The following is a 57,671-nucleotide window of genomic DNA, read 5'->3' on the forward strand; positions in this document are numbered from 1 at the left end:
GGTGAGGGGATTCATCCCCGATGGGTTGCGAAGCGACCCCGCCGTTAACCAGAAAGGCAGGGGACTGCTGCGCAGTCCATCGGGGATGAATCCCCTCACCACAAAAGCCTCTTCTACACCAACGTTCATGCAGTTCCGGAGATCGCCATGTCCATCCTCCTCACTCACCCACTGTCCTGGAGCGCCGCCCTGCTGCTGCTCGACGCGCTGCTCTGGCACCTCGCTCCGTTCCAGCATCGCGCACCGAGAGTCGGCATTCGCCTGGCGCTGTTTCTGGCGTTCAGCGCACTGATCATCAACGCCGAGATCAGCCCGTTGCAGGCGCCGCTGTTCGCCGATGACCGGGTGATGCAACTGGGCGCAACGGCGTTGGGGATTGTCTGGTGGCTGTACGCCGCGCGGGTGCTCACCGAGGTGATCGGTCTGGCACTGATGCGGCGCATCGGCCACAGCGGTCGGCTGTTGCAAGACGTGATCGGTGCGCTGGTGTTTCTGGCGGCGATCGTCGCGGCCGCCGGCTATGTGCTGGAACTGCCGGTCAAAGGCTTGCTGGCGACCTCCGGGGTAGTGGCGATCGTCGTCGGTCTGGCATTGCAAAGCACCTTGAGCGACGTGTTCTCGGGGATCGTGCTCAACACCACCAAGCCGTATCAGGTCGACGATTTCGTGGTGATCGACGGTGTCGAGGGCAAGGTCATCGACATCGACTGGCGCGCCACGCATCTGTTGACCAGCAGCGGCACCCTGGCGGTGGTGCCGAACTCGGTGGCGGCCAAGGCGAAGATCGTCAATCTCAGTCGCCCGACCAACCTGCACGGGGTGTCGATCAGCATCAAGGTGCCGAATCACATTCGCCCGCGGCGGGTGCTCGACGCCCTCGACCGCACGCTGCAGGGCAGCAGCAGTCTGCTGCTCAATCCGCCGCCCAAAGCCGTGTTGAAAGAGGCCGGCGAGGAGATGTCGGAGTACGTCGCCAGCGGCTTCATCAGTGAGCTGAGCAAGAAAGGCGAAGTGCGCAATCAACTGTTCGACCTCGCCCATCGACATCTCGAAGCCGCAGGAATTTCCCGGCATCCCGATGGCGTGATCGAGCCCTCGACCCGCGCCCGGGCGTTGCTCGATGAAGTGAAAGTTTTCCGCTCGCTGAGCCATGAAGAACGTGATCGCCTCGCCGAATCGATGGTCGCGCAGCAATACGCGGCCGGTCAGGTGGTGCTGGGGCTGGATGAAGTGCCCGACAGTCTGTTTGTCATCGCCACTGGTGTGGTCAGTGCAACCGTGCCCGACGGCAACGGCCAGACCGAGGCCGGACGCATGGGGCCGAGCGAGGTCATGGGCGAACAGAGCATCCTCGCCGATACCCCGTCGCAAGCCACGTTCACCGCGCTGACGTCGAGCATCATCTATCGCCTCGACAAAGCGCTGACCCGCCAATGCATGGAGCAGCGCAGCGAAGTCGGCCAGGCGCTGAACAAATTGCAGGCGGTGCGACAGCAGAACAGCCGGCTGGCGTTGATGGCCAAACCGGTGGCGGTGCGCAAGGGTGGTTTTTTAGGTTGGCTGCAAAAGCGCTGATGCGAGAGCAAGATCAAGAGCCCCCCTCACCCCAACCCTCTCCCCCAAGGGGGCGAGGGGGAAAGGGAGCCGATCTCCGTGTACTTCAATTTCGGAGATCGGCTCGGTATTGCAGGTCGGCGTATCGCGAACAAACCCCTCGGTCAGTCCCCTCTCCCCCAAACGAGGGGAAAGGGAGCCGATCTCCGTGTACTTCAATTTCGGAGATCGGCTCGGTATTGCAGGTCGGCGTATCGCGAACAAACCCCTCGGTCAGTCCCCTCTCCCTCTGGGAGAGGGCTAGGGTGAGGGGCTTCAGGCATCACTTGGCCGTGAACTTGGTGTAGCTGTTGATCAGGTTGCGATAGTTCGGCAGGCGTTCGGACAGCAGATGCGCCAGGCCTTCCATGTCGTTGCGCCAGTCACCTTGCAGCTCGCACGCTACCGAGAACCAGTTCAGCAGGTGTGCACCGGCGGCCGACATGCGCGCCCACGCGGCTTGTTGCACGGTGGTGTTGAAGGTGCCGGAAGAATCGGTGACCACGAACACTTCGAAACCTTCAGCAATGGCCGACAGGGTCGGGAATGCTACGCAAACGTCCGTCACCACACCGGCGATGATCAGTTGCTTGCGGCCGGTGGCCTTGATCGCCTTGACGAAATCTTCGTTGTCCCAGGCATTGATCTGGCCAGGGCGCTGAATGAACGGTGCATCGGGGAATTGCTCGCGCAGCTCAGGCACGATCGGGCCGTTCGGGCCGGCATCGAAACTGGTGGTGAGGATGGTCGGCAGCTTGAAGAACTTGGCGATGTCGCCCAGCGCCAGCACGTTGTTCTTGAACTCGTTAGGGGTGAAATCCTGTACCAGCGAGATCAGACCGGTCTGGTGGTCGACCAGCAGCACGACCGCATCATCTTTGTTCAGACGCTTGTAGGGAACGCTCATGGGAAACTCCTCGGTGGATGGTTGTTGCGTGAGGCGCCGACCGGTTGGCCGGCGCTTTTTTGTAGTGATCAGAAAGCGAAACAGGAACAGCCGAACGCGCCCCAGAACCCGGCAAAGTCGCTGACCGGTGCGTTCGACAGTCGGGCTTTTTCATGGCTGTGCGCGTGCACTGCGCAGGCACCAACGCACTGGTGCACTTGCGCCTGCAAAGGCGAGTTCGGGCGCCAGTGGCCCGGCACCTTGACCACCGGCGACCAGTCCGGCAGCACAGGGATCGAGCGTGGGCCGAGGTCTTCGAAATCGCCGGCGGCGTAAACGATCTTGCCGCCGACCACGGTCAGCACCGACTCAATCCACTTGATCGCTTCTTCCTCGACGTGGAAGAAGTCCGCGCTCAGCGCCGCCAGATCCGCCAGTTGCCCGACCTTGATCTGGCCCTTCTTGCCCTGTTCCGACGAGAACCAGGCGCTGCCGTGGGTGAACAGTTCCAGTGCGGTAGTGCGTGGCAGACCTTCTTCGTACAAGGCCAGACCGCCGACGGTGCGACCGCTGACCATCCAGTACAGAGATGTCCACGGGTTGTAGCTGGAAACCCGCGTGGCATCGGTGCCGGCGCCGACCGGTATGCCTTCGGCGAGCATGCGTTTGATCGGCGGCGTGGCTTCGGCGGCTTTCGCGCCGTAACGGTCGACGAAGTATTCGCCCTGGAACGCCATGCGATCCTGAATCGCGATGCCGCCGCCCAGCGCCCTCACCCGCTCGATGTTCTGCGGGGTGATGGTTTCCGCGTGGTCGAAGAACCACGGCAGACCGTTGAACGGAATGTCACGATTGACCTTCTCGAACACGTCGAGCATGCGGCTGATCGATTCGTTGTACGTGGCGTGCAAACGGAACGGCCAGCGCTGCTCGACCAGATGGCGCACCACCGGTTCCAGCTCCTGTTCCATGGTCTGCGGCAGGTCCGGACGCGGTTCGAGGAAGTCTTCGAAGTCGGCGGCGGAGAACACCAGCATCTCGCCAGCGCCGTTGTGCCGCAGGTAATCGTCGCCCTGATGCAACTTGACGCTGCCGGTCCAGTTCTGGAAATCAGTCAGCTCTTCTTTGGGCTTCTGGGTGAACAGGTTGTAGGCGATGCGCACGGTCAACTGATCATCCTTGGCCAGTTGCTCGATCACCTGATAGTCATCTGGATAGTTCTGGAAACCACCGCCGGCATCGATCGCGCTGGTCAGGCCGAGGCGATTGAGTTCGCGCATGAACTGCCGGGTCGAGTTGACCTGATAGTCCAGCGGCAGCTTCGGCCCCTTGGCCAGCGTCGAGTACAGAATCATCGCGTTGGGTTTTGCCACCAGCATCCCGGTCGGATTGCCGTTGGCATCACGCACGATCTCGCCGCCCGGTGGGTTCGGCGTGTCGCGGGTGTAACCGGCGACGCGCAGTGCGGCACGGTTGAGCAGCGCGCGGTCGTACAGGTGCAGGACGAACACCGGGGTGTCTGGCGCGGCCTGATTGAGCTCTTCAAGAGTCGGCATGCGTTTTTCGGCGAACTGGAATTCGTTCCAGCCACCGACCACACGCACCCACTGCGGAGTCGGCGTACGGTCGGCCTGCTCCTTGAGCATGCGCAACGCATCGGCCAGCGACGGTACGCCTTCCCAACGCAGTTCGAGGTTGTAGTTGAGGCCGCCACGGATCAGGTGCAGGTGCGAGTCGTTGAGACCGGGGATCACGCAGCGCCCGTGCATGTCGATCACTTGCGTGGCCGAACCACGCAGGGCCATGGCCTGGGTGTCGTTGCCAACGACGACAAAGCGGCCGTCCTTGATCGCCACGGCACTGGCCAGCGGCTTGCTGCGGTCTACGGTATGAAATTGGCCATTGAACAGAATCAGATCGGCGTTCATCGCAGTTCCTTTCGAGTAGATGAATGGGTGTCAGCGTGACGGCTGTTTCGCCGGCTCGACGTGAGCATGGGCCTGACCGGCTTCCAGCCACGGCGCGAACAACCGGGTCACGCGGGGCATGAACACGTACACCACCGACAGGACGATGGTCAGGGTGATCAGGAACGTGGCGACCACGTAGTTGGAAAGCAGCGGATGCAGCTTGAGCAGCGGCCCCCAGATCAGCGGCACCAGCAGCGTGTGCGGCAGAATCACCAGCAGGGTGATCACCGCTTGCTTCCAGCGCGGCGGCGGCTTCGCGGCATCGGCCAGCGGCGCGAACCAGAATTCGTTGACCGGCGCGACTTCGGTCTGGTCGCCATCAGCGAGCATCGGCGCCGCCTCATCCACCAGCGCCTGGCGCTGCGGCGACTCCAGCCACAGCTGCATGGCCTCGGTGGAGGAAAAGCGCAGGACGCAGGTGTAGGTGTCGAGACCGGCCAGTTTGCCGCGCACCACGTCGACCCCGAGGTGACCGTCGCGCTGCCCGGCGACCCGGACGATGTTGCGCAACCATGCTTCGTAAGGCTGTTCAAACCCGGCCTTGACCCGGTGCTTGACGATCAGGGTCACGGTTTCACCGACCCCCGGTGCTTTTGGACTCAGGGCTTCAGGCATAACGCAGCACTCCGGGCAGACGAACATTGAGCGCCAGGCGTCCCGGCCCGGCGATAAACACAGTGGCGAACAGGATCAACAGCAACCAGCCGAATTGCCCCTCGGCCACACTCCATTGCGGATGCACGACCAGCAGCGCCACCAGCAGAACAAAAAGAATAGGCAAGCAGGCCAATCGCGCCAGCACCCCGGCGACGATCAGTAGCGGACAGAGGACTTCAGCGAAAATCGCCAGGCAGAGTGTGAGGTGCGCGCCGAGGTGGAACGGATCTTCGATCTGCTGCAATTGCGCGTTGAAATCCAGCAGCTTGGGCAAACCGTGGACCCACAGCAGGAACAGCCCGCCGCTGACCCGCAGAAACAGCAGACCGACATCCTGTGCCTGTTCATCGTGTTGTGATGCGCTCATGACCCTACCCTTTAATCCTTATCGGGTTGAATCATGCTCGGTGCGGGCGAGGGAAAATTGAATGGATGTGCTCTCTTTCAGGCGAGTCGGATTCCTGTGCGAGCGAGCCTGGTGCGGGCGGCGATCCGACAGTGGCGTCCGGTCAGCCAGCATCATTGTTGAATGACACACCGCTTTCGCGAGCAAGCCCGCTCCCACAGGGAAATTTGGCGCGTCAGGAATGCGGGATATCCAGCGGCGCCGCCATGAACTGGCTGATCCGCGAACGCAGCCAGCGCTCGGCCGGGTCGTTATCGTGCACCCCGCTCCAGGCCATCGACAGCTGTGCGGCGTCGATCGGGAACGGTGGATCTTCAGCGCGCAGGTTGCAGCCTTCGACAAGTGCGCAGGCGGCATAGTCCGGCACGGTGGCAATCATTTCAGTGCCGGCGAGCAACGCACGCAAACCGCTGAACTGCGGCACGCCGAGCACCACGCGCCGACGCCGGCCAACCTTGGCCAGGTCCAGGTCAATGTTGCCGCTCAGGTCGCCGGAGAACGACACCATTGCGTGCGGGCGCTCGCAGTATTCGTCCAGCGTCAGCGGCCCCGGGCGATCATCGCCGCGTAGCACTTTGCAGGGAATGTCGCGCAGTTTCTTGCGCTTGGCGTTGGCCGGCAGATCGGTGGTGTAACTGACCCCGACCGAGATTTCCCCGGACGCCAGCAGCGCCGGCATCAACAGATAATTGGCACGGCGCACCACCACGACAATCCCCGGTGCTTCCTGCTGAAGCTGTCGCAGCAGCGGCGGAAACAGACCGAACTCGGCGTCGTCCGACAGGCCGATGCGGAACACGTCGCAACTGCTCGCCGGGTCGAACTCCTTGGCCCGGCTGACCGCGCCGGAGATCACATCCATCGCCGGTTGCAGCTCCTGCAGAATCGCCAGCGCGCGGGCGGTCGGCTCCATGCTGCGACCGTTGCGCAGCAGCAACGGATCATCGAACAGGTCGCGCAAACGACCCAGCGCCGCACTGACCGCCGGTTGGCCCATGAACAGTTTTTCAGCGACGCGGGTCAGGTTCTTTTCGAACATCAGCGCTTCGAAAATCACCAACAGGTTCATGTCGACGCGACGCAGATCGTTACGGTTCATGGGCTCGTGTTCCTTGCTTGAGAAGTCGTGTTCAGTCAGGTGCGATAGCGCCGTACTTTACTCGATCAACGGTACGTTGGCCGCGCGTTTGTATGGGCCGTATTCCACCGGTATCCATTGGAAGTGTTTGTCGAGGGCAGCGACTTGCAGCGATGTGCTGAGTTCAACGTTTTGCGGCGCAATTAACAACGTTTAACTCGTCAGTCTTCCGGCCCCGTCCAACAATGAAACCCTCTGCGAAACATTGTTTTTTTGACCAGAGGGAAACGTGCCGAGCGTGCGTTGCCCCCCGACACGGACATTGGCCATGGCTCACTTACAACAAACAGTCGCCCTCGCCCCCTCCAGCGAATTCCGCACACCGCGCATCGGCGGCCTCAGTCCGCAACGCGAACGGCGGGCCAAACAGTTGATCCTCGATCGCCTGGGTGAAAGCCTGGAAGTCACCGAGCTGGCAGAGGCCTGTTCGTTGTCACGCAGTCATTTTTCCCGGGCGTTCAAATGCAGTACCGGACTCTCGCCACAGGACTGGATCCGCACCCAGCGCATCGCTCGCGCCAAGCAGTTGATCCGGCTCACCCACTTGAGCCTGACGCAGATCAGCCTGGAATGTGGCTTCTGTGATCAGGCACATTTCTGCCATATCTTCACCCGCAGCGAAGGGATCAGCCCTTTCGCCTGGCGGTGTCGTGAGGTGCCGGGCATGAAGCCCGAAAGACCGCAACCAGCGGCCGCGCCTGTCGGCATACGCCTGGCGGTCTAGACGCTGCCGCGCGCCAAGCTCATTTCCCTGCGCTTCATTGCTGCCTCAAACGCTGCGCCACTTGCGCCACCCGCTCGCCCAGGTGTGCCGCCGTACGCCGATCTTCGAGCGGCGGCGCCTGCTCGGGGGGCTGTTCGACATTGGATTGGGACATGGCCCCGAGCGCGCTGCCCAGACGATTCAACTGTCCATCGAAGCAGCCCGCCACCGAGCGCGCCGGGAGCAGGTCGAGCCCCACCCAGATCATCGAATGCTGCGCGGCGAACACCGCCATTTGCAGCAATGTATTGAGCTTGTCGCCGCACAGGCTTCCGGAATTGGTGAACCCGGCGGCAACCTTGTTGCGCCACGGTTTCGCCAGATAGAACGCCGCGCTGGCCTCCATGAAATGCTTGAAACCCGCCGACGCGCTGCCCATGTAAGTCGGCGCACCGAAAATGATCGCGTCGGCGCGGTGCAACTCATCCCAATAGAACTCGACTTCTTCTACCGCCACCAACCGACAGGTACTGCCCAAGTGCCGTTCGACGCCCTGCGCCACGGCTTCTGCCATGACGCGAGTGTGGCCATAGCCGCTGTGATAGACCACCACCACGTTGCTCATTGCGCCGTCCTCCGCTCGGGTGCACTCCATTGCAGCCATCAGGTCCTGGCCTGAGGCCAGGCTTGATTCAGCGGATTTTTGGGGTTGAAGCGAACACAGACGAGTTAATCGTTGTTAATTGTCCGCGAGACAAAGCGCTGGTCTGAACATTGCAGCGGGCAAAAATGCCGATCGCAGCATCACTTTCGAGCATTGCCGGCAATCTGCACGTTGCACTGATGCCAGAACCTGCGGAATATGTCCGCAAAACTGCGGATTAGAAGGCTTGCGTGCCGCTGACGCTGATCCGCGCTGCCCTTCACGGAGGCTTCACACGCCGTGGGCAGGATTATAAAAATTTCGCAGGAGTGAGCTGTTGAGTCTTCCCCCGAATCAGGCCCTCGGTTTCGGCCCCTATCGGATTCAGCCCGGCAAACGGCTGCTGCTTGAAGGCGAGCAGCCGTTACGCCTGGGCCGACGTGCCATGGATATTCTGCTGATCCTGCTGGCGCATGCCGGCGATGTCGTGAGCAAGCAGCAACTGATTGCCGGCGTGTGGCCGGACAGCGTCGTCGAAGACATCAATCTGCGGGTGCACATGGCGGCGTTGCGCAAAGCCCTGGGCGACGGTCAGGGCGGGCAGCGATACATCGTCACGGTGGCGCAGCGCGGCTACAGCTTTGTCGCACCGATCAGGCTGCAATCGATCGAACAGCACACCTGTGCAGAGACCGGCACCCGGCATAACCTGCCACTGCGCCGCACGCGAATGATCGGCCGCCAGCCGCTGGTCGACAGCCTGATCAGGCAGTTGCCGCGCCAGCGCTGCATCACGCTGGTCGGCCCCGGCGGCATCGGCAAAACCACCGTGGCCCTGCGCGTTGCCGAGCAGATGATCGGCCACTATCGGGACGGTATCCGGCTGCTGGATCTTTCGCCGATCAACGACGCACGAATGATCTGCTCGCACCTGGCGGCCCTGCTGGATGTGGTGCCGCATGACAACGATCCGCTGACCCACCTCGTCAATGCGCTGCGCGAGCGCCAGATGCTGCTGGTAATCGACAATTGCGAACACCTGATCGACGCCATGGCACTGCTCAGCGAGAGCATTTTGCGCGGTGCGCCGCAGGTTCACATTCTGGCCACCAGCCGCGAGAGCCTGCGTGCCGAAGGCGAGTATGTGCAACGTCTCGAATCCCTCGATTACCCGCCGCCTATTGCCGTGCTTGATCGTGCGCAGGCGTTGAGTTTTTCGGCACTGCAACTGTTTGCCGAACGCGCCCTGGCCGCGCACGAGGGCTTTGAATTGAGCGACGCCGAGTTGCCCGATGCGCTTGAAATCTGTCGGCGTCTGGACGGCATTCCGCTGGCGCTGGAGCTGGCGGCGGCGCAGGTTGGAGAACTCGGCCTGCAGGGTTTGCTCAGCCAGCTGCAAGGGCGTCTGCCGGTAGTGGCGGCCGGCAACCAGAGCAGCGTGGAGCGCCATCAGACGCTGCGTGCCACGCTGGACTGGAGCTTCAACCTGCTCACCGATTGCGAACAGACCTGCCTGCGCCGGCTCGGCGTGTTTCGGGGTGGCTTCACGCTGGAGTCCGCCGCTGCGGTGATCGGTGGACAGCAGATCCAGCCCGGCGAGGTGTTCGGTTCGATCACACAACTGGTCGCCAAATCGTTGCTCAACGTCGAAGTCGGTGACGAGGAAGTGTTCTATCGGTTGCTCGACACCACGCGCCGCTATGCCCTGGAAAAACTCGAGCAAGGCGCCGAACTCGCCGAAACCCGCGAACGCCACGCTGAACGTTGTCTGGCGCTGATGTATCAGGCGCAGACCGATTGGGAAACGACCTCAACCGCCCTGTGGATCGAACGCTACGCACGCGGTCTGGAAGACCTGCGCGCGGCGCTCGACTGGAGTCTGAACGGTGCAGGCCCCGATGATGTGGGGATTTATCTGGCCGCGACCTCGGCGCCCCTGTGGCAAGAGTTGTCGCTGCTCAAGGAATACGGCGGTTACGTGCGTCAGGCGCTGGCCCTGCTGGAAAACGCTGCCGAACCTTGCCCTCGGGTGAAGATCGCGCTGAAACTGGCGCTCGGCAGCGCCTGCTACCACACCTGGGGTGGTACCCCGGAAACCATCGCCGCATTCGTCGATGCCCATGCGCTGGCGCAAACGTACGACGACGTGGCTGGCCAACTGCGTGCGGTGTCCGGGCACATGGCGGTCAACCTCAGCTGTGGCCACTATCGGTCGGCGCTGGAACAGAGCGAGCAGTTTGATCGGCTCGGCCTGCACGGCGACCCGCAGTTGTCGCTGAGTACACATCGCCTGCGGGTGTTGGCGCTGCATTACGCCGGCGACCAGCAGCAGGCACGCCTGCATGCCGAGCAAGTGATTCAGCGCATGGCGCAAAACGGCAACCCCAACCGCTTCACCCATGGCTTCGGCGTGCAGTACGACCAGAGCGTCGCCTCGCTGACGGTGCTGGCCCGGGTGTTGTGGCTGCAAGGTTTCCCTGAACAGGCCTGGCGTACGGCCAGGCAGGCACTGGACATCGCCGTGCAAATCAACCACGGCACCTCGATCTGCTACACCTTGGCGCTGGCCAGTTGCCTGATTGCTCATTACAACGGTGACCCGCAAAACGCCCGTGCTTTGCTGCAGCTGTTGCTGGAGCAGGCGCAGAAGCATTCCGTATTGCTGTTCTATCGCTGGGCACGGCAATACGCGCAGGTCCTCGACGCCGATGCCGCCGTGCCGATAGCGACCGATGACAGCGGTCTGATCAGAGAAATCATGGTGACCCTGGACAGCCGCTTTGTTGATGATGCGTTGCTTGAGCGGGCACACAGCGGAGCGGCAGGCTGGAGCACGGCGGAGATTCTGCGGGCTCGGGCCGATCGGATGTTGATTGAAGATTCGGCTTGCCCCGACAGCAACACCCGGCAAGCCGAAAAGGTCTTGCTCCAGGCACTGTCGATCGCGCAAACCCAGGGCGCGCTGGCCTGGGAACTGCGCAGCGCCACTTCGCTGGCGCAGTTGTGGCAACGGCAGAACCGCTACCGCGAAGCACTGGAGTTATTGAACCCGATCTATCAACGCTTCACCGAGGGCTACGCCACCCCGGACCTGCGCAAGGTGCGCTGGTTACTCGACGAGTTGGGCCGCCAACTGCGAGCCTGACACCCAACGACTGCGGCTGACGAAGCGCGCATGCCGACGCTCGTACTCGTTGGATTCACCGCTGCGTTCCAGTTGTTCGCGGGCGTATCGACGAGTGGTGTTGAGCATGCGATAGCGCAACCCGGCACTGCCCCGCTCCACCGCCAGCAAAGACTTCTGCGCCAACCGATCAATCATCAGGGCCAACGTCGACGGAAGTAATTGCGCGCAACTGATGACGCCCATCGCCGCATCAATGGCAAACGCCGTTTTGAAGACCGACAGGCGTTGCAGCACCCGCTGTTCCTGCTCACTCAGGTGCTGATAGCTCCAGTCCAGCGCGGCTTTCAGGGTTTGATGGCGTGGCACGGCAGTACGCCGACCATGGCTGAGCAGCTGTAAACAATTGTCGAGTTGAGACTGCAAGCCGACCAACGCCAGCGCATCAATGTGCGCCGCCGCCAGTTCAATCGCCAGTGGCAGCCCATCGAGCCGCCGACAGATGTCGCGCACAGCATTGAGATCCTGTTCACGCAGGGTAAAACCCTGCTGCCGGGCTCGGGCACGACTGACAAACAATTGCACGGCCGAATAGCTCATGGTCTCTTCGACACTGCCCAACGCTGAGGACTTGGGAATGGCCAGTGGCGGCAGGGTTTGCACGGTCTCCAGACTGGCCTGCAATGCTTCGCGACTGGTCGCAAGAATCGACAACCGTGGCGCGGCCTCCAGTAAACGTTCAACCAGAGCCTTGCAGGCTTCACGCAGATGCTCGCAGTTATCCAGCACCAGCAAGCTGTGACGCGCTGCCAGCGTGACGAGATCGGTTTCGAGGGTGTGCAACAGATAATCGAGCAGTGGCGTAGCGTCGTTGACTACCGCCAGGTCCACCAGCCAGACCCCGTCGCGAAAATGCTGTAACAGCAACTCTGCAGCACGCAACGCCACCGTGGTTTTGCCGACACCCGCAGGCCCCGTCACGGTCATCAATCGGCACAGTGGCAATTGCCGCACCATCGAGCCCACCACTGAATCGCGACCGGTCACCGGCGTCAGCCGCACAGGCAGGTTGTGTTGTGGCGCTTGCAGGTGTTCCAGGGCCACGTGCTCGAAATTGTCGCCGTGCACCGGAGCAACGAAGCTGTAGCCACATTGCGGCACATTGACGATGTAGCGCTGGCCGTTCTCACCGTCACCGAGCGCCCGGCGCAGGGCGGCAATGTGGACGCGAAGATTGATCTCTTCGACCACCGAAGTGGGCCAGACCCGTGCAATCAACTCTTCCTTTCTGACCACTCGGCCTGCACGCTCGACCAGCACCTGCAGAATATCCAGCGCACGCCCGCCCATGCGCAGTTGCCGATCCCCGTCGAGGATCAGCCGTTGGCGCAAATGAAAGGCGTAAGGGCCGAAATACAGGACTGACGCCGAGTGCAAATCGTTGAGGCTGTTCATGCCAACTATCTTGGCAGCCTGCGATGACGGCACAACCTTCACACAGGGCGCAGCACGGACATCCGGGTGCGCACAACGGACAGAACCGCTCTAGCTGAACTGTTCGCGGTATTGCACAGGCGTAAGGCCAAGTTTTTCCGCGAACAACAGACGCATGTGCCGAACACTGCCAAAACCACTCTTGTAGGCCACGGTTTTCAAAGGCAGGTCAGTGGTTTCCAAAAGATTTCGTGCGCAGTCGATACGCGCACTTTGCAGGAACTCCATCGGCGTCATATTGATGTCGCGGACAAACGTCCGCGCGAAGTGCCGTGCACTCATGTTGGCCAATCCTGCCATGCGCTCGACACTGAACACTTCGTCGAGATGGTCCAGGACGTAATTCTGTACTCGGGTGATCGGTGTTTCCTGAGGCGCCACCGCCGCCATCAAGGGGCTGAACTGCGCCTGTCCGCCTTGACGTTTCATTACCACCAGCAGCACTTTGGCGACGTCCTGGGCCAACTTCTTGCCGTGATCCTGCGCCACCAGCGCCAGCGCCAGGTCGATGCCGGCCGTGACCCCGCCAGAGGTGATCAGATTGCGATCCTCAATGAAAATCTGGTCGGTGGCGACGCTCGCCTTTGGAAATGCCTTGATCAGGCGTTCGGTGTAGTTCCAATGAGTGGTCACCCGATAGCCGTCGAGCAACCCGGCATGGCCGAGCACGAAGGCACCGGTGCAGATCGAACCATATCGCTCGGCACAGGGCACCGCCGCTTTCAGCCAGGCCAGCAACGCCGGGTGTTTTTCGTTGTAAGCCCCCGGCCCTCCTGGCACCAGCAGCAAATCGTAGCGCTCAAGGGCTTGTTCGATATGCCGGTCGGTGTGTACCAGCACACCGTTGGACGCACGCAACGGCCCGCGCTCGGTGCCAAGGGTCGTCAGCTGATAGTGCGACTCCGGTTTCAAATAGCGATTGGCCACCGAAAACACTTCCAGCGGCCCGGCCATGTCGAGCAGCAGAAAGTCGGGGAACAACACCATGGCCACGGTTTTCATGGGGTACACATCACTGATAATGAAAAATGGACGGACAAGACTGGCTGAGCATTATGGCCAACTGCGACACAATCGTCGGAAAAAAATACGTGATCAAGCGCACACAACTGTCAACCAGAAAGGGACAGTATTTCAATTTCCATCTACTTATTACCCCGAAGAGTAAACAGTAACCTTCTCCTCACTCGGACGAATTCACGTCCCCCCAGGAGATTTCATCATGCTGACTCTTCGCAAAGCCTCCGATCGTGGCCTCGCCAATCATGGCTGGTTGAAGTCGTTCCACACCTTTTCCTTTGCCAGCTACCGCGACCCGCGTGAACAGGGTTTTTCCGACCTGCTGGTGATCAACGATGACCGCGTTGCCGCCGGAAAAGGTTTCGGCCAGCACCCGCATCGCGACATGGAGATCTTTTCCTACGTGCTCGAAGGTGCGCTGGAACATAAAGACACGTTGGGCACCGGCTCGGTGATCCGCCCTGGCGACGTACAACTGATGAGCGCCGGCAGCGGCGTGGCGCACAGCGAGTTCAACCATTCGGCCACCAAGCCCGTGCACTTTTTGCAGATCTGGATTGTGCCGGAGATCAGCGGCGCCAAACCGCGCTATCAACAGGAGCACTTCAGTGCGCAAAAAAAACGTGGTCGCCTGCAACTGATCATCTCGCCGGACGGCAGCGATGGTTCGCTGACAGTACGCCAGGATGCGCGGGTTTACGCCGGGTTGTTCGACGGCAAGGAAAGCGCCACCCTGAAACTGTCGGCCAACCGTTACGCCTACGTACATGTGGCTCGCGGCAGTGTTGAACTCAATGGCCAGTTGCTGCAGGAAGGTGATGGCGTGCGGGTTCGTGAGGAACAGGCATTGACCCTGAGCAATGGCGTGGATGCCGAAGTCCTGGTGTTTGACCTGCGTCCGCAAGAGCTGCCGCAAATGCCATGAGGCATGGGTTTTCAAAGCCAACAAAAACGGCCTTCGATTGAAGGCCGTTTTTTTATTTTGGCAACACCGATGATGGCAACTCGGCAGGCTTGGCAGCACCGACATCTTTGCCCGCCTGAACCGCCGCCAAGGTTGTTTGTATCGCTGCATACAGGTTGGCCTGACTGGCGAAATAGCCACCAACGACAATGCTGACCACACCAAACAGATGCACAGCCGTTGCCATCCAGACGTTGGCATTGACGGTACCCGCCTTTTTGAGCGCCTCTCTGGACTCGATGGCAATGCCTTGAATCATCGAGTCGTAGCGTTTATCCCGTTCGACCTGAATGCGCTCATTCGCCTTGTCTCGCTCTGCCTGGGAGCAAAGGAACTCTCGGATATCTGCATGCACTCGCTCTACCCGAGCATCCATCCTTGCCTCGATGGTCTCGATCCTGGCGTTGAATTCTTCACGGCTGATAGCGTTCATGGCTTGTGTGTTACGACCTTTGCTCAATGTGTCGAAGCTTTGATATTGCTCGAATTCCCTGGCTTTCAATCCGATCCCCTTCCCTGGGTTAGCGATACCTTCTCTGGCGCACCGATTTCCTGGCGCTGCGAGTTGCATCAACCTTAGGACTGGCGCTCCAAGCCCACAAGCCGGCAGATTCTGCTGTGGATGTAGGGCGTTTCATCAGACGATGTAGCTTCTCCAAAGCGCTTTGAGCCGTCACTCATTCTCCAGTGCAAACGCCTCGACAATCTGCTCAATCACCGCCCTGACCCGTGCGGTGTGGCGCAAGTCCGCGTGGGTCACCAGCCAGACCTCATACGGTTGCGGGCGATTGCGCTCCGGCCAAAGCCTGATCAGGCCATCGCGCTCGCCCATGTATACCGGAATTTCTCCTACGCCCAGGCCAGCCGCAATCGAGCGGCGTACCAGCAGACTGGAGCTCAGACTGGCGACAATCCGCCCGCGATGCAGCGGTTCGCAAACCAGCGTCATGTCCTTGTGCGTCTGCAAATACGGTTGGTAGACCACCAGATCATGGCCTTCGAACGCGGTACCCTGAGGCGGGATGCCATGGGCGTCGATATACGCCTGTGATGCGAACAATCCCACGGGCCAGCGCGCAATCCGCCGCGCGATCAGATCGGGATTGTCAGGCCGGGTATTGCGCACAGCGATGTCGGCCTCGCGCTTGGCCAGGCTGAGGATCTGCGTGGAGGCGTCGAGTTGCACACGCACGTCCGGGTGCTGCGCGTGCAGGCGGCTAATGGCCGGGATCAGGAAGTCGATGGCCAGCGAGTCGGTAGTGCTGACGCGTACGGTGCCGGTCAGACGATCATCCAGGCCCTGAATCTGCCGCTCAAGTTCCAGCGCCGAATGCTCCATTTTTTCCACGCTTTTGAGCGCGACCTCGCCGACCGCGGTCAATGCGTAGCCGTCGGAGGTGCGCAGGAACAAGGTCGCGCTCAGGGACTTTTCCAGCGCCGTGATCCGTCGCCCGACAGTCGCCTGATCCACCCCCAAAACCCGCGCTGCGCCGCGTAATGTCGACTCCCTGCATACCGCGAGAAATACCCGCGCATCATCCCAGTTCATGCTGCCCGCCCCATGCAAATTTGCATCACTATAAAGCCAAATCGCTGCATTACCGCAGCAAAGATAGCCGATATTCTGAGCGCCATAGACCTTCCTCAGGATCGCTGTCATGCGTACATCAACCTCAGCCTTACCGATTTTCTCGGGACTCTGCGCCAGCCTGGTCGGCATTGGGCTGGCACGTTTTGCCTACACACCGCTTATTCCCTCGCTGATTCAGGCGCAGTGGTTTTCTGCCAATGACGTGGTCTACCTCGGCGCAGCCAATCTGGTCGGCTATCTGATCGGCGCCCTGCTCGGCCGGCCGATAGCGCGGCAACTGGGCAATAAAAACGCCCTGCGACTGATGATGCTGCTGGTCACCGCAGCGTTTTTTGCCTGTGCATTTCCATTGTCGGTGAGCTGGTTCTTTGGCTGGCGGTTGCTGTCGGGGATTACCGGCGGCGCCATTATGGTGCTGGTGGCGGCGACTGTTCTGCCCCACGTGCCGGCATCCCGCAAAGGGCTGGCCAGCGGTGCGATTTTTCTCGGTATCGGCCTGGGCATCGCCGCCTCCGGAACCCTTGTCCCGCCCTTGTTGAATATGGGCCTGCCCGCCACCTGGTTGGGACTGGGCGGATTGTCGTTGTTGCTGACCGCGATCAGCTGGTTTGGCTGGCCTGCTGATCTACCGCACCCGACCGCCATTCACGCAGGCGCGACGGTTGAGCCAACGCCCTCCGCCGTCTATTTGCTGTTCGGCCAATACGCATTCATGGCCGCAGGTCTGGTGCCGGCCATGGTGTTTCTGGTGGATTACGTGGCTCGCGGGCTCGGTGCCGGGGCGCAGATTGGTGCACTGGTTTGGGTGATGTATGGCCTGGGCGCAATTGTCGGCCCGGTAAGTTACGGCTTTCTCGCGGACCGGCTTGGCGCGCGGATGGGCATCCGGCTGGTATTGGTGGTGCAGGCGATTGCGCTGGGACTGCTGGCGGTTTCCCACTCTTTCATCGCGTTAGCCGTGCTGGCAGTGATCATCGGTTCATTCCCGCCCGGCATCGTCCCGCTGGCCTTGGCCCGCGTGCATGAGCTGGTGCCGGATCACCATCGCCAGCAAATCGCCTGGAGCCGCGCGACCGTATCGTTTGCCACGTTTCAGGCGCTGGCCGGATTTGCCTATTCGGCGCTGTTCAATGCCACGGGCGGTCAGCACGCAATGCTCTTCGTGATCGCCGCAGGGGCGATTGCCGTGGCGATCCTTCTGGAGCACGCCCTGAAATGGCTGCCCTCAGCGACTGAACCACGCGTCTGTGAAAATTGAAGGGAATCATTGCCCGCGGGCTGCGCTCCCATCTTCAGAACCTAAAGCAACAGGAATCGACATGACTTTGCCCAACGAAATGACCCGGATCGAAATCACTCAACCCGGTGGCCCGGAAGTCTTGCAAGCCAAACGTGTGTCCCTGCCCGTCGCGGCAGCCGGCGAAGTGCTGATCCGCGTGCATGCCGCCGGGATCAACCGCCCCGACGCCCTGCAACGCGCCGGCAAATACCCGATGAAGCCGGGCATGAACCCGATCCCCGGTCTGGAAGTGGCCGGCGAAGTGGTGGCGCTGGGTGCCGGTGTCAGTCAGTTTGCCGTGGGGGACAAGGTCTGCGCGCTGACCAACGGTGGCGGTTACGCCGAATACTGCAACGTCCCGGCCGGGCAAACCCTGCCGATCCCCGATGGACTGGATTGGGTGCAGGCCGCCGCTATCCCGGAAACCTTCTTTACCGTGTGGGCCAACCTGTTCGGCCTCGGCGACGCTCAGCGCGGTCAGCGCGTGCTGATTCACGGCGGCACCAGCGGCATCGGCACCACCGCGCTGATGCTGTGCCGCGAGTTCGGCATCGAAGCCTTCGCCACCGCCGGCAGTGCCGATAAATGCGCGGCAATCAGCAAACTGGGTGGGCAGCCGATCAATTATCGCGAGCAGGATTTCGCCACGGTCATCGCCGAAAAAACTGCAGGCCAGGGGGTGAACGCGATTCTCGACATCATGGGCGCCTCGTACCTCAACGGAAATGTCAGCGCGCTGGCGATGGATGGCCGGCTGGTGATGCTGGGCTTTCTTGGTGGCGGCAAGGCCAACGACATCGACCTGCTGGCGATCATGGCCAAGCGTGCGGTGATCACTGGCTCGTTGCTGCGAGCGCGCACCGCAGAGGAAAAAGCCGAAATTGCCGAGCAACTGCGCGAACACGTGTGGCCGGCGCTTAACGCCGGACGCTGCCTGCCGATCATCGATAAGGTTTATTCGCTGAACGATGCCGCCCAGGCGCATGCGCGCATGGAAGGTGGCGACCACATCGGCAAAATCGTCCTGCGCGTGGGCTGAGCTGCAGCATTTTGTAATCGTTGCGAGTAGACGGTGGTCGAAAAAGTCACGCGCAGACCGAGCCTTCTGGTAAAAAGCCTTCTTTGTCTGCGTTGTGGTGAACCGTTTAATGTTCCTGTCCTTCATGACCCGTTTGCGTCGTCGCCGTCTGGCGTTCGCCTGCATGGCTGCGCTGATCATTGGCGTGCCGACGAGTTGTGCGGTGCTCGAACACACCGAGCGCAAACTGCTGTTTCGCATCGAACCGGGCACGGCCGGCTGGTATCACGGCTTGCCGGGCAGCGTGCAGGAACTCGACTTGCAGCCCAAGAGCTTCAAGGCCGGGCAGAATATTCATGCCTGGTGGTGGCCCGCAGAACGACCGAACGCTCCGGCGATTCTCTATCTGCATGGCGTGCGCTGGAACCTCACCGGACAGCTGTTCCGCATCGAGCAATTGCGCGCGGCCGGCTACTCGGTACTGGCGATCGACTACCGTGGTTTCGGCCAGAGCAAGGGCGATCTGCCTTCGGAAAGCAGCGTGTACGAAGATGCCCGTGTGGCGTGGGAGCGCTTCAAACTGCTGCAGCCCGACCCGAGCAAGCGCCTGATCTACGGTCACTCCCTGGGCGGTGCCGTGGCGATTGATCTGGCCGCCGAACTCGGCCAGGACGCGGCTCGGGACCATACCCCGCTGCCGGTCAAAGGCCTGGTGATCGAGTCGACTTTCACCTCTCTCGCCGATGTGGCGGCGGCGGTGGCCAACACCTCGCTGCCGGTACGCTGGCTGCTGTCGCAGAAATTCGACTCCATCGACAAGATCGCCGAAATTCACATGCCGCTGCTGGTGGTGCACGGCATGGCCGACGCGTTCGTGCCGCCGCGCTTCAGCGAGCAGCTGTTCAACGCCGCCCGACAACCGAAACGATTGCTTCTGGTGCCGGGTGCCACCCACAACAACAGCATGGCGCTGGGCGGGCAGAATTATCGCAAGGCGATCGATGCGCTGATGCAGTCCAAACCCGCGCCGCGCGTGGCCGGCCCAGCATTGGTGCGCAGTGCGCAGGATTCCTAGCGATAGCCGCGAGCCTGCAGATCGAACAGCTTGGCGTAGTGCCCGTTTGCAGCGATCAGGCTGTTGTGATCGCCCTTCTCCAGTATCCGTCCGCCCTCCAGCACCATGATCTGATCGGCATTGCGCACACTGGAAAAGCGGTGGGAAATCAACAAGGTCATGCGCCCTTCGGTGTGCTGGCTGAAATGCTCGAACACTGCCGCTTCCGCTGCCGGATCCAGCGCCGAGGTCGGTTCGTCGAGAATCAGGATGTCGGCATCGCGGCGCATGTACGCCCGGGACAAGGCAATCTTCTGCCATTGCCCGCCCGATAACTCCTGACCGCCAGCAAACCAGCGGCCCAACTGCGTGGCATAGCCACGGTCGAGGCCTTCAATGAACGGCGCGGCCATGCCTTCGGCCGCTGCGGCCTGCCAGCGCGATTCATCGTTGAACGCCGAGGTATCCCCCACGCCGATGTTTTCACCCACGGTGAACTGGTAGCGAATGTAGTCCTGAAAAATCACGCCGATACGCCGCCGCAAGGTGTTCTCTTCCCAATCCTGCAAATCGCTGCCATCAAGCAGAATCCGCCCCTGATCGGGCCGATACAGGCGCGTCAGCAATTTGATCAGCGTGGTTTTGCCTGAGCCGTTCTCCCCCACCAGCGCCACACTCTTGCCCGGGACCAGGTGCAGGTCGATGCCTTCCAGTGCTGCACGGCTGGCCCCCGGATAGCGGAAACCGACGTTTTCAAAGCGCAGGCCATCACCCGGATGCGCGCCGACGGTGAGATGACCGCAATCAGCCAACACCGGTTCGGCCAGATACTCATACAGGCTCGACAGGTACAGACCGTCCTCATACAAACCGCTGATCGCACTCAGGCTGCTGCTGACCGCACTCTGCCCCTGCTTGAACAACACCAGGTACATGGTCATCTGACCGAGACTGATATTGCCGTGCACCGCATCGATCACCACCCAGGCATAAGCCAGATAGAACGCCCCTGTACCGAGCAAGCCGAGACCGAAACCCCAGCCATCACGACGCAATGTCAGGCGCCGATCCTCGGCGTAGAGCTTGGCAAAAGTGTCCCGATAACGCTGCAGCAGCAACGGCGCAAAGCCGAACAGCTTGACCTCTTTGATGTAGGCCTCATGGGACAGCAAGGTTTCGACGTAATTTTGCTGACGACTCTCCGGGGCCCGGCGGGTGAACAGGCGGAAAGCGTCGCCGGAGAAATGCGCCTCGGCAAAGAACACCGGCAACGCGCCGATCACCAGCAACAGCAGTGCCCACGGCGAAAAATGCACCAGCAGCACACCGAAGCTGATCAGCATGATCAGGTTCTGGATCAACCCCAGCGACTTCATCACCAACGCCAGCGGCCGGGTCGAGGCTTCGCGGCGCACGCGCACCAGCTTGTCGTAGAACTCGGAGTTCTCGAACTGCACCAGCGACAGGGTCTGCGCCTTTTCCAGAATCAGCGTGTTGACCTTCTGCCCCAACTGCACCCGCAACAACGACTGCTGCACCGAGAGCGCCCGTTGTGTACCGGACAACAACGCCAGCACGCCCGCCTCCATCAGTACATAACGCAACACCGGCCACAGCGGTGCATCGCCCAGCTGCGCGTGCAACTGCATCGCCGTCACCACCGCGTCGACAATGCGCTGGCCCAGCCACGCGGCCAGCGCCGGCAGAACGCCGGCAATCAGGGTCGCCAGCACCAGGCCCAGAAATAAACCGCGTGAAGTCGCCCAGACCAGCAACAGGGCGCGCCGGGCCTGATCGAACAGGGCGTTGAAGCGGGAAATCAAAGGCATGGCAGAACAAGCTCGATAGGTCGTACAGGGTGTCATGGTACTCCGCAGGTTTTATCCGTGCTGAAGCGCGGCGTTTTCAGAAGAAAAACATCTGGAAAAACTCTGGCCGTTGCGGCGTCCAATGCTTTGCTATGGTTTAACCGCCTTTCGCGGAACCTGGCGAAAATCGCCTCTCTCCGCGCCTACTGCCAGGAACGCCATCATGCGAATCAATCCCTACCTGATCTTCAACGGCAACTGCCGCGAGGCCTTCACCTTTTACGAACAAGCCTTGCAGGGCAAACTCGAAACAATGATGACCTACGGCGAAACACCCGCCGCCGAACACGTACCGAAAGAGCACCACAACCTCGTCAACCATACCTGCCTGAAGGTTGGCGACCAGATGATCATGGCCTCGGACACCACACCTGACCGGCCAACCGAGGGCATGAGCGGGTGCTCGATCTCCCTCAACGTCGACAGCATTGCCGAAGCCGAGCGAGTGTTTAACGCGCTGGCCAAGGACGCTCGCGTCGACATGCCGCTGCAAACCACGTTCTGGGCCGCCCGGTTCGGCATGCTGGTCGATCGCTTTGGGGTGTCGTGGATGATCAATTGCGAGACTGACAAGTAACGCCGACGTTTCGTCAGGCATGAAAAAGCCCAACCTCTTCAGGTTGGGCTTTTGGGTTTATCGCTGGGCCAGCTCATGCCGCACGCATTGTTCGTAATAGGTCTGCTTGACCGCTGCAGGTTTGAGCTTCGACGTGCTGTTGTAGGTCTGCTCGGTAATCCCCATTGCCGTCATGCGCATCCACGGTTGCTGGAACTTGCGCACCTGCAACTGCTTGCGCGCGCCGTACAACGAGATCCCCGAGAGCTTCGACTGTTGTGCGCCGGCGGCGATGTCCGAGCCCCACGTACAGGCAAACCGGTGACTCTTGCTCAACTCCCTCGCTTCAATGGTCGAAGCGAAAGCAGCCAGGGAAAGCGTTGCAACGGTTATGACAATCGTCCGCATATAGCCAACCTAACCTTTTGAAAAAAGGCGATTTTGCCGGGGAAGCCCAAGCTTGGGGGCCAGCAAATTGCCGCATTCGCGAGATTGATCCGGGCTTGCGACGTGGTCAGCGACCGTTGCGGACCTCAACCCGCAGACGCTCGGGGCCCGCTTTCGAGCATTCGATAGTGACCGGCAAGAAGCGCTCGATCACCGCGATGTTGCTGTGCAGATGCTCGGTCATTCTTGGGGTAGTGAATGATCCGCCACCGGCCAGCGCCATCGGCAGCAGCAACTGGTCGGCGAGGTGTTCCGCCACCGCAGCGTCACTGCGTAACCAGTCTGTCGCCTGATTGATTGCGGTATCAGCGACCTTCTCCGCCCGTAACAACACCTGGCCAAAGGCACTGAAGACTTCGGTGACCTGCTCGAACACGTACTCCAGTAACAGCACGTTACCGGGGCCACGCGCCGGGTCGAGCGTGATCGGATGCAAAGTTTCCGCTGCCCAGCGCAAGCGTTTCGCCACCTGATTCAGTTCACGCTCGGCGACGCTCGGTGCGAGACCGGCCGTCAGCGCCAAGGCTTGCTGCGACAGCAGCGCCCCACGCTCACACAGGTCCAGCGGCGTCAGTTGCGACGGCTGCACCGTGACGTCGATCTCACCGCCACCGGCCGGGACAAAGCCGTGACGCAGCAGATCCAGCTCAATGCCGGCACCCATGCGCCGCATCAACGGCAACCAGCTGCGCGTAAGGAAATCGACAGGCGGCGCCAACGGATTATGCGTACCGCCGCTGATCCGTACGCGACTTGTGCCCGGCGCCTGCAACAGCGCCGGCAGCAATGTCTGCAACACCAACGTGCAACTACCGGCCGTGCCGATCGCAAACCGGTAATCACCCGAACGAATCGCTCCCGGCTCGAAGCGCAACTCCTGCGAGCCCAGTTCCGCTCCCGCGATCCGTGCGCCGCAGACTTCGGCGGCCGCCATCACGGCCGTCAAATGCTGGCGTAACAATCCCGGCCGACTGCGGCGGGCACGAATCTGTTTAATGCGAAACGCCTGGCCCGTCACCATCGACAGGCTCAGCGCGCTGCGCAACACCTGACCGCCGCCAATCGCGCCGTCCAGTTCAATCACTTGCGGTTCCATTTCAATCCTTACGCATACAACCCGACGATGTCCCTGAGGTAGTCATCCAGTCGTCGCGAGTCTTCCTGAGTTCTGAGTAATGTGGGCACATCGCGCTCGAGTTCGGCAGTGATGAACCTGTGCAGCGCCGGACGACGCGGGCCGTAGGCGCGCTCGTCGGCATTGCGTTTAAGTGCCAGCAGTTCGTCGACTTCAGCAAGCAGTGCGCGGTCGTCGACCGTGGTCAGCAGGTCGGCGAAGGTCATCGGTGGACGCCCACGTCCCTGATCGATCCAGCGCACCGCCAGCAACGGCCGCAGCACGTAGAAGTACTTTTTGAACCGTACGCTGTCGCCTTGCAGGTACTGGCGAAAGTTGTTTTTCGCCATCGACAGATAGTGGTTGCGGGCTGCCGGCGGGCTGTAGAACGCTTCGGCCAGCTCCCGCAGTTGCGCAACCTGCGCGCTTTCGCTGCGGTACACCAATGGCGAGTCGAGCCACTCCAGCAACGTCGGATTGGACTTGCGCAATAACCCGAGGGTCTTGCGCAGTTCCCAGCCGCTGACGTCCAGTTCATCGTCCAATGGCCGCTCGATCACCGCGCGCGGCGTGTCGACCTGAACGAACCACTGCGGTTTTTCCACGTACACGAACCGCACGTCGTAGTCGCTGTCGGTCGAGGCAAAGCCCCAGGCCCGACTGCCGGACTCACAGGCGTACAACACCGTGACGTTGCGCTCGCGCTCTATACGCGCCAACTCTTCCAGTACTCGCGCACGCATCGTGGCGCACAGCGGGTGGCGTTCTGCAAATTCCATGACTGCTGATCCTTTTATCCTTTGACGCACACCACTTGCCGCAGGGTGTGCAGCACTTCCACCAACTCGCGCTGGGCGTGCATGACTTTGTCGATGTCCTTGTAGGCCATCGGAATTTCGTCGATCACCGCTTCATCCTTGCGGCACTCCACATGCGCCGTGGCGCGGATCTGGTCTTCGACGGTGAAAGTGTTCTTTGCCTTCGTTCGGCTCATGGTGCGGCCGGCGCCGTGGCTGCAGGAGCTGAACGACTCTTCGTTGCCCAGGCCGCGCACAATGAAACTCTTGGCGCCCATCGAACCCGGAATGATCCCGAGTTCACCTTTCTTCGCCGACACCGCACCTTTGCGGGTGACCAGGATTTCTTCGCCGAAATGCCGCTCTTTCTGCACGTAGTTGTGGTGGCAGTTGACCGCTTCCAGCGCCACCTCGAACGGCTTGCGAATGATCTGGCGCGTGGCCTGAATCACCGCGCGCATCATCAGTTCGCGGTTCTGTCTGGCGAAGTCTTGCGCCCAGCTCACCGCTTCCACGTAATCATCAAAGTGCTGGCTGCCTTCTTCGAAGTACGCCAGGTCACGATCCGGCAAGTTGGCGATGTGCTGCCGCATATCCGCCTGAGCCATCTGAATGAACAGGTTGCCAATGGCGTTGCCGACACCGCGAGAGCCACTGTGCAACATGAACCACACCCGGTTGGCTTCATCCAGGCAGACTTCAATGAAGTGGTTGCCGCTGCCGAGCGTGCCCAGATGCCCACGGTTGTTGGTGTTGGCCAGTTTCGGGTACTTGTCGGTGATCAGTTTGAAACGTGGCTGAAGCCCCGCCCAGGCCTGATCGGCTTGCTGCGGAATCTCGTCCCATGCGCCCTTGTCGCGCCGAGAACGGTTCGAACTGCGGCCATGGGGCACCGCTTGCTCGATGGCGCTGCGCAGACCTTGCAGGTTGTCCGGCAAGTCGGCTGCGGTCAACGACGTGCGTGCGGCGATCATGCCGCAACCGATGTCCACGCCGACGGCCGCAGGGATGATCGCGCCCACCGTCGGAATCACGCTGCCAATAGTCGAGCCCTTGCCCAGATGCACATCCGGCATCACCGCCAGATGCTTGAAGATGAATGGCATCTTTGCCGTGTTCATCAGCTGCTCGCGGGCCTCGTTTTCCACCGGGACGCCTTCGGTCCAGAGTTTGATCGGCTTGCCGTTGGCGACTTCGAGCAGTTGGTAAGTGTGTGCTTTCATTTCTCTATTCTTTATTCGTTGGCCGATGATTCGGCGTTGTTCCGTCATGTGCAGCGACAAAAAAACAGACACTGTGGCTCTGCCAGTCGAGCCCCCGTTGCCGGGGCGGGATTCGAACCCGCGTTCCGATGGAGTACCTGTTGCATTCGCTGCTTTCTTTTCCAATAAGGTGGCACGACAAAAGTTGATGACTGTTGCGCGTCGCCGCGCACCGGGGTTAACCGGCCTCAGATGTACAGCCATCAGGCATTCGTGCCGTCACACACGCTGACAAGGGTTTGATGAGACGTCTTGGATGTAGTCCCACCGGCATTCAGCGCCTGTGACAAATCAATTCATTGCATCTTCTCGATCGCTTCGACCCAGTGCTGGGCACCGTAACGACCGCTGGTGAACTGCTCGACCACATCGAACACCGCATCGCTGAAACCGCCGACATTCAGGATGTCATCGCGGTCGGCTGCCTGCGTTGCATAACCCGGCTGGATATCGATGCACACCAGCCGTGCCTGCGGGTTGATCCGCTTGATGCGCTCCCACTGGAGCATGGTCTCACTGGCACCACGGCGCCGCGTGTCGATCCAGGACTCGTTGTCCGATACCAGAATCAGCGTATCGACCCTGGCCTTGCTGTCCGCCAGTTTCTTCAATGGCGCCGAGCAGTTGGTGCCGCCGCCAAAGGCCGCGGCCAGTTTCTCCGCATTGCTGATCACGCTGTCCCGTGGATTGAGCTTGATATCCACCACCTTCACTTCGAACGGCATCACCCGCGCCGCCGGCTGTTTGCGCAACACCGCCGCCGCGACCAGTGCCGCCACATCAATGCAACGCACTGCGGTGGTTGCACCCTGACGATAACCGGTCGCTGGGCTGCCCATTGAACCCGATACGTCCGGGCATACCACCACCGCGCCTTCCAGCTTCGGCACGTTGGCCAGCGATAACTCAAGTGCGTCCTGCAATGCCTCGCGGATCTGCAGCGGAACGTTATCGCCAACCATCCGGTAGGCCGCCAGCAACTGGTACGGATAAACCCGCGCCTTGGCCACTTCTTGCGGATCTGCAAGTCGCGCGGCCACGTACTCGACGCAACCCGGAACCTCGAACGCGCCATGCCGCGCCAGGGTGTTGAGGTTGATGCGCAACCCCTGCCAGCCCATGTTGCAGGCCTGCGCCGCCCATTGCTCTTTGCTCAGAATTTCGTTGCCGAGCAGTTGAAACGGTACTGCGGGGACTTCGCGACTCGCACCGCTGCGAAATGCCAGCAAATCACGGGTCAACTCGGGCAATGCCTGCACATCCACCGGTTTGCCGATCAGCCAGGCGAAGAACGCTTCGCGCCAGGCCTCAGCCGGCTTTGGGTGAACCATCTTCACCACGTCCGCCAGCGATGGCTGGTTGCCAATCGACGCTTGTAGCAGTTGACGTTCGGTCGCGCCGTTCAGCCAGTTCTGCACCAGACGTTTGGGTTGCGAACCAAGGGATTTGCGCCCGGTGGCGCCACTGCGCAGGATCTGCACGTAGTTGCGCAACATCTTGCCGCTGTCGATCACTTGTTCAAACACCTCAGGTACCAACGTCGAACGGTTCGCCGTTAACGCCGCGAGCAGCAATGCCGGCATGTCTTTCATGTGGCCCTTTTGGCGAGCGTAGACAGCAGCCTTCGCCACGAAACGGCTGTCGAGTTCAGCCACCAGCTTCAACACTTGATCCAGTTGACTCTCTGCACTGGCGTAAAACGTCTGGTTCAGGCAACCGGTGACCGCCAGTTGAGCCAGTTGATGCTTCGGCGTGTAGGCATATGCCGAGGCACCCGAAGCATTCAAAGTGTCGCAGGCTGGCAGCTGTTTCGATTGCTTGTTGAAGAGTTTGAAGTTGGCCATCGTGGCGTCTCGCTGTGTTGTCCTGTTCGTTGCGATAGGTATTGCAGCGGCTGTGCCAGTTTTTGATAGGCGCAAAATTTATTTTTTATCTTATTGATTTATATAGTTTTTTTATTTTTATCGATTTCTTTGAGCTGAACCAAAGACAAACCCAGTGTGAGAAACCTATCATTTGATATCGTCATTTATCTTTTGAGATAGCCATGCCCAACAAACGCACCGTCGCCATCGGTTTTATCGGCGCCACCCTGGACCGCGTTGGCAAAGGCGCCAATCGCTGGAGCCACTGGCGACCTAGCGTGGGCCTGTGCCAGCAACCGGACGTGCTGATCCATCGCCTGGAATTGATTCACGGTATCGACGCGCGCGACATCAGCCTCGCTGAACGGGTTCGCGCCGATATCCAGCAGGTCTCGCCGGAAACCGAGGTACACCTGCACCCCATGGCACTGCGCAATCCGTGGGATTTCGAAGAGGTCTACGGCGCACTGCATGACTTCACGACGGCCTACAGCTTCGATACCGAGCACGAGGACTATCTGGTTCACATCACCACCGGCACCCACGTCGCGCAGATTTGCTGGTTCCTGCTGACCGAAGCACGCTATCTGCCGGCGCGCCTGATCCAGACCTCCCCCGCCCGACGCAAAAGCGAAGATGAACAAGCCACCGGCACTCACGCGCTGATCGACCTCGACCTGTCGCGCTATGACCGCATCGCCTCGCGTTTCGCCAACAAACGCCTCGAAGGCCTGGAGTTCTTGAAGTCCGGCATCGCCACCCGTAACGCGGCGTTCAACCGCTCCATCGAACAGATTGAACGCGTGGCCGTGCGCTCCAAGGCGCCCATGCTGCTGATCGGCCCGACCGGCGCCGGCAAATCGTTTCTCGCCCGACGCATCTATGAACTCAAACGCAGCCGCCATCAAATGCAGGGCCGGTTTGTTGAGGTGAACTGCGCCACCCTGCGGGGCGACGGCGCTATGTCGGCTTTGTTCGGTCACGTCAAAGGCGCATTCACCGGCGCGCAGAACGCCCGCGACGGCCTGCTACGGGCAGCGGACGGCGGCATGTTGTTTCTCGATGAAATCGGTGAGCTGGGCGCGGACGAACAGGCGATGCTGCTCAAGGCGATCGAAGAAAAGCGCTTCTTTCCGCTCGGCTCCGACAAGGAGGTCGATAGCGACTTCCTGATCATCGCCGGTACTCACCGCGATCTGCGCAGCCGCGTCGCCGAAGGCCTGTTCCGCGAGGATCTGTACGCACGCATCAACCTCTGGACATTTGACTTGCCCGGCCTGGCCGGCCGCCGCGAAGACATCGAGCCCAACATCGATTTCGAGCTCGAACGTCACGCTCGCGATCACGGCCAACTGGTGCGCTTCAACCTCGAAGCGCGCCGACGCTACCTCGCCTTCGCCAGCTCTCGGGAAGCAGCATGGCTGGGCAACTTTCGCGAACTGTCAGCGTCGATTACCCGGATGGCCACGCTGGCGGACAGCGGACGAATTGATGAGGCGCAAGTGCAGGAAGAAATTGATCGACTGCGTTATGCGTGGGGACTGGCGCAAGCGGACGGCGTGTCGGATGACCTCCCGGGAGACGCCGATAGCCTCGACCTGTTTGATCGATTGCAATTGAAAGCGGTAATTGAAGTATGTCGGCAAGCGGACAGTCTGTCGGATGCCGGACGCAGACTGTTCGGCGTATCGCGCCAGGCCAAGGCGCAGCCGAATGATGCAGATCGCTTGAGAAAATACCTGAGCCGCTTCGGGATTGAATGGGCCGACTTGCAAGGCCGCAAAATATAGCGCGGTGTTTTCGCGGCGCTTTGTCGCGGTCATGTTTGTGGTCGGCTTGGTAGAAATCCTTCTACTTTCACATTGGGCCGGGTATCTGTGACTTTACCGCTCGTCCAACGGCCAGCACCTTAGGCCTGTTCATGCCTCCAAAGAGTTACCCACATCTCGCGGAAGACTCAGATCATGAACAAGTCGATTGCAACCCTGACGCTTGCAAGCCTGCTGTTGACTGGCTCGCTCTTCACGCAGACCAGTTCGGCAGCAACACCGACGGCCTCCCCCGGCACAAATCAGGCGCAAAGCTCAGAGTCCAACGAGGAAAAAGCCAATAAAAAAGGCGAAGAAGCGTCAGGCTCAAACTCCGGCGCCGAACCGCAAGAAACGCAGAAGGACGCCGCAACCTCCAGTGACTCGGAGGATATTCAGCAAGATTCGAAACCTTAACACTTGGGCGACTGCCGTCGCCCCACTTGACTCACCTGACACGAATCACAATTGTTGACGCAAGCATGTCGCCCAGGCGTTTGCGCGAGCCAAAGAAGATGAAAATCCAGTCGAGGATGTTCAGAAACGGCGTTGTGATATTGCGTATGAACGATTGATACAGATTGCAGTTCAAGTAGCTACGCTCATCAATCACCGACATCCCCAGCAGCTTTTTACCCAGGCTTTGCCCGTTGGGCATTGCATCGGAAAACAGGTAATACGCCACACCCGTACCAAGAGCCAGGACAGCCACCGCATTTGGCGGCAAACCAATAAACTCCGCCAGCCGTCCTACGAAGAGGATCAAAAAGTAGGTGATCAACGTATCGATGATCTGCCCACCCCAGCGACGGCCCAGCCCTGCGAGATTTTTCGGCTTTTGATATTCACTGCTGGTATTGCTGATGTCCATGCGCCTTCGCTCGATCGGAATTTAGATACCGGAGTATCGGCAACCGATCGCCAATATTTAGTGGCGCATCAGAGGCGAGCGCACTGACAGTACGGTCTATCAAACCCCGCAACACTGCTGCGCATGGCTCGGCTCGCTGAAGGTAAAGAAGTAGAAGGAAATTTTTTCGTCCTCTACGTCTCTTAATTCATATCTGATTCTGTCGAGCCCACGATCGATTCGGGTAACGACGAGCTCCATGAATTGAGTCAATCCGCCGCCAAAGCCACTTAGATCAAGCGCACTGACATCCTGAAAATTTATAGTGATAGCGCTTTCTGCTGCGTCATCGAGCGACGACATCGTCAAGGCCAGATTGTACTTGAAGTCTTGAATTTCGATATTCAGCGAAACGACTGCATTGTGCTGAATCAAAAGCGAGTTCAAGCGAGATAACTTATCCATTTTCTTATGAACCAATGACGGAAAAGATGTGGCCTGCAACATTCGTGTATTTGAGCGAGCATCTTCAGCCCTGGCAGGCAGAGTATCAACCCGACATCAAATGGCTGCGCAGCCGGATCCCGCTTGTCTATCAAGTGATCCAAACTTTTCATCCAGCGACCTTTTTTGCGCGGGTTTTGCGAAGGCACAAAAAAGCCGATCTGGATGATCGGCTTAGATGAAGTCCCGAAAAACTCCCTACGCATGAAAAAGCCCAGCTGGTTAGAGTTGGGCTAAGTCATTGAAAGATATGGTCGGGACGGAGTGATTCGAACACTCGACCCCTAGCACCCCATAAAGGTAAACCACAATCCAATCCAGTCTAAAAAAATCCAGGAACAAGGCCTAAAGCATTGTATTTACTAGGCCAACGCAGTTTACACAGTCCAACCGCTTCCGATAGCATTCTACCAAAGCCAGCGAGAAACGGTGACCCAACGGTGACCATCTGGAGCCTGGCCTTTCTGGGGAAGCGAAAGTGGCGACGATCACCGACAAACAGATGAACGCAAAACCAGCCAAACCTACCTGGCTGATCGAGGATGCTCCTCGCGGCTGCGGCCGATTCATGGCACGTCTTCGCCCAGATGGCGAGCGCCTGTTTTACTTCAGGTATACCGACACCAGCGGTGGAAGGGTGTTTCTGCCCATAGGCGCATATGACGCCACTGGCACTGATGGGCTTACCCTCAAGGAAGCAAGAACTAAAGCTGGAGAGTGGTCACGCCTCTACCAAAGTGGAACTCGCAACTTACGTGAACATCTGGATGCCGAGGAAGCTGCCCGTATCGCAGCCCGAGATGGTGAATTGGCACGCCTCACCGCCGAGAAAGCAGAAGCCGAAGCCGAGCAAGCTCGCAAAGCGGCACGTAAGACTGTTACCGACCTATTCGAGCACTGGGCTATGGTTGATCTCATCAACCGCAAGGACAAGGGTGCAGAGGCTCGTCGGATGTTTGAAAAGGACGTTCTGCCCTTCTTGGGCGACTTGGCTGTCGCTGATGTGAAAAAGGGTCATATCACCGAGGTAACAGATGCCCTCCTCGCTCGCGGTGTAAACCGTATGGCCAAGATGGTTTTTTCGCTTATGCGTCAAATGTTCCGCTTTGCCGTAGACCGCGACCTTATTGAGCACGATCCCAGTGCCAGTATCCGCAAAGCTAAGATAGGCGGCAAAGACACTGAACGCGACCGAGTACTGAGTGATGACGAAATCAAGCTGCTTGCTAAGAAAGCCCCGGATGCAGGACTGCTAGTCACCACCGAAGCTGCAATCTGGATTGCCCTATCGACCTGCTGTCGAATTGGTGAGCTCCTGAGCGCTCGATGGGAGCATATCGATCTAGAGCAAAGCACTTGGCTGATTCCGTCCGAGAATAGTAAAAACGGCAAACCGCACAGCATCATTCTTTCAGACTTTGCCATTAACCACTTCAAGCGCGTAAAGCAGATTAATAGCCTATCACCTTGGTGCTACCCGAACACCTACATAACTGACCATGTATGCCCTAAAACGGTAACCAAGCAGTTGGGAGATCGCCAGCGCCTTCCGGAACAAGGCTCAATGAGCCGACGTAGCGCCAAAGCCCAAGCACTGTTGCTACCAGGCGGAAAGTGGACGCCTCATGACCTGCGGCGTACAGGCGCGACGATTATGACTGCTATTGGCGTGCTTCCTGAAGTGGCTGAACGTTGCCTCAACCACACAGAGGAAAACAAGGTAAAACGCACTTATCAGCGTCATAGCTATGCTAAAGAAATGGCGGAGGCTTGGGAAGTTCTCGGCAAGCATTTATCCAGCCTGATATAGACAGCCACTCCAACCGCCCTGAGAAAAGACTAGCAGCGCTACACAAGGACACGATTACAAATGAAAAACAAAGGGCTTGTTATATCAGTAACTGAATTTCTTGAGGAGCACAGCATCTCCGAAAGTGAATTCAAAGACAGAATTGAAAAGCTGCAGCCCCCCCTTCTATGCCGCTGCCCAAGAACGGTTGCAGTTCATGTATCCGGCTCGGCTATCGTTCTAAATGACAATGAGCCCAGAACAGCACAAAGCCTATCAAAGCAGCATAAAGGTACGCCTTTTTGCGCAGATCACGATTATCACTCAAAAGTAGATTTAGACATAAAGTTTATTTCCATAAGCGTCACCGACTGGGAGGAAATAGTAAATTATGATGAGATTTCAAAATACAATTTTAATTCCTCCATTTATTACGAACGCGGAAAAGACCTCACGCAAGCTTCAGCACATGAGCTGTTAAAGACAAGCTTAAAACCATTTCCAGCCCTCATAATAGACGCAGACTTCTTTATCACCTCAAAAACCGAAATCAACCAGATGAAAGAAATAACAATTAGAAAGACTGACATACTCATAAGAACAGAGGACTCAAATAAAATCCTTGATACAATAGCAGACACCGACAAAGAGCAGAAAAATATCGAACGCCAAGAATGGGAATCAGACGACCTTTTCGAGTTAAACAAAGCCTCAGATGAATTTATCCCCGAGGCAAATATCGCTTCACAGAAGGAGCGAAAAGAGCTTATCGATAAAATAAAAAAACACCTAGAGAAAAAATACAACTTCAAGGGAAAAGACGTACTCGAACAATCCGCCTTCGCAATATTACCCGACGAGCACTACCGTGAAATAAAGTCAACAAAGATGCCAGTTGGCGAAGCCTTAACTAAATACCCAGAACATGCATCCACCGCACTAATTCTTATCAATGAAGCGGCAAAATACTTCTGGCAGGGAGACCAAGAAAAAACTAAAAAACCTCAAGCCAAAAGAATAATTATGATAAAAGAGTTAGAAAGTTCAGACTGGGGCTTCACGGCAAAGTTAGCCGTTGCCGCAGCTACCATCATCAGCCTAAAGCCCTGAAACTAATAGGCCATGAGACATACCTAGATGGCCACGTGAGGAGCCGTCTGAACCGGCCCAGGGGCTCTGGGGCGCCCTCTCTTCACAGACCTCAACTTAGGCATATTTCCTCGGAAAAATGATCTGCCACTTTCAGGGGATAGTCGTATCCAATAGTCCACCTTGGTCAGGTAGGAAGCTACCCTATTCTTCAAAGCGCTTACCCTGTCCAACTGATTAAAACTGATCATACCTACTCCAAGATATCTATATTTCTCTTTAACAGCATTGCAATTGAAATAGCGCCCTGCTCCTGCCGTAATTGAGTCTCGCCAATACTCACCAACCATTCTAGCCAAAACCCCATCCTGGCGATGATTTGATCCATTATAAAAAAGCAACAAATGAAAATGAAACCCCTTTAGCTGACCGTACTCCAGCTTACAAGCAAAGCCTAACAATCCATCGACTGGAATGCCCTTATGAAGGTCTTTCTGCATTTTCGCCCAATGTGCCTTGACCTTTTTAACATCGCTATAAAAATCTTCACGACCACTTACAAAGCCTGACTGATAAGACAAATCAACGCGCACAACGAGCATCCTAGAGTGCTGAGCAAAAAGAGCATCTATATAACCTTCCAAGCTGTTAATTCGCTTAAGGGACGCTTTGCGGAATCGTTTCAAAACGCCTTTAAAAGCATCACTGGACAGCTCCAACCGAACAAATTCTACGAGAATATTCATTCGAACTAAAAAAGCCTCAGCTGCTCCATTGCATAACGTAGGCCAGACTTTGAGCGAATGAAGATCATTAACTCGATCAACGCTTCTGAAGAAAACCTCCACATAAGGATTAACTTCATGAGAGGGGAAGTACTGCTCAAGCATTCCCTTCCCCCTCTTTAGCTTGCCAACAAAATAGCGACCAAGCTTCTCAGCCTTAACCTTTACCCCGTCGCGCCTACAAGTAAACGAAGTGAATAAAAACCCCTTACTACCAGCAAGCTCACACATTAACTTCTCAATAGAACGCAACTCCAACACCAAGCCTTCCTCTACCCTTAAAACAGGAACCCCTCCGACTTCTTCAACCATTAGATCTAACGCACCTTCATTATCGATCCAGTCAATTTCACTTATCACTCATTGCCCCTCAATAAACCAGCAGCATGACTTTGGGGAGCCATGCTACTGACAAATGATCAATCGACCATCACAACCACCAACCACTGCACAACTGATTGAATTTATTATTCAACCAAACATTCGTCAATTTATTCAATTAAACTAAACAACCAAACTACAAACCTAATTAAATAGTAATACATAATCAAACAATAGCCACCTTGAACATGCGCTCTATAAAAACGAGAGAAACAAACTCACGCAACTCGCAAACACCTAACGCTAAATATCAAAAACAACCAAAAAAGTTAGTACCCCAAGAAGAGCCAGGCATCATCTACACACCACCCTGCCAAGGACAGAGATCGACATAAACAGTTTTGTCACCAGGATAATTCAAAATCCGGACAGCACTGTTATTTACTAGACGCAAAAGAACATGCTCAAGAGCAGCTTTCTTTCTAAACTTCCCAGGCCCGCATTGCAAAATATAATTTTTCTTAACAAAACGTTTACCCACCTTACGAAAATTATCTAGCCAGCAATTTAATTCCTGCTCCTCATTGTTCTCTTTAGAGTTCTGCCCAAACAACTTTATAAACTCATTGGAGTACCATTTAGCAAGATCCGTTGCCACCTGCAAGGTTGACGTCGAAATATCACCCTCAAACCCTTCAAAACTATGAAGCAATGCAGCCAACCTAGAAATCACCTCCATTAACTTTGAGCCATGATCACCTAGTCCATAAAGTATTCCACCTGCACACATCCTTGACTCAATATCATTCGCAATCTCCACCCAAAGCCGAGCCGCTTCGGAGTCGAATCCGATCACTTCTTTTTCTTTTTTATTTCCTCTGAAATAAATAAGGCCCGCCTCAAGAAAGTGCTCCAACCGCGAGGCAAATTGTGTTTGATGATACCAGGACGGTGCCTGAGTGCTTACATACCTAGTCCCCTGTGTTGAAGCTGGGTGACAGATTAGAAAACGCGCCCACAAACCAGACCCCCTAGACACTCCGCCTTTATGAGCCATGTACTTCGAAAATACGCTTTCCTGGACCATAAGAGAGACTGTCAGCCGCGCGTCAACAAGTTCAAAGCTTTCCGCCGTCTTACGATCAATTGTGATTGAGTCACCACTCCAAATGGCATTTTGCTTTGATAGGTCATTGAAGGCGCGCCCTTCTAAAACACCGCCACCTTCACTTGAAATCAAACCAGCCGTAGGTAAGTTTTCGTACATCCCATGAAACAAAGCCTCAGAGGTTGAGTCTTCATACAAAATCTTAAATTCTTTTGGTTTAACTGGAGCTTCTTTCTCTAAAGCCAATAAGACCTTCTCCTCTTCGTCAGCAAGAAGACCTTTTGATGCTTTTTTCATAATCGCTTTTAATATTCCATTACGTCGAACCGTCCAAGTATCGTACTTAATCTTCCACACCGACTGACTCTCCCTCACCTCCTCGCACTGCTTAGCCTGAAAGGCTCTAATCGGCTTCAAGAAAACATTCTCAACCGTTGACTTCCTTTCACCCGAGTCAGCAATAGCAAGAAGCATCAGCGAGGTCGGACCGACCTGACCATTAGGTTTACGAACATCTACATGGCCCTGCAAGACAGCAGAAATCGCGGTTAGGGCCGCATTTTGAATCAATCCCCGTGGGGCCTGAATATTTGCTTGAGCCTCATTTATTGCAGCATCCAACAAGGGAAACTGCGACAAACTCGGATATGAATCATCTCCGAAATTAGATTTTTTTGCATTTTGTTGCCTAAAAAAATTAAAATACATAAATCACCATAAATACAAACAACTAATATCAAACAACCATTGCAGATATAATTTCCGCCATTGAGCCTTGACTCTGCCTAGACAGCTTCACATACTCTTCCATCCACGAATTTATTTCGCTTTCAATCCATCGCACAGATGTTTTCCCAACACGTATCTGCCTTGGGAATTTCGCATCATAATGTTTAGAGCCCACCTTAAGCTTGTTATAAATAGTTGACCTAGAAAAACCTGTTCGTTTTAAAACATCTTTCAAGCGAAGCATAACCAATGTTTCTGATTTTTCATTAAACATCATTGCACCCTTTAGGACTGGACGAGGCAATCCTATAAGCAGCAACTCAAATCTCAAAGAACGTGAGCGTAACGCTTGCTAACGTTACGCTTTTGGAGCTCACCACTTTGACAGACAGCAACTCTGCACTCCTTCAAAACAGAATGCCTCTCCCCCTTAGCCAGCACTATTCCAGCTATTAATAGCTAAAATAGCAGCCCATAACGCCAAACCTCACATTCAGATACCGCCCACTACGTCCCTCGCGGAGACGTTGTTTCGGCAAGCCTCATTCAAAAAAATCTCAGACCTATATCACCCAGATGAACGCTCAACGATGAGCGCGTCATTCAGCATTTCTGCGTGATACGTGGACTCAGTAATAAGAGAGGAATTTTTATGTATACGCCTTGCCCAAGCTGCAACTCTGGTCGTGTGATTACTAAAAATGTGGGTAAACAAGCGGGTGGTTTGATTGGTGCAGCAGGAGGTGCGGCCAGTGGAGCCGCTGGAGCCCTAACGGGGGCGGAGGCCGGTGCCATACTGGGAGTGGTCGGTGGGCCGGTAGGGATCGCCATTGGCAGCATTGCCGGTGCGCTGCTGGGCGGTCTGTTTGGCGGAGTGGCTGGCGGGGTCGCTGGGGCCACGCTGGGTGAGCAGATTGATGAAAAAATCCTTCACAACTATCAATGCCTGCATTGCGGTTACAGCTTCAGCGTCAACCGTTAAGCCGTTGTGAACAGGTGACGTTTGTTGATGAAACGACGCTTTTACCATTCATTCGCAAGGAATCATTTCCATGGCTCATCTCGTCGAAACTATGGCTTTCGCTGGCAGCACTCCCTGGCATGGTCTGGGCAGTCGCCTTTCCCCGAAACAATCGCTCGAAGTCTGGCAGCGTGAAGCGGGTATGGACTGGAAAATCCAAGACAGCCCCGTTCATTTCAAATCCGAGAGCATCGGGGCTCTGGGCTCAATTCACTCTTTCCCTGAACAGAAGGTGCTGTATCGCTCCGACACCAAGGCCCCGTTGTCAGTGGTCTCCAATCGCTACCAGGTTGTGCAGCCCCGTGAAGTATTGGAGTTCTATCGAGATCTCACCGAAGTTTCGGGCTACGAGCTGGAAACCGCTGGAGTACTCAAAGGCGGTCGCAAGTTCTGGGCCCTGGCCCGTACTGGGCAAGGTACAACGTTGAAGGGTAACGACCAGGTGAATGGCTATCTGCTGCTAGCTACTTCCTGCGATGGCACCCTGGCCACTACTGCCACTCCGACCACAGTGCGCGTGGTCTGCAACAACACGCTGACCATCGCCCTGGATGGCACCACCCGCGCGATCAAGGTGCCACATAACACCCGCTTCGATCCGCAGGCAGTGAAAAAGCAGTTGGGCATCGCCGTCTCGCAATGGGACGACTTCATGTACCGGATGAAAAATCTGGCGGAGCGCAAGGTGCACTGGCTTGAGGCGACGGGCTACTTCATGAGTGTACTTTGCGACGTAGCCCCCACTAGCAAACTGCCCGAAGTGCTGCCAAATGAGCGAGCACTGCGCAAGGTGCAGAGCCTGTATGAAGGCCAAGGTCGTGGGTCGACGCTTGAATCAGCACAAGGAACTGCGTGGGGCTTGCTCAACGCCGTGACGGAGTATGTCGATCACGAGCGACGCTCCCGAAGTACTGAATACCGCATGGACTCGGCCTGGTTTGGCCAAGGTGCTGTTATCAAACAACGCGCCTTGCAGGCCGCACTGGAACTCGCCGCCTAGCTCCACTCACCCACTCAATGATTAAAGCGCCTGGTCAGCTCTGCTGGCCGGGCGTTTTTATGCCGCACAGGAATACATCATGGGCACACAAACTCTGCAACATCCCAGCAGCAAACCCCGTCCTGCCTTACGTCTGGTGGCGACTAAACAACTGCCGCGCGAGGACTGGTTGGCCGTGCGTAAACAAGGTATCGGCAGCTCGGATGCCGCCGCAGCCGTGGGCCTGAACCCTTACAAATCCCAGCTGGAGCTGTGGCTGGAGAAAACCGGCCGTGATACCTCACTACCCAAGCTCGATCCACAAGATGAAGAGAGCCCTGCTTACTGGGGAAACATACTGGAGCCGATTGTCGCAACCCATTACACCCGGCGCAGTGGTCATCGGGTGCGGCGGGTCAATGCGGTGCTGCAACATCCTGATCCCAAACTGCCCTGGATGCTAGCCAACATCGACCGTGAAGTAATCGGCGCGTCAGAAGTACAGATTCTCGAATGTAAAACCGCCGGCATAAACGGCGCACGCCTCTGGAAGGAGGGTGTGCCCGAGTATGTGCAGCTGCAAGTCATGCACCAGCTCGCCGTCACCGGCAAGCAGGCCGCTGATGTGGCGGTACTGCTCGGTGGTCAGCACCTGGAAATCCATCGTATCGAACGCGACGAATCACTGATTGCTCGGCTGATCGACTTGGAGCGACTGTTCTGGGATTACGTAGTCAGTGATACCCCGCCGCCGGCAGACGGATCTACCTCAGCGGAGCAGGCGTTGCGCTGTCTCTATCCACAGGACAGTGGGCAGAGCGTGGACTTCAGCCAGGACATACTGCTCTGTACGACCTTTACTGAACTGCAGAGCGTGCGCGAATCGATTGCTTTGCAGGAGAAGCAGGAAGCTCAGCTCAAGCAAATGTTGCAACAGGCCATGGGCGAGGCCAGTCGGGCGACCTTCGCCACCGGCTGCATCACTTGGAAGAAAGCCAAAGACAGCATGGCCCTGGATATCCCCCGCCTGTTGAAAGAAAAGCCCCATCTGCAAGTGCGCTACGCAACCACCAAAACTGGCAGTCGGCGTTTTCTGCTGGCCTGAACGTTTGTTCGCTTCTCCCTTATTCCCATGCCCTTTCTCTCCAACGCCACCCTGGCCGTTTGCGCGGTCTCGGTGGCGTTTTTATTTCAGATGCAGGAGAACTCCCATGCTCAAAGGTCTGGCTATCACCCCGCCCGTGCTCGGTCGCATTTCCATTGGTAAGGTCGTCGAGAAGAACGGTAAACGCCTGCCCGAAAAAGACGATCAGTTCACCATTACATCGCAGGTACAAAGCCGCGACGGCTGGTTGCTGCATCCGCTAAATGAGGAACTGCGCAATGGCCAGGACGGCAAGCTGCGCAGTATTCCGATTCGGCTGCTGTTCAACGAGCCGGATCTGAACTTTCGCGCTGACTACAGCTTGTTCGACCGAAACACTGGCAGGCCTTTGTGCGTCGGCAATGGTGAGACCTGCAAGCGTCTGACCAAGGACGGCATCCAGTCGTTGCCCTGCCCGTCACCGGATGGCTGTTCACTGGCTCAAGGCAATGCCTGCAAGCCTTACGGCCGGCTGAACGTGGTGATTGGCGATGACGATCCGCTGGGCAGCTTTGTATTTCGCACCACGGGCTACAACAGCATCCGCACCCTGGCAGCGCGCCTGCATTATCTGCAAGCCATCTCCGGCAATCGCCTGGCCTGCCTGCTGCTGGAGTTGCGTCTACGCGGTAAATCCACCCGTCAGAGCCATGGCACGCCGATCTTCTACGTGGATATCACAGTACGCAGCGGGCTAAGCCTAGAAGACGCCTTACTGGCAGCCAAGCAACTGGAGGAAACCCGACAAGCAGCGGGATTTGACCAGAGCGCCTTGGATCAAGCGGCACGACAGGGCTTTAGCAACGGAGCCTTTGAAGACAGCGATGAGGACACCGGGGCCATCGTCGAGGAGTTCTTCCCCGCAGTTGAAGATCAGACCAGCAAGGCAGAAGCCGCCCCCAAACCAGCGGCCCCTGCCAAAACCTCACTGGTACAAAAGCTGGAATCCAAATCCCTCCAAAGCGGCAGTGACCACTCTGCTCGCGCCCACTGATCACACTTCCAACCTGACCCAAAGTCTTCCAATTCAAGAGAATCCCCATGAAATATCACAAGCTCAAAGCAGGTGAGACGACCGGAACCTATGTCATGGACTCCCCGGTTACCGAAGCCGATATCTTGCAGATGGCGCAACAACTGGCAATGAGCCGTCTGTCTAAAGGCAGAGCATTGACTGAGCCGAAGCAGGTCTTCAGCCACCTGCAAACACTGTTGCAATACCATGAGCACGAAGTCTTTGCTTTGCTGCTACTCGATACCAAGCACCGGGTTATAGGCTTTAGAGAACTGTTCAGAGGCACGCTGGATGGGGCCAGCGTATATCCACGGGAAGTAGTCAAGATCGCTCTGGAGCACAACGCGGCAGCCGTGATCTTGGTTCACAACCACCCCTCTGGCGATCCAGAACCCAGCCAAGCCGATCGCACACTGACTAAAACCCTCAAGAATGCCCTCAACATGGTAGGCACTCAGATATTGGATCATGTCGTCGTGGGATGTGAAGGCTGCGTGTCGTTGGCTGAACGAGGCTACCTGTAATCTCTATAGGCACGCCGTCCGATAGACTGCCCTTGGCTGATGCCTGGGCGGTCATCGGCACGGCCCCCAATTACTTATTTTTTGTCGTGATCCAGCGTTTGTACTCAGCTTCAGCTTCAGCTGCAGCCAAAGCCATGGCTGCCATCCACAAAGACCTTGGTAGCCGACTTGCAGAGATAACTTGTTCGGTGGAAGAACACAGCCTGCCCAACCAAGTCGTCACGACGTAAGTGGTAGTAGGGATTCGGCGGGATCTCGACCAAGCCGCTGACAGCCCCTACTGATAGGCCCAAGGCGCTGGCCCAGGCCTCCACCAGACGGTTGAACATATTGTCCCTGCCGGGCTCAAACTTACCCAGCGCGTTGAAGGCATCGTAGTTCAACAGGATAGCCAGATGGTGGTGCGGCTTGCAGTGCTGGCCATGCTCTCGCGCCCAGACGTATCGGACCTTGCTGTCGTGAGTATAGGGACTGGATTGGCGAGCTATGTTGCGGTTATGTCGGATTTAGGCTTTAAAAAACTCGATGAAACGCTCAATGACCTGGTTCGTGTACGTGTAGTCAGGTAGCTGAACTCCCACAGGCATCCGGTATACCGCGCACAGGATTGCATCGGCGCAGTGGTCAATGGTGAGTGTCATGGCAGCACCGGCGCAGCGCAACCCCAAGCGGCCTGCTATGGCCGGATGCTCAACGGCCAATGCACTGGGCCACAGTTCTGATTTGACTCCCCCATGCTCGCTTAGAGCGCGATTCTGCCGGCAGCTCTTTTTTCAACAGAATCGGACAAAAACGGTCATTTACAGTCTATGAGCTCAGGGCAGTTGGACGCGACGAGGCTCCCCATGAACACTGTGAATGCAAGCGGACAGCCCAAATCTTTTGATTTGCACTTGGCATCTGAAAAAGCGATCCTACCGATGCGAAAATGCCGGGATTGGTAGTCATCTCTTTGTTTGGCGAGAGAGAAATAAGGAAATTCAGTGCGAATAACAGACATTCTTGTAATTCGAAGCTTGAAAGGTGTCGGCAACCGCACCTTGGTGAAACTCATTGAGTTTTACCACGCTAACAACCTGAAGACGATTCGCGAGCTAGATTTCGCTAAGGTACCAAAACTCAGCAGCTCGATAACGCAGACAGTCGAAGATTTATTCGCCAGCGGTAAATATGACGTGTTGAGCTTGGACTATGAGAAGTCCATCTCCAAATGGAATGAAGCGGGAATCCATGTCTTGGTTTACGGCTCTGCCGAATATCCCAGCCAGCTCAATTCACTTTCCGACCCGCCACCGCTACTGTTCTGTAAAGGCAATTGCGACCTTATAAAATATCCCAAGTCCATTGCGGTCGTCGGCACCCGCAACAACACCAGACTAGGCGAAATAATCGCTTACAAAACGGTGGAGCACTTTTCCAAACAAGGGTTCTGCATAGTCAGCGGCCTAGCTCTCGGCATTGATGCCATCGCACACCGCGCAGCCCTTGATAACCATGGCCATACCGTAGCGGTACTGGTCGACTTGATCAGTATAGCCCCGACCAATCACCGTGGCTTGGCAGAACAGATACTTAGCCAGGGCGGTCTGCTGGTTTCGGAAAACCCACCCGGCACCAAAGTAATTCCTGCCTTCTTCGCCAAGCGCGATCGCATTCAGGCAGGACTCACGCGGGCGGTTTTTGCCATTGAGACGGCCATCGACGGCGGAACCATGCACGCGGTCAAGGCGGCCAACTCCATGCATCGCAAGGTCTACGTCCCCAATGCTAGCGCCGCCGGGTATCCGGACCTCGGCATCGAACAGATCAGCGGCACACAGCAGTTGGTGAATTCCGGAATAGCAACGCCATACACACGTGACACCTACGCGGAAATCTCCCTGGAGCTCACTCAGCTGGCAGCATCCTTTGAAGAAAGGTCGAGGGAAACAGGAAGTTCTCTATGATCAAATGCATTATTGTCGATCTAGATGGAACGCTTGTTGATACCTCTGCCGTAGCGGAGCTGCGTGCCCAAAAAAGATGGAGGGAAGTGGAGTCCAATATCCAGCGCTGCACACCCTATCATGAAGCCGTTGACTTACTTAACACAGCCCGCGCCGCCAGCATCAAGGTGGCCCTTTTTACAAACTCTCCTTTGAACTATGTTCGGAATATTCTAAAGCACTTTCAACTTGCCGTTGACTACATCGTTGCGTATCACGACGTTCGGAATCGCAAGCCGGCAAGCGACGGCGTCGAAAAGATACGACAGCATTTCGGAGTTTCCTGCGAAGAAACGATTTATATCGGCGATAGCGAGCAGGATAGAGAGTGTGCACTCAATGCCCAGGTGAAGTTTTTCGCAACCGGCTGGGGAGAGGCTCCTGATATCGGAACTCACCGATCAAGCGCGGCCGAAATACTTGAGTGCATCGAGACCAGCATCGGTCATAACCAGCCGAAGCAATTTCGCACCAACCTCATTCAGAACGGCCACAGACTCCACCTAGGCTACTATCTAGGCGACATCAAGCAGGAAGTCTGGGCCTTCAAAAATCACGAGAAAAAAGCGGTTGAACGCTGGATCAACAAAGCGCTGGAGGTTTGCGACTCCCTACCACCAATAGACTTCGTCGTAAGGGCCTTCGGCCATGCGGAGCTGGATACCTCTGCCAACACCACCCCATTAGATCTACTCGGCGCCAGGCTGGCCGCCTCGATCGGCGCCGACTACCGCCCTGATTGCCTGCACAAGAGCCGCCCATTTGTTAAGTCAACGATGTGCTCGGCAAAGGAACGTGCCCAACAGGCGCACGGCGCGTATATCGCAACCCCAAGCATTGCGGTGTCGCAAGAGGATAGCGGACCGACCTTCCTGGTTGTCGACGATGTACTAACTTCAGGCGCCACAACCGGCGACATTGTCCGGGCGCTTTCGGAGGCGTATCCCAGGGCGCGGGTATTCATCTTTACACTGGTCAAGACCCTTTACCGGGCCGAATGCGAGCACAACAGTACCGAAGCACAACACAACGCCCAGCTCTTTCAAAACCTTTACAGTTCAACGCAGAGGCTGCCTGAGGTAGCTAGCGTAAGGACTGATGCACCTCGCCACTCAGGCAGAGCACGTCTGGTCAGCAAAAAGTTCAGTGCAAACTACGCAAACACCAACCACAACTTCGTTTTCCACAACCTGAGATCCTACTCCATTGCATCGGAACCTGAGTCGAAGCCAATCCTCGATGTTGTGTATGTCCTCAGGAATATGCTCCAGCGTGGCAAGCCCACTATCGCCTCACGTAGACTGAGGAGTGCGTTTGGGCTCAAGTACTGCCAGAGCGGACTGGAGTTTGCCAGCCAAGCACTTATTTCGCCCAAGCCTCTTGATTGGCGACGGTTGATCAGAGGAGATAGCAGAACCGGAAACTATCCGGCCAAGCGCTTTTTTGACGAGCTGATGAGGAAGTATTTTGGTGAATATCAATTCGTCAAACAGCTTACCCTGCCCGAAGTTAATATTTTCGAAATGACGCAAGTCTACGTCGATCAGTTCCAAAATCGGCAGGTAGATTTTTTCATTCCGCAGGCGGGACTGATCTTCGAAATTGATGGTAAGCAGCATGAAGCGTCAGTGGATGACAAAGGCCGCGATGAGTTCACCCAGACACTTGGCTTGAAAACCATTCGATTCACAACCGAAGAGATTGCCACCGAAAGTCAGAGCTTCATCGGCAAAATGTCCAGCGCTGTCGATCATATGAGAATGATTGACCGGCTTGAACAAGAGGGGATACTGAGCCCTCCCAACGGGCTGACTCTCCGGGACTACCGGCTCGCCTACAACGAGGGTGTCGATATAGGCAGCCCCAGCATTCGATTGACGGCTGCGATCCGCTTTCAACTGCTTGTTCTGGAGCTGATCGAATGTGGCGAAATCCGGCTGGGTGAAGCAAAAAAGCTTGCTTTCCTAAACCGCGACGGTATCGATTTCGCGCATCAAGGCATCGGAGATCTGGCAGAACTGCTGTCGCAGCTACTGACGCTCAGGGGGCTGCCGAAGCTGGAGCTTAAAGTGGATCTGGAGGAGATCGAAAACTCAGTAAGCTTCCCCTCGGACGATGCCCTACTAATAGATTTCAGCATTTTGGAGCGCTTTGATGACTCGTTCCAGGTCAACCCAAATGTCATCTATGCACGTACTCACTACCTCGACTTCTATCGCTGCTTTGCCAACTCCAATGCGCTCTCCATGGAGAATTGCGCGCTTGTTGACTACGACTTCTTCGAGATGTCGTGCTCCGAGCCCATTTGCTATCAACTCGATTTAAGCCCGGGAAGCAGTCAGAGGGAGGCGTTGAAATTCTTCCTCGGAAACCTTTTCCTCCCTCTGCTGGACGATGTGAATTTTCGAGAGGGTCAGCTCGGAATCATCGGCTCCGCATTGTCGAGGAAAGGCACTATCGGTCTGTTACCAACCGGAGCAGGCAAGTCGATCTGTTATCAGCTTTCTGCGGTCCTGCAGCCCGCTATCAGTTTCGTGGTCTGCCCAATCAAGAGCCTGATGTATGACCAGAAGGCTGATCTGGACACCATCGGCTTTATGCGTAGCAATTTCATCACCAGCGATCTGAAGCCTGATCAGAAAATTAGGATCCAGAATGACTTCGGGCGGGGCAAATACTTCCTCGTGTTTATCTCCCCGGAGCGGTTCCAGACGCAGAGCTTCCGAAGTGAGATGACCGCCATCGGTCTTGATCGTGCCTTTGCCTATGCCGTGATCGATGAGGCCCACTGTTTATCCGAGTGGGGGCACGACTTCAGAACCTCGTACCTAAATCTGGCCAACACCATCGAGAGGCTCGCTCCCGATGCCAGCTACATCGGCTTGACCGCAACCGCTTCCGTCAATGTTCTCAAGGACATTCAGTCGGAATTCAACATCCCTGATGAAAATGTGCGCACACCTCTTGATTACACCAGGGAAGAGCTGTCATTTCATGTGATTGATGACCGGGGCCACAAGACTGACGCACTGATCCAACTGGTGGACGAGATGGAGGCCAAGTGGAACGGATCTGCCTCGGCAGAGCAAGGATCGAAGGCTGGTATCATCTTTACTTCGACCGTCAACGGGCAAAAGGGCTGTTACAAGCTGGCAGGAAAGCTCTCCTCCACATTGGGCATGGATGTCCGCTTTTTTTCAGGCTCAGCGCCGTCAAGCGGAAGCATGGGGGGCGACGCATTCGATGCCTACAAGCGAGAGGTGCAAAACGACTTCAAGGCCAGCAAATACCGCCTGCTGACCGCCACCAAAGCCTTTGGCATGGGGGTCAACAAAGGGAACATTGCTTATACCGTTCACTATGGCATTCCCGGATCCATGGAAGCCCTCTACCAGGAGGCCGGTCGGGCGGGTCGGAACAAACGATTGTTTACAGACGCCCCTGCCGACTGCTACGTACTTCTGACAAAGGAACGAAATATCGGCCTGTTGGACAAGGTCTGGGATGCTGCAACCTCGGTGGCCGAGCTCAAGGAGTCCGTCAAAGGTTTGAGCCGCGAAAGCGATGTAAACACCAACCTTTATCTGATGACGCAAAACCTCGACACTATAAATGATGAGTTCAAGCTGCTGACCGCAATCTATCAGTATTTCTTGCAGAACAGCGATGTCCAGACCATCTCAGCAAGCGCCTCCCAGTTTGGTACTGACAAATTCAAATTTGAAAAGGCGGTTTATCGACTCTTCCAGCTCGGCATCGTTTTAGACTGGCTCGTTGAAGATTTCTTCAAGGGCCGGCTGACGATCGAGTTCAGTTGCCCCGATGAAGAGCAACTGCAGAAGAATCTTGAGATTAAGCTCAGAAAATACGATACCAGCTTCAAGCTGAGCGACATCTTCCAAAGCAGCAATCAGTACCACAGGATCCTGTGCGAGCGCTTGGACAAGGGGACGATCGACAAAAACCAGTTCATCTTTCTTGTTCTACTCCTCTGGTCATACGATCATTTTGCGTATAACCGCCGCCAGTCACTAAAAACAGTGTATGAGCAATGCAGCGATCTGGCGGCCGGCAAGATCAGTGAGGAGGACTTCAAGAACCGCCTGGAAGGCTATTTCAAGTTCAACGAGTCCAGCCATCTGATGGCTCACCTTGCGGAAAATCCTGATGACACCTCTGTCTGGCTATCTATCTTTTTTGAGGAAGATAGCGCATCCGACTCGAAGGAAATCATCAGCACAGCGAAGCTCTCCACTCTGAAAGAGCAACTCTCGCGCTTTCTGGAGTCCTACAAGGACAATATCTGCCTGAATTACTTAAGCGGCATACTCCGTCTGACGACCGATGAATTCGATGACGCTGATGGAGAGCGGCGCATGGCCTCGTCCCTGGAGCGTCTCAAACAGCAGTGCAGTGAACAGGTCGAAGCGTTGATCCGGGATACCTTGAAGCTCAAACCGCTGTTCTCGGTTGATGCCCAGTGCCGTTTCGCAAGGTTGATTAATGAAAAATTCCCCGAATCGCCTTTCCTTGAAATAATAAATGCCGAATTCGAGGATCCCTATTCCTACCATCAGCTTTTGACTCCCCTGCTTACGAGGCTCGCCAAGCTCACGACTGTTTATAAAGGAATCGAGTGGTGAACGACTTACAAAAACTGAACAAAGTCATAGGTTCGCTTGAGGAGCAAGCCTCCCAAGTAACGGAGTTCAATGGAATTCTGCGAGCGATAAACGATGCGCGCTCGGAGATTAATGCGAGCAATGGCGCCCTAGCATCACTGTCCAATGAACAGAAGCAACTCATCAAGGACTGTTACGGCAAGTTTGATGACTTTGACAAACGCTTTTCCGATCTCGAAAAGAAGCTGACTCACTTGGAAGAAGGCCAGGATAGAGTGCTGCGAATCATCGGCGAGCTGAAGATCCTCTCCCCTGACCAGTTCGAGCATGGGCGAGACAAAATCCTGTTGAAGCTTACCGAGCTCAATTTCCTGACCCCGGTCCAGTACGACGAAGGACGTCAAGCTGCTAATGAAGCGTTGAACTATACGATTAGTGAACTGGCGCAGAAGATCGAACAGGCCAATCGCGCTCATCAGGCGTCACTCAAGTCGCTAAAGGCAATGACTGTCTTGGGTATACTTGCGTTGGCGGGTGGTATCACATTTCTCGCGTATGTCTTACTGCACTAGCGAGAGGACGTTGGTTATTATGTCATGGAGTCGCCTGTCACTGAGGCCGACATTCTGCAGATGGCTCAACAGCTGGCGATGAGTCGTCTGTCTAAAGGCCGGGCACTGACTGAGTCCAAGCATGTTGGCGCCGACGCGAAATTGACGCAGTGCCGAGATGTCAGTGACCCAGTCTGATACTTCGCGAGCTATTACCTTTGCCGGATTTGTGCGGTTTTGGAGATGGGTCAGTCTTGCATCAGCACGTGGGTCAATTCGGCACGAGCGCCAACAGTCATGCGAAAGAAGTGGTGGAAGCATGGCGAACAAAAATCCTTAGTACGGGCGGTCCGGCGAGGCGAAGATTGCCAATGATTTACGCATTGTGCCTCTCTCCCTATTTCTCGATGTAGTTATCTCGCCAGCCGTCTGAAACGGTAACTTGTATCACTGACTTAGGTATCGACTTCAAAACCTTCCCAAGATTGAGGAAGCTCAAGCCGTAAGCCACTGACAAACGGTCGAAATCATTTCTCACAAGCCCTGGGGCATCAAGTCGCTTGGGTAGCTCCAACGGCCTGACTTTCACTCTCATCCACTCGTACAGGCTGGGATGGTTGTTCAACGTTTCTTTCAATCGACCGTAAAACGGCATACGGCTCCCTCCCCCGCACAGATATACAGGAATATCTGTTAGCTGCTCCCGCGTCAGGTAGCCTCGTGAGGTCTTCCAATATGTTTCGTGCCCCACTTGCTTAAACACCTTCCCGTAAAACTGTCGGTCTGAATGTTGGCGAGGATCTAAAAATTGGACCTTGGCCGCTGAGAAATAGGCTTCAAGCTGTTGTGGCATTCCTTCCTCGCCATCTGTCACCTTTCTTGCAGCTGAAATCGCCTCCAGAAGATCTTCCCGATTGGATGTTCGCTCTTCAATAGCACGAGCCCACCAGTCCAGACGATTTCGATGCAGGTTGACAGCGCCAAGGGGCTCAACAGTCGCGGTATAAAACTCAAAGTCCCATTTACCGCGGCCTCGCTTGACGTGAAAAAGCGAAGCATCAATGGTCCCCGCGCCTATATCCACCATCATGAAGTTGTTAGCGGCATTATTATCAAACCGTTCCGAAGCGACATAGCCGTAGATCTGCGCTGCGATTTCTGGGACGACGGAAAGCTCCACATCCTCCTGATCGGACGGGAGCTCTCCCGCATCAAGCGCCTCAGCACGGTGTAATGCAGCGATAACCCCAATGTCATCAATTTTTTCTTCTGAGCTTCCAGCCAAAATCCAGGCCGCCGCACCCAGTAACCTAAACCCCTTCGTTTGTTCAGGATCCAAGTGGTTGGCCGTAGGGAATCCCAATGCCATTCGCCAGACAATATTACTCGAGCGGTAAACTACTTCCTTTTCGCTAAACAGCCAGGCACGCGCTCTTCGGATAATTAGAGCGAGAAACGCTACGACTCGCTGCTGGTACTTAACAACTGTAGGGTGGGCAAGGAAAGCCAACTTGATATCAGCCATTGCTCTACCCCCATCTTCAAGCGAAAACACTCCTCCCTCTTTGTAAAGCCGGCACGGCAGCAAAAAACTCGGTAATCCAGTAGCATTGCGAAATGGCACAGCAAATGCTTTTTCCAAAGCACTGTCACCGATAACGACCTTCACACTGGAGCTACCAAAATCCAGTCCGAGGACCAACGCTCGATCCTCCTGAGCAGTAATTCCCTCCTTCGGTATCGGCTGAACCTGTTGCCCCGTTAGTTCGAGTTTCAGTAACTCCAGTGTTTTCATTCCATCAGAGTGCCCCCAGCACGGTGCAGAGTCAGCACCAAGTGACATTTCATATCGAGTATCAGGGCTGGTACTGGCATCTCTAGTCTCACGAGGATTGACGCCTTGGCGGTAAACGCTCAAGTCAATACTCAGTTGCTGAGCTGCTGCATTGGGTTGCTTTGACGACAGAGGCGGCCGCGCCTTCTCTACCTTTTTCTTTTTACTTGCGGCTCCTTGTCGGGACGCCGGCGTCTGTTCTGTTATTACTTCGGCCGGTGCCTGGCCCCGCTCGGGTTTGCATTCTGCGTGCTGATGGCGCCCAGCATGCCCAGGCTTATGCCCCGTCGATTGGATAGTTAAAGGTCGAACAGGCAGCTCTTGCCCTATCTTGGCGAAGGCTTCTTTGAGCTTTTCTTCTAACGTCACGCGCATATGTCAGTCCCTTGAGATCAAAGCAGCCGAATTACACCACCTGTTACGAAGTTTTTGTCTGAGCTTCCACCGCTCTTCAGTTCAAGCTCAGCAATGCGCTCTTGAAATCTGTTACGCAATTTTTTCAGCTTCCCCTCGGCTGCTGGAATCATGCGCATGCGTCGCTCCTCACCAGAAGAGCGGTGCGACTGGATTGTCGTTATGAGTCGCTCTACTTGCTTGTCCAAATGTGATTGGAGAGCCTTTTTCATCATCTTTAGCCGATCACGATCCTCCCGGCCTTGGGCGCTTTGAAATTCATCAAAACGTTCATCCAACTGATCACGACAAGCATCGAAATAAGCGGCTGCAGCTTCGGTGTCTAACTCGTTGGCAACACTCAACCACTGGCTCCCACAAAGTGCTGCGGTATTAACAAGATGCTCTGCTAGCTCCCCATCGACGAAACAATCGTTCTGAAAAGGCCGAACAACATACTCCAATCGCTCGATGTCGCGGGTACCGGAAACGGTCCAGCGATAGATGCCAAAGACATATATGCCAGGCTCAAAACCTTGCACCTCAAATGCGGCAAGGTCGATCGCTGAAACCGGGAACTTTGCCGGGCTTTTGCCCGCTTGGCGAAGACGATCGGTGACAAATCGAATCAGTGGATGATCCTGCGTTACACGCTCAAAAGCACTGGACGGATTTCCCTGACGGTTCTCGAAGAGCAATGGTTTAGGACGTTGACTCAACAGCTGGCTTCGCCCCTGTAAGCGATACAGATCTACAAACTCAGCGAACTCGACTCGAGCCTGCACGGAAAGCTCAAGGTCATATTCCATTGGGTCTCGATCAGACGGCACAAAACGTGAGCCGGGATAGTGCACGATCAGAAAATCACGTGCATAGCTCAACAAGTCTTCCCCCCGGATGTACCGGCCCAACTCCTTGGCAGCCCGCACCTTGTTCTGGATGAAGTCACTATGCGCGATTAACTGAGTAGCCTGAGCCTCGAGCTCCTCTTGCTGCCGATTGGTGTTTTCAATCGCGAGGCTGGCTTGATTGATACGCTGAGTCTCTTCTTCCGGAGTCAGCTTATGGGTAAGTAGGTCTTGAGTTAGCTCCCGAATTTGCTCTCCAAGAATCCCCTCCATACTACCCAACGCGAACGTGAATATATTCAGCCTATCCAGCAAGCGGTCATAGACTCGTTCGTCGATGGTGTCGGCATACATAAAATTCCAGATCATGATCCGCTCAGCTTCCTGGCCGATGCGGTCAATTCGACCTATCCGCTGCTCAATGCGCATTGGGTTCCAAGGAAGATCGTAGTTGATGACCAAGCTGGAGAACTGTAAATCGACCCCCTCTGAAGCCACTTCAGAAGACAATAGAATACTGGGGCCCTGAGGTTCTTGAAAGCGCGCCAGCGCCTGCTGTTTATCCATGCCCCCCTGGACCAACACAGAGGCATAGCCATCTTCACGTAAACGTTCAGCAAGGTAGGCCAGGGTCTGCCGGTAGAACGCAAATAAGACTACCTTTTTACCTGGGTTGTCAGCCCAATAGATACGCAGATTCTTCAGCAACTCAGCGTACTTGCTATCGTTGTGCCTCAGCGTTTCGTAATCGCCCACCTCTCGGGCAATATCCACCAACGCCGAGAGCAGCGACCCCATCTCATCAGGCTGTGGTGCCTTCTCTTCCAGCAGATCACCTTGTAAGTCATACAAGGTCTCCTCAAGTTCATCCTGCTCCAGAGCAGCATGTTTTTTCTGCCAGGCTCGGCAGGCTGCCGCCATACAGCTGGACATCTGTCGCTGCGGGATAGTCAGCATGAAGCCAGTGGATACAGCACGCGCCACACAGTACCCACGAATCGCTTCAGTGACCTGCTCGTAAAAATCGGACTCACTACCGCTCATGGTTGCGCGGATCGCGTATGGCGCACGCACTACCCGCCCTTCGTGCACGTCCCGTTTTAGGGTACGGGTCACTACCTTACTGAGCGGGTTTATTCGGTCTAGTTGATCAGCCAGCTCTGCCCGCCCTTTGGGATCGGCCAATCTCTTGTTACTGGGGGCATGCCCCCGCAGATAGGTGATCTGCTCGTTATCCTCGAAAAAGCGTGCTTCAAGCGCCTCATCCAGGCCTTCGACAAAATCCGTGCGCGTAATTGGCCCAGCCAAAATTCGATCTCGCAACCTTACGATAGGAGCATTAGCCTCAAGGCTGTATCGAAAGCTCTCCTCGTAGGGGAAGGCATCTTCGTCGATCAGATTGAGCAGGTTGAATAAGTCTGAACTGCGCAGTTGGATGGGTGTGGCCGAAAGCATGACCAGACTTGAGGCTACGGGGCGAAGCAACCGTCCCAACAGATTGGTCTGAGTACCCTTGTTACGCAGATAGTGCGCCTCATCGACCACAACCATATCCAGCAACGGCTCGTCCACCTCTGCATCTTCGAGAAATCTGGCCAATTTAGCAGCAGAGCGCTGACTGACTTGATCCGGCGAATTGAAGCCACGAGGTGGGCGCAACCCTTGCATGCTCGCGATGACCGCGAAGCCATCCTGTGGTCGCTCCCGCACTGCCTGAAGCTTCTTCAGCAAATCTCCTGCATCGACCATCTCCGCCAGCACACCAAAGCGGTTGGCCAGCTCATCACGCCACTTCTCCCTCAACATAGCCGGGCAAACAACCAATAATCGCTTTGCATCCAATCGCGCGCGCAATTCAGTCCAAATCAAGCCAGCCTCAATGGTTTTGCCTAGACCCACTTCATCAGCAATCAGAATGCCGTTGCAGGGCGAATCGAGAAACTGCAACACCGGCTTGAACTGATACGCCAGAAACTGGGTATTGGTAGTGTTGAGGCTGTAGATCAAGTTGGCCAGCTTGCCACTGAGCCGGTGAAAAGTAATCGCCGCCCGCAGGTCATCCTCGCCACTGAACCGTCCCCGCTCAATACACTCGTAGGGGCGTAGAGGCTTGTTTTCAACTTTTTCGAGGGTCGAGGGCAAAACGAAATCCTCGCTGCCATCGAGAAACGAAACCAACACCCGCTGTCGATGTACAGGGCCATCGGTTTCGTTACCCAAGATGCCGACCCGCGCCGGATTGGCTTTCAGCCTGACCTTGTCGCCTGGATTCAGAATGCTCACTCCGGAGCTCCCTGCATTTTCCGAATTAACCTATCTGACTCCATGCTCAGCTCAGCCCCTTCAAATGTTTCAATGAGCTGACCTGGGAAATGCTTTTCGTACCACTCAAGCTTGGTTTCCCGATGGTTGCGGTAACCCTCGTCGGAAATCATGCCCCAGTGCTCCCAGATGTACGTTTGCCCTTGGCAATGAACCAGGAAGTCAGGCAGGTAAAATGTTCCATCTTTCGCGTATAGAGGCTGCTCATACTCGAAGGGAAGTTCACGCTCGAACAGCATGTTCGCGATGATGACCTCTGACTTCGATCGCACCATGAACTGGGCAAGCGTATGATGAATTTTGCCCTCCTCATACCAATCACACTTTCTGCTGAGCAGTTGCGAAACAGGCCTCATATCAAACAGTGAGGAGTTGATAACTACCAGATGTGACGCTTCAGGGCGACGCAGAGTTAACAGTGGGGAAAGGTCTTCTTCGATCAGAAGCGTGCAGTGCTTTTTGGCACGCGTCAGACCGGTATAGAGCAGCTCAGGTGAAAGCAGTGCCTGTTTGCTCTTGGGCAGCACGAAGTAAACACGCTCAAACTCGCTACCTTGAGACTTGTGCACTGAAATGGCATAGGCAAGCTCCAGGTTATCCTCCACTTTCTCGTCCCCAATCCATTTTCCATCGGGTGTTTTACCCAGAGAACGCCCATAGCCGATCCAGAAGCTCTCCTTGCGGGAAAAAAGAACTTGAAAATGCTTAATTCGGAACCAGGGTCCAAACGCATTTTTCCCATCCAATGCATGGGCTTTGACAAACCCGAGCTCTCCGTTGAAAACCTCTACAGGTTTGTTTGAGCGTCCATGAGTATCCCAGGCCCACAGGGGCTTGGAGCGCGAACGATTTCGGATTTGCATGACCTTATCAAACAGCGCTACCCCATCAATCAACCGATGTGGATCCGGCCTCCGTCCCTTACTGGCGACCTGAAGCAGCCCGTTGAGATGATCAGTACCGAAAAACTCACCGCGATATGGCGAGATAACCTGGGATTGCTCAGGGCGATCTACCCCCTCCTTATTCTTGAAGGCTGCTCGCCATAGCTCATATGGCTTCTCGTTATTCAGCGTCAGGCCCGTATCGGCTTGCATATCCGACTGCAGACTAGACACCAGCTTGTCCTCGAGATCCTGCTGGCCACTCCAATAGATAACCTGCAAATCCTCGTCGACCTTCCCTCCCTCTTGAACTCGGGCAAGCATCTGTTCGGCATGGGCCTTCTGAAGCTCTACCTCGCCACCGCTGTTACGCAGAATGAACAGCGAGGCTAGGTCAATAATCCCGGTGCCCGTCTTCTGGAGACGGTTTTCCATTTGCCGCACATTAGTGCACAGGGTCCCCAGACACTCGGGATAGTCCTTACCTAGCCAATCGATCAAATCCGCAAACACCTTGCCGCGACCTATTGGCGGCAGCTGGCTGGGATCACCAACCAGAATGAGTCGCCTCACCGAATTCCAATTGATGGCTCGGAATAACGCGGCAACCAACGTAAGGTCGAGCATGGAGGACTCATCGACGATGTAGGTCTCTATACCCTCCTCTCGAAAACCTCCCTGCCGCTTGAAGGTCAGGTTGTCATTCAACCAGCCGCGCTGAGCCAGAAACGAGTGGATGGTGGAGGCAGCTTTGCCCGTTTTTTCACGGATGCGATCTGCGGCCTTACCTGTTGGGGCCAAAAGCTGAAAAGATGCTCCGCTGCCGTGGACTCTTTCGACAGCATGAATCAATGAGCGAATAACGGTCGTCTTCCCGGTCCCAGCAGAGCCAGCCAGCACACACAATGGCCTGACAAAAATCTGCTGACAGACTGCAATCTGGCCCTCTATCGCCTCCCGGTACTGATCAGCGTCCATCCGGCTCAGGATGCTGCAGTCATCGCGAAGGTAATCGCCCCAATGAGACTCCGTCAGAGGCACCTTAAAGCTGATGTCGGCTCGCTTATTGAGCTCACGCAAGCACTTTGAAACCAGTTGCTCGTCTTCCCAGGCAGAGCGCAGGTACACGTAGCGTTGCCCTTCGTGCTCCCGAAACTCGAGAGCGCCCAGCATGTGCTCCTTATCGATCTCGTAGTAGCGCTCGGTAAACTGGTGTCGTTTCCACTCAGCGACAAAGCTCAAGTCATGGTTAACGTCATGCAAAACCTGAGATAACTCGAGGAATGTTTGCGTCGACTTGATGAGCAGCTGACCGACCGTGAACGCACGCAGACGCCTCCAGTCGTCCACCTCATACAAGAAAGCCGGCGCGATGTTGGGCGATGGGAAGATTCCGTGTTCGATCTTGCTGAGCCCAATGGTGTCATCCGGTCCGTCGCCGATATATGACTCGCAAAGGATGTAGGGGTTGTCGATGATCTCACTCAATTTGGCCGGCAGGCCATAAGTCGTTCGATCCTCCCCTAGCAAGCGCCTCACTTGAGTGCCATCCAAGCCGAACCTAGGTAACAAATCTCGACTGAGTGCTCGCTCCTCATCCGTCCTTAGCTGCCACTGCCGCTTGACCTTACTGACCTCATCGCTGTTAAGGGCAAGTCCATCAAACGCTTTTGCAGTACCATCGAGAAAGGCAAAAACAGCATCCTTGATCGCGACAGCCTCCTCAGCTTTCGCCTTGACGAAGCCAGGGATGGCGGCCTGAAAGCCGATGACATCAAGCACAGCCGGCAACCCGGGATAAAGCCCTCGACCTTGCCAAAGCTCGGCAATCACTGATTGGAGCCAGCTAATCCGGCTGCCCCAGTTTTCGCTATCGTCGCCCAGCTCTTGCAGACGGCAAGCAACCCCAAGTAGCTGCTCTACCAGAATGAGGGCATCGTCGTCAGATACATGCCTCGCTGCGTACTTGCATACTCGTGGGTTCGCCGGTACAGCAAGAATCTGCTCCAACACCTCCGGCTTATCCGTATAGCGGTGATAAGGGATCCGCATGCCCTGATCGGGGTAGTGGCTGGATACCACTCGCTGCCAAACGAATCCACCATATCGGTCTATGGTCTCCTGGCTGCATTCGTCATAGAACAACTCCTCACCCAGAGCCTTGACCCGCGAGACACCAAGTAGCACATAGCGCTTGTTGTCTTCCTCACTGAACGGGTTGCTGAAGTTAGCGTAGTAAAAAACCAGGCTTCGACCGACCTCAACCTTGGCAAAAAAATTCCGAACCGCGGCCAAACGTTTGTCTGGATCGTATCCCCCCCTGGCTAGCTTGACCTCATCCTTATACATCTCCTCATAAGGCCAAATGCTGCAACTGGACGGTGGCATATCCCACTCGCGGCGCACGCCATCAGGACTTCTATCTTCCTTACGAAAGAACTCCGGCGTATCAGCAAAGGCATGAATCCTGTCCTGGCCGAAAGCATTGATGCTATACATGCAAGGCGGTACATCCTTGCCCAACTTGCTACACCCTTGACCACATACCTTCTGTTCTTGGGCCAAATCGCGCTGCTCGCCGATCATGGTGCCTGGATAAGACTGTTGTCCGACACAAAAGGTATTGGCAGCAGGGTCCTTACAAACATGACCATTCCAGCCATCTGCATGCCAAGCCAATCGAGCGGTGATATGCGTAGTCATTACTGCTGCTCCTTACTCATCACCGGAATCCCTATTGCCGCGCTTCGGAATAGACTTCTTCGGCACTGGTGGTAGATGGCACCAGCCTAGCTTTTCCTCAAGCTGGCGCCAGGCTTGATCGATCAAGGAACGCTCAGCGCGTTTGAAAACTCCATCGCGCAGGACCGATAGTGGTAGCCATTGACCGTCTGTTTCCGGATAGAAGAAATGCGTGTAGGCGTTACCTGTGTGCGACAGACGATGGGGCTCGTACTGTTCGGAGAGCATCGTGAAAGCATGGTTAGGACTCTGCGCCACCTTTTTTGGAAAGCCCTCAGGCATCTGGATGGGGCTGCATTCCAGCTCGCAGCGGTCCAGGCCTATCTGACGGAGCCAAAGGCCGCCCTCATCCTCAGCGAACAGATCATTCTGGCG

46 protein-coding genes and 2 pseudogenes (1 of these 48 running past the window's edge) are annotated in these 57,671 nt (G+C 56.3%); 21 read left to right on the forward strand and 27 right to left on the reverse strand.

The features are described 5' to 3' along the window. Positions 1 to 147: 147 nt before the first annotated feature. Positions 148 to 1,575 (forward strand): mechanosensitive ion channel family protein, encoded by a 1,428-nt coding sequence (locus QMX91_RS02765; RefSeq protein ID WP_027611592.1) that lies wholly within the window; start codon positions 148 to 150, stop codon positions 1,573 to 1,575. 301 nt (positions 1,576 to 1,876) lie between these two features. Here the strand turns inward: QMX91_RS02765 and ycaC are convergent, their stop codons facing one another. The 6 genes from ycaC to QMX91_RS02795 form a co-directional block, all read right to left on the reverse strand. After that, a complete protein-coding gene (gene ycaC / locus QMX91_RS02770; RefSeq protein ID WP_007961287.1) occupies positions 1,877 to 2,500 on the reverse strand; it encodes an isochorismate family cysteine hydrolase YcaC in 624 nt (207 codons plus the stop codon). 68 nt (positions 2,501 to 2,568) lie between these two features. Then, the gene (locus QMX91_RS02775; protein ID WP_150369093.1) at positions 2,569 to 4,407 is read right to left on the reverse strand and encodes an amidohydrolase; all 1,839 of its coding nucleotides are present in this window, start codon (positions 4,405 to 4,407) and stop codon (positions 2,569 to 2,571) included. Positions 4,408 to 4,437: 30 nt separating this feature from the next. After that, entirely contained in the window at positions 4,438 to 5,064 is a 627-nt protein-coding gene (locus tag QMX91_RS02780; RefSeq protein ID WP_095136682.1) for an antibiotic biosynthesis monooxygenase, read from the reverse strand. Next, positions 5,057 to 5,473: a DoxX family protein gene (locus tag QMX91_RS02785; RefSeq protein ID WP_098964597.1), complete on the reverse strand. Its 417-nt coding sequence runs from the start codon at positions 5,471 to 5,473 to the stop codon at positions 5,057 to 5,059. Before QMX91_RS02785 ends, QMX91_RS02780 begins: the two co-directional genes overlap by 8 nt. Positions 5,474 to 5,687: 214 nt before the next feature. Beyond that, positions 5,688 to 6,611 carry a LysR family transcriptional regulator gene (locus QMX91_RS02790; RefSeq protein ID WP_223007908.1) on the reverse strand — a complete coding sequence of 308 codons (924 nt, stop codon included), beginning with the start codon at positions 6,609 to 6,611 and terminating at the stop codon, positions 5,688 to 5,690. Positions 6,612 to 6,668: 57 nt separating this feature from the next. After that, positions 6,669 to 6,800 carry a hypothetical protein gene (locus tag QMX91_RS02795; protein ID WP_262415589.1) on the reverse strand — a complete coding sequence of 44 codons (132 nt, stop codon included), beginning with the start codon at positions 6,798 to 6,800 and terminating at the stop codon, positions 6,669 to 6,671. 118 nt (positions 6,801 to 6,918) lie between these two features. Here QMX91_RS02795 and QMX91_RS02800 point away from each other — a divergent pair, with 118 nt between their 5' ends. Next, positions 6,919 to 7,374, forward strand: coding sequence for a helix-turn-helix transcriptional regulator (locus tag QMX91_RS02800; protein ID WP_134786794.1), 456 nt, complete (start codon positions 6,919 to 6,921; stop codon positions 7,372 to 7,374). A 34-nt stretch (positions 7,375 to 7,408) separates the two neighbouring features. On the opposite strand, the gene QMX91_RS02805 is transcribed toward QMX91_RS02800, so the two are convergent. Then, positions 7,409 to 7,978 carry a flavodoxin family protein gene (locus tag QMX91_RS02805; RefSeq protein ID WP_027611586.1) on the reverse strand — a complete coding sequence of 190 codons (570 nt, stop codon included), beginning with the start codon at positions 7,976 to 7,978 and terminating at the stop codon, positions 7,409 to 7,411. Between the two features lie 355 nt (positions 7,979 to 8,333). On the opposite strand from QMX91_RS02805, the gene QMX91_RS02810 reads away from it, so the two are divergent. Next, on the forward strand, positions 8,334 to 11,141 hold the full coding sequence (locus tag QMX91_RS02810) for a winged helix-turn-helix domain-containing protein (protein WP_282412203.1): 2,808 nt from the start codon (positions 8,334 to 8,336) through the stop codon (positions 11,139 to 11,141). Here the strand turns inward: QMX91_RS02810 and QMX91_RS02815 are convergent. Beyond that, positions 11,106 to 12,575 carry a winged helix-turn-helix domain-containing protein gene (locus QMX91_RS02815; RefSeq protein ID WP_282412204.1) on the reverse strand — a complete coding sequence of 490 codons (1,470 nt, stop codon included), beginning with the start codon at positions 12,573 to 12,575 and terminating at the stop codon, positions 11,106 to 11,108. The two genes, QMX91_RS02810 and QMX91_RS02815, sit on opposite strands and share 36 nt — an antisense overlap. A gap of 90 nt (positions 12,576 to 12,665) precedes the next feature. Beyond that, positions 12,666 to 13,616: a GlxA family transcriptional regulator gene (locus QMX91_RS02820; protein ID WP_134786797.1), complete on the reverse strand. Its 951-nt coding sequence runs from the start codon at positions 13,614 to 13,616 to the stop codon at positions 12,666 to 12,668. 220 nt (positions 13,617 to 13,836) lie between these two features. Here QMX91_RS02820 and QMX91_RS02825 point away from each other — a divergent pair, with 220 nt between their 5' ends. Further along, positions 13,837 to 14,559, forward strand: coding sequence for a pirin family protein (locus tag QMX91_RS02825; protein WP_095136690.1), 723 nt, complete (start codon positions 13,837 to 13,839; stop codon positions 14,557 to 14,559). Positions 14,560 to 14,611: 52 nt separating this feature from the next. On the opposite strand, the gene QMX91_RS02830 is transcribed toward QMX91_RS02825, so the two are convergent. Both QMX91_RS02830 and QMX91_RS02835 read right to left on the reverse strand, forming a co-directional pair. After that, entirely contained in the window at positions 14,612 to 15,100 is a 489-nt protein-coding gene (locus QMX91_RS02830) for a hypothetical protein (RefSeq protein WP_227698838.1), read from the reverse strand. Positions 15,101 to 15,271: 171 nt separating this feature from the next. Beyond that, entirely contained in the window at positions 15,272 to 16,147 is an 876-nt protein-coding gene (locus tag QMX91_RS02835; protein ID WP_282412205.1) for a LysR family transcriptional regulator, read from the reverse strand. 109 nt (positions 16,148 to 16,256) lie between these two features. On the opposite strand from QMX91_RS02835, the gene QMX91_RS02840 reads away from it, so the two are divergent. The 3 genes from QMX91_RS02840 to QMX91_RS02850 all read left to right on the forward strand — a co-directional run bounded on the left by QMX91_RS02840 (position 16,257) and on the right by QMX91_RS02850 (position 19,561). Beyond that, positions 16,257 to 17,447, forward strand: a complete 1,191-nt coding sequence (locus tag QMX91_RS02840) for a YbfB/YjiJ family MFS transporter (protein WP_282412206.1) — start codon at positions 16,257 to 16,259, stop codon at positions 17,445 to 17,447. Between the two features lie 61 nt (positions 17,448 to 17,508). Continuing rightward, positions 17,509 to 18,507 carry an NAD(P)H-quinone oxidoreductase gene (locus QMX91_RS02845; protein ID WP_134786800.1) on the forward strand — a complete coding sequence of 333 codons (999 nt, stop codon included), beginning with the start codon at positions 17,509 to 17,511 and terminating at the stop codon, positions 18,505 to 18,507. Positions 18,508 to 18,616: 109 nt separating this feature from the next. Continuing rightward, positions 18,617 to 19,561 (forward strand): alpha/beta fold hydrolase, encoded by a 945-nt coding sequence (locus QMX91_RS02850; protein WP_098964607.1) that lies wholly within the window; start codon positions 18,617 to 18,619, stop codon positions 19,559 to 19,561. Here the strand turns inward: QMX91_RS02850 and QMX91_RS02855 are convergent. Beyond that, positions 19,558 to 21,369, reverse strand: a complete 1,812-nt coding sequence (locus tag QMX91_RS02855) for an ABC transporter ATP-binding protein (protein WP_282412207.1) — start codon at positions 21,367 to 21,369, stop codon at positions 19,558 to 19,560. The genes QMX91_RS02850 and QMX91_RS02855 overlap by 4 nt on opposite strands. A gap of 202 nt (positions 21,370 to 21,571) precedes the next feature. Here QMX91_RS02855 and QMX91_RS02860 point away from each other — a divergent pair, with 202 nt between their 5' ends. Beyond that, positions 21,572 to 21,985: a VOC family protein gene (locus QMX91_RS02860; protein WP_139055538.1), complete on the forward strand. Its 414-nt coding sequence runs from the start codon at positions 21,572 to 21,574 to the stop codon at positions 21,983 to 21,985. 57 nt (positions 21,986 to 22,042) lie between these two features. Here the strand turns inward: QMX91_RS02860 and QMX91_RS02865 are convergent, their stop codons facing one another. The 5 genes from QMX91_RS02865 to QMX91_RS02885 all read right to left on the reverse strand — a co-directional run bounded on the left by QMX91_RS02865 (position 22,043) and on the right by QMX91_RS02885 (position 27,428). Beyond that, positions 22,043 to 22,372: a hypothetical protein gene (locus tag QMX91_RS02865; protein WP_134786803.1), complete on the reverse strand. Its 330-nt coding sequence runs from the start codon at positions 22,370 to 22,372 to the stop codon at positions 22,043 to 22,045. Positions 22,373 to 22,478: 106 nt separating this feature from the next. After that, a complete protein-coding gene (gene rtcA / locus QMX91_RS02870) occupies positions 22,479 to 23,507 on the reverse strand; it encodes an RNA 3'-terminal phosphate cyclase (RefSeq protein WP_282412208.1) in 1,029 nt (342 codons plus the stop codon). Between the two features lie 8 nt (positions 23,508 to 23,515). Then, a complete protein-coding gene (locus tag QMX91_RS02875) occupies positions 23,516 to 24,304 on the reverse strand; it encodes a nucleotidyltransferase domain-containing protein (protein WP_123588426.1) in 789 nt (262 codons plus the stop codon). 14 nt (positions 24,305 to 24,318) lie between these two features. Then, positions 24,319 to 25,545 (reverse strand): RtcB family protein, encoded by a 1,227-nt coding sequence (locus QMX91_RS02880; protein WP_282412209.1) that lies wholly within the window; start codon positions 25,543 to 25,545, stop codon positions 24,319 to 24,321. Positions 25,546 to 25,880: 335 nt separating this feature from the next. Further along, positions 25,881 to 27,428, reverse strand: coding sequence for an RNA-binding protein (locus QMX91_RS02885; protein WP_282412210.1), 1,548 nt, complete (start codon positions 27,426 to 27,428; stop codon positions 25,881 to 25,883). A gap of 203 nt (positions 27,429 to 27,631) precedes the next feature. Here QMX91_RS02885 and rtcR point away from each other — a divergent pair, with 203 nt between their 5' ends. Beyond that, a complete protein-coding gene (gene rtcR, locus QMX91_RS02890; protein WP_134786807.1) occupies positions 27,632 to 29,239 on the forward strand; it encodes an RNA repair transcriptional activator RtcR in 1,608 nt (535 codons plus the stop codon). 174 nt (positions 29,240 to 29,413) lie between these two features. Continuing rightward, positions 29,414 to 29,674 (forward strand): hypothetical protein, encoded by a 261-nt coding sequence (locus tag QMX91_RS02895; protein ID WP_282412211.1) that lies wholly within the window; start codon positions 29,414 to 29,416, stop codon positions 29,672 to 29,674. Between the two features lie 31 nt (positions 29,675 to 29,705). Here QMX91_RS02895 and QMX91_RS02900 read toward each other — a convergent pair whose 3' ends face one another. Both QMX91_RS02900 and QMX91_RS02905 read right to left on the reverse strand, forming a co-directional pair. Next, entirely contained in the window at positions 29,706 to 30,128 is a 423-nt protein-coding gene (locus tag QMX91_RS02900) for an RDD family protein (protein WP_134786808.1), read from the reverse strand. Positions 30,129 to 30,227: 99 nt separating this feature from the next. Continuing rightward, complete coding sequence (locus QMX91_RS02905) at positions 30,228 to 30,572, reverse strand: hypothetical protein (RefSeq protein ID WP_135296190.1); 345 nt, start codon at positions 30,570 to 30,572, stop codon at positions 30,228 to 30,230. A gap of 517 nt (positions 30,573 to 31,089) precedes the next feature. Between QMX91_RS02905 and QMX91_RS02910 the strand changes: the two genes are divergently transcribed. Both QMX91_RS02910 and QMX91_RS02915 read left to right on the forward strand, forming a co-directional pair. Further along, positions 31,090 to 32,421: a site-specific integrase gene (locus QMX91_RS02910; protein WP_282412212.1), complete on the forward strand. Its 1,332-nt coding sequence runs from the start codon at positions 31,090 to 31,092 to the stop codon at positions 32,419 to 32,421. Between the two features lie 60 nt (positions 32,422 to 32,481). Then, positions 32,482 to 33,510, forward strand: a complete 1,029-nt coding sequence (locus QMX91_RS02915; RefSeq protein ID WP_198848256.1) for a hypothetical protein — start codon at positions 32,482 to 32,484, stop codon at positions 33,508 to 33,510. Positions 33,511 to 33,533: 23 nt separating this feature from the next. Here the strand turns inward: QMX91_RS02915 and QMX91_RS02920 are convergent, their stop codons facing one another. The 3 genes from QMX91_RS02920 to QMX91_RS02930 all read right to left on the reverse strand — a co-directional run bounded on the left by QMX91_RS02920 (position 33,534) and on the right by QMX91_RS02930 (position 36,706). Next, positions 33,534 to 34,586 (reverse strand): inovirus-type Gp2 protein, encoded by a 1,053-nt coding sequence (locus QMX91_RS02920; RefSeq protein WP_233098095.1) that lies wholly within the window; start codon positions 34,584 to 34,586, stop codon positions 33,534 to 33,536. Positions 34,587 to 34,953: 367 nt separating this feature from the next. Continuing rightward, a complete protein-coding gene (locus QMX91_RS02925; RefSeq protein WP_198848258.1) occupies positions 34,954 to 36,411 on the reverse strand; it encodes a YfjI family protein in 1,458 nt (485 codons plus the stop codon). A 28-nt stretch (positions 36,412 to 36,439) separates the two neighbouring features. Then, positions 36,440 to 36,706, reverse strand: a complete 267-nt coding sequence (locus QMX91_RS02930; RefSeq protein ID WP_233098096.1) for an AlpA family phage regulatory protein — start codon at positions 36,704 to 36,706, stop codon at positions 36,440 to 36,442. Between the two features lie 378 nt (positions 36,707 to 37,084). On the opposite strand from QMX91_RS02930, the gene QMX91_RS02935 reads away from it, so the two are divergent. The 5 genes from QMX91_RS02935 (at position 37,085) to radC (ending at position 41,115) form a co-directional block, all read left to right on the forward strand. Next, entirely contained in the window at positions 37,085 to 37,414 is a 330-nt protein-coding gene (locus QMX91_RS02935; protein ID WP_106120176.1) for a hypothetical protein, read from the forward strand. A 70-nt stretch (positions 37,415 to 37,484) separates the two neighbouring features. After that, positions 37,485 to 38,453 carry a DUF932 domain-containing protein gene (locus QMX91_RS02940; RefSeq protein WP_138763999.1) on the forward strand — a complete coding sequence of 323 codons (969 nt, stop codon included), beginning with the start codon at positions 37,485 to 37,487 and terminating at the stop codon, positions 38,451 to 38,453. Between the two features lie 79 nt (positions 38,454 to 38,532). Beyond that, complete coding sequence (locus tag QMX91_RS02945; protein WP_198848259.1) at positions 38,533 to 39,537, forward strand: lambda-exonuclease family protein; 1,005 nt, start codon at positions 38,533 to 38,535, stop codon at positions 39,535 to 39,537. Between the two features lie 106 nt (positions 39,538 to 39,643). Further along, positions 39,644 to 40,570: a hydrolase or metal-binding protein gene (locus QMX91_RS02950; RefSeq protein WP_138763811.1), complete on the forward strand. Its 927-nt coding sequence runs from the start codon at positions 39,644 to 39,646 to the stop codon at positions 40,568 to 40,570. 47 nt (positions 40,571 to 40,617) lie between these two features. Then, complete coding sequence (radC, locus tag QMX91_RS02955) at positions 40,618 to 41,115, forward strand: DNA repair protein RadC (RefSeq protein WP_138763810.1); 498 nt, start codon at positions 40,618 to 40,620, stop codon at positions 41,113 to 41,115. Between the two features lie 116 nt (positions 41,116 to 41,231). Here radC and QMX91_RS02960 read toward each other — a convergent pair. Next, positions 41,232 to 41,705: pseudogene (locus tag QMX91_RS02960) on the reverse strand (inovirus-type Gp2 protein); the annotation flags it as partial. A 393-nt stretch (positions 41,706 to 42,098) separates the two neighbouring features. Between QMX91_RS02960 and QMX91_RS02965 the strand changes: the two are divergent. The 4 genes and pseudogenes from QMX91_RS02965 to QMX91_RS02980 form a co-directional block, all read left to right on the forward strand. After that, positions 42,099 to 43,061 (forward strand): DNA-processing protein DprA, encoded by a 963-nt coding sequence (locus QMX91_RS02965; RefSeq protein ID WP_138763809.1) that lies wholly within the window; start codon positions 42,099 to 42,101, stop codon positions 43,059 to 43,061. Beyond that, positions 43,058 to 47,743: a RecQ family ATP-dependent DNA helicase gene (locus tag QMX91_RS02970; protein ID WP_198848260.1), complete on the forward strand. Its 4,686-nt coding sequence runs from the start codon at positions 43,058 to 43,060 to the stop codon at positions 47,741 to 47,743. The genes QMX91_RS02965 and QMX91_RS02970 overlap by 4 nt, the downstream gene beginning before the upstream one ends. Then, positions 47,740 to 48,294, forward strand: coding sequence for a hypothetical protein (locus QMX91_RS02975; protein ID WP_138763807.1), 555 nt, complete (start codon positions 47,740 to 47,742; stop codon positions 48,292 to 48,294). Before QMX91_RS02970 ends, QMX91_RS02975 begins: the two co-directional genes overlap by 4 nt. A gap of 24 nt (positions 48,295 to 48,318) precedes the next feature. Then, a pseudogene (locus QMX91_RS02980) lies at positions 48,319 to 48,420 on the forward strand (DNA repair protein RadC); the annotation flags it as partial. 250 nt (positions 48,421 to 48,670) lie between these two features. Here QMX91_RS02980 and QMX91_RS02985 read toward each other — a convergent pair. The 4 genes in view from QMX91_RS02985 to QMX91_RS03000 are tightly spaced (at most 17 nt apart) and all read right to left on the reverse strand, a layout consistent with a single transcriptional unit that may run on beyond the window. After that, positions 48,671 to 50,482 carry a hypothetical protein gene (locus QMX91_RS02985; protein ID WP_138763806.1) on the reverse strand — a complete coding sequence of 604 codons (1,812 nt, stop codon included), beginning with the start codon at positions 50,480 to 50,482 and terminating at the stop codon, positions 48,671 to 48,673. Between the two features lie 17 nt (positions 50,483 to 50,499). Continuing rightward, a complete protein-coding gene (locus tag QMX91_RS02990; protein WP_198848261.1) occupies positions 50,500 to 53,631 on the reverse strand; it encodes an SNF2-related protein in 3,132 nt (1,043 codons plus the stop codon). Then, complete coding sequence (locus tag QMX91_RS02995) at positions 53,628 to 57,257, reverse strand: AAA family ATPase (protein WP_198848262.1); 3,630 nt, start codon at positions 57,255 to 57,257, stop codon at positions 53,628 to 53,630. Before QMX91_RS02995 ends, QMX91_RS02990 begins: the two co-directional genes overlap by 4 nt. Positions 57,258 to 57,269: 12 nt before the next feature. Further along, positions 57,270 to 57,671 carry the 3' portion of a hypothetical protein gene (locus QMX91_RS03000; RefSeq protein WP_282412213.1) on the reverse strand. The gene runs 303 nt beyond the window's last position, so 402 of the gene's 705 nt are visible here — the last part of the coding sequence; its start codon lies beyond the right edge, outside the window — the gene reads right to left on this strand; the stop codon is at positions 57,270 to 57,272.

The organism is Pseudomonas sp. PS01299 (assembly GCF_029960145.1).
Lineage (GTDB): Bacteria > Pseudomonadota > Gammaproteobacteria > Pseudomonadales > Pseudomonadaceae > Aquipseudomonas > Aquipseudomonas putida_A.

What these genes read in the sequence shown, in the direction of transcription:
- QMX91_RS02765 (WP_027611592.1), top strand. Translation starts at nt 148, where the DNA reads ATGTCCATCCTCCTCACTCACCCACTGTCCTGGAGCGCCGCCCTGCTG.
- ycaC (WP_007961287.1), bottom strand. Translation starts at nt 2,500, where the DNA reads ATGAGCGTTCCCTACAAGCGTCTGAACAAAGATGATGCGGTCGTGCTG.
- QMX91_RS02775 (WP_150369093.1), bottom strand. Translation starts at nt 4,407, where the DNA reads ATGAACGCCGATCTGATTCTGTTCAATGGCCAATTTCATACCGTAGAC.
- QMX91_RS02780 (WP_095136682.1), bottom strand. Translation starts at nt 5,064, where the DNA reads ATGCCTGAAGCCCTGAGTCCAAAAGCACCGGGGGTCGGTGAAACCGTG.
- QMX91_RS02785 (WP_098964597.1), bottom strand. Translation starts at nt 5,473, where the DNA reads ATGAGCGCATCACAACACGATGAACAGGCACAGGATGTCGGTCTGCTG.
- QMX91_RS02790 (WP_223007908.1), bottom strand. Translation starts at nt 6,611, where the DNA reads ATGAACCGTAACGATCTGCGTCGCGTCGACATGAACCTGTTGGTGATT.
- QMX91_RS02800 (WP_134786794.1), top strand. Translation starts at nt 6,919, where the DNA reads ATGGCTCACTTACAACAAACAGTCGCCCTCGCCCCCTCCAGCGAATTC.
- QMX91_RS02805 (WP_027611586.1), bottom strand. Translation starts at nt 7,978, where the DNA reads ATGAGCAACGTGGTGGTGGTCTATCACAGCGGCTATGGCCACACTCGC.
- QMX91_RS02815 (WP_282412204.1), bottom strand. Translation starts at nt 12,575, where the DNA reads ATGAACAGCCTCAACGATTTGCACTCGGCGTCAGTCCTGTATTTCGGC.
- QMX91_RS02820 (WP_134786797.1), bottom strand. Translation starts at nt 13,616, where the DNA reads ATGAAAACCGTGGCCATGGTGTTGTTCCCCGACTTTCTGCTGCTCGAC.
- QMX91_RS02825 (WP_095136690.1), top strand. Translation starts at nt 13,837, where the DNA reads ATGCTGACTCTTCGCAAAGCCTCCGATCGTGGCCTCGCCAATCATGGC.
- QMX91_RS02835 (WP_282412205.1), bottom strand. Translation starts at nt 16,147, where the DNA reads ATGAACTGGGATGATGCGCGGGTATTTCTCGCGGTATGCAGGGAGTCG.
- QMX91_RS02840 (WP_282412206.1), top strand. Translation starts at nt 16,257, where the DNA reads ATGCGTACATCAACCTCAGCCTTACCGATTTTCTCGGGACTCTGCGCC.
- QMX91_RS02845 (WP_134786800.1), top strand. Translation starts at nt 17,509, where the DNA reads ATGACTTTGCCCAACGAAATGACCCGGATCGAAATCACTCAACCCGGT.
- QMX91_RS02850 (WP_098964607.1), top strand. Translation starts at nt 18,617, where the DNA reads ATGTTCCTGTCCTTCATGACCCGTTTGCGTCGTCGCCGTCTGGCGTTC.
- QMX91_RS02855 (WP_282412207.1), bottom strand. Translation starts at nt 21,369, where the DNA reads ATGCCTTTGATTTCCCGCTTCAACGCCCTGTTCGATCAGGCCCGGCGC.
- QMX91_RS02860 (WP_139055538.1), top strand. Translation starts at nt 21,572, where the DNA reads ATGCGAATCAATCCCTACCTGATCTTCAACGGCAACTGCCGCGAGGCC.
- QMX91_RS02865 (WP_134786803.1), bottom strand. Translation starts at nt 22,372, where the DNA reads ATGCGGACGATTGTCATAACCGTTGCAACGCTTTCCCTGGCTGCTTTC.
- rtcA (WP_282412208.1), bottom strand. Translation starts at nt 23,507, where the DNA reads ATGGAACCGCAAGTGATTGAACTGGACGGCGCGATTGGCGGCGGTCAG.
- QMX91_RS02875 (WP_123588426.1), bottom strand. Translation starts at nt 24,304, where the DNA reads ATGGAATTTGCAGAACGCCACCCGCTGTGCGCCACGATGCGTGCGCGA.
- QMX91_RS02880 (WP_282412209.1), bottom strand. Translation starts at nt 25,545, where the DNA reads ATGAAAGCACACACTTACCAACTGCTCGAAGTCGCCAACGGCAAGCCG.
- QMX91_RS02885 (WP_282412210.1), bottom strand. Translation starts at nt 27,428, where the DNA reads ATGGCCAACTTCAAACTCTTCAACAAGCAATCGAAACAGCTGCCAGCC.
- rtcR (WP_134786807.1), top strand. Translation starts at nt 27,632, where the DNA reads ATGCCCAACAAACGCACCGTCGCCATCGGTTTTATCGGCGCCACCCTG.
- QMX91_RS02895 (WP_282412211.1), top strand. Translation starts at nt 29,414, where the DNA reads ATGAACAAGTCGATTGCAACCCTGACGCTTGCAAGCCTGCTGTTGACT.
- QMX91_RS02900 (WP_134786808.1), bottom strand. Translation starts at nt 30,128, where the DNA reads ATGGACATCAGCAATACCAGCAGTGAATATCAAAAGCCGAAAAATCTC.
- QMX91_RS02905 (WP_135296190.1), bottom strand. Translation starts at nt 30,572, where the DNA reads ATGGATAAGTTATCTCGCTTGAACTCGCTTTTGATTCAGCACAATGCA.
- QMX91_RS02915 (WP_198848256.1), top strand. Translation starts at nt 32,482, where the DNA reads ATGAAAAACAAAGGGCTTGTTATATCAGTAACTGAATTTCTTGAGGAG.
- QMX91_RS02920 (WP_233098095.1), bottom strand. Translation starts at nt 34,586, where the DNA reads ATGGTTGAAGAAGTCGGAGGGGTTCCTGTTTTAAGGGTAGAGGAAGGC.
- QMX91_RS02925 (WP_198848258.1), bottom strand. Translation starts at nt 36,411, where the DNA reads ATGTATTTTAATTTTTTTAGGCAACAAAATGCAAAAAAATCTAATTTC.
- QMX91_RS02930 (WP_233098096.1), bottom strand. Translation starts at nt 36,706, where the DNA reads ATGTTTAATGAAAAATCAGAAACATTGGTTATGCTTCGCTTGAAAGAT.
- QMX91_RS02935 (WP_106120176.1), top strand. Translation starts at nt 37,085, where the DNA reads ATGTATACGCCTTGCCCAAGCTGCAACTCTGGTCGTGTGATTACTAAA.
- QMX91_RS02940 (WP_138763999.1), top strand. Translation starts at nt 37,485, where the DNA reads ATGGCTCATCTCGTCGAAACTATGGCTTTCGCTGGCAGCACTCCCTGG.
- QMX91_RS02945 (WP_198848259.1), top strand. Translation starts at nt 38,533, where the DNA reads ATGGGCACACAAACTCTGCAACATCCCAGCAGCAAACCCCGTCCTGCC.
- QMX91_RS02950 (WP_138763811.1), top strand. Translation starts at nt 39,644, where the DNA reads ATGCTCAAAGGTCTGGCTATCACCCCGCCCGTGCTCGGTCGCATTTCC.
- radC (WP_138763810.1), top strand. Translation starts at nt 40,618, where the DNA reads ATGAAATATCACAAGCTCAAAGCAGGTGAGACGACCGGAACCTATGTC.
- QMX91_RS02970 (WP_198848260.1), top strand. Translation starts at nt 43,058, where the DNA reads ATGATCAAATGCATTATTGTCGATCTAGATGGAACGCTTGTTGATACC.
- QMX91_RS02985 (WP_138763806.1), bottom strand. Translation starts at nt 50,482, where the DNA reads ATGCGCGTGACGTTAGAAGAAAAGCTCAAAGAAGCCTTCGCCAAGATA.
- QMX91_RS02995 (WP_198848262.1), bottom strand. Translation starts at nt 57,257, where the DNA reads ATGACTACGCATATCACCGCTCGATTGGCTTGGCATGCAGATGGCTGG.